Origin of the sequence: Pseudomonas fluorescens (assembly GCF_902497995.1) — a bacterium.
Lineage (GTDB): Bacteria > Pseudomonadota > Gammaproteobacteria > Pseudomonadales > Pseudomonadaceae > Aquipseudomonas > Aquipseudomonas fluorescens_BK.
On the sequence record NZ_CABVII010000036.1, the window covers coordinates 1 to 54,717 of the forward strand.

Genomic DNA, 54,717 nt, shown 5'->3' on the forward strand with positions numbered 1-54,717 from the left:
CACGGTAGTGCAGGCCGACAAATCGGCAGAAGACAATGATTGATCAATCGAAGTATGCTTTTTCATGGACTCGCCCTCGCTGTCGTTGGCTGTTTAGACTGCCACCGTGGCGCATTGACGCCTCGGCTAGGGCGAGTCCATCCAATTACAGAACGCAGCGATCTTGAGACCATCGTCGGAACGCCGCCCGGAGCAAGCTTGCTCCTACAGACAGAATGCGGCGCTCTAGTGCGCCTCATCCCAGTTATTGCCTACACCCACCTCCACCAGCAGCGGCACATCCAGTTGCGCTGCTTCGCTCATGTGCAGGCGAATTTCCTCACGCACCTGGTCGATCAGGTCTTCGCGCACCTCGAGGACCAATTCATCGTGCACCTGCAGGATGACTTTGGCGTCGAGGCCTGACGAGGTCAGCCAGTTGTCCACTGCGACCATGGCTTTCTTGATGATGTCCGCCGCGGTGCCTTGCATCGGCGCGTTGATCGCCGTGCGCTCGGCACCTTTGCGCAGGGCCGGGTTTTTCGCGTTGATTTCCGGCAGGTACAGACGACGACCGAAGATGGTTTCGACAAAACCTTGCTCGGCGGCCTGGGCGCGGGTGCGCTCCATGTATTCCAGCACGCCGGGGTAACGGGTGAAGTATCGGTCGATATAAGCCTGGGACTGCTTGCGATCGACGCCGATCTGCTTGGCCAGGCCAAAGGCGCTCATGCCGTAGATCAGACCGAAGTTGATCGCCTTGGCGCTACGTCGCTGGTCGGTGGTGACCGCGTCCAGTTCGACCCCGAAGACTTCCGCCGCCGTGGCTTTGTGCACGTCCAGGTCGTTGCGGAAGGCGTACAGCAAGCCTTCATCCTTGGCCAGGTGAGCCATGATCCGCAGTTCGATTTGCGAATAGTCCGCGGCCAGCAGTTTGTAGCCTTTTGGCGCGACGAACGCCTGACGAATCCGCCGGCCTTCGGCGGTACGGATCGGAATGTTCTGCAGGTTCGGATCGATGGACGACAAGCGTCCGGTGGCGGCAACGGCTTGCTGATAAGACGTATGGATACGGCCGGTGCGAGCGTTGATCTGCTCTGGCAATCGGTCGGTGTAGGTGCTTTTGAGTTTGCTCAGCGAGCGGTACTGCATCAGTACCTTGGGCAGCGGGTAGTCCTGTTCGGCCAATTCGGCCAACACCGCTTCGGCCGTCGAGGCCTGGCCCTTGGCGGTTTTGCTGAGAACGGGCAAACCGAGCTTTTCGTAAAGGATCACGCCCAGTTGCTTCGGCGAGCCGAGGTTGAACTCTTCACCGGCGATGGCAAAGGCCTCCCGCTCAAGGGTGACCAGTTTCTCGCCCAGCTCGACACTCTGGATGCCCAGCAGGTTGGCGTCCACGAGCGCGCCCTGGCGTTCGATACGGGCCAGCACCGGCATCAGCGGCATTTCAATGTCGTTCAGCACTTTGCCCAGGCTTGGCGTGGTGGCCAGTTTTTCCTGCAAGGCCAGGTGCAGGCGGAAGGTGACATCGGCGTCTTCGGCGGCATAGGGGCCCGCCAGCTCAAGCGAGATCTGGTCAAAGGTCAGCTGCTTGACGCCTTTGCCCGCGATCTCGTGGATGTCGGTCTTGCTTTGGCCCAGGTACTTGAGCGCCAGGCTGTCCATGTCGTGACGGGTGGCTGTCGAGTCGAGTACGTAAGACTCGAGCATGGTGTCGTAGGCAATACCCTGAACGATAATCCCGTTGCTCTGATCGCCACCGATGGCGCAATTGGCCAGGATGTTGGTTTCGAACTTGGCGTGCTGGCCGACTTTCAGTTTATTCGGGTTTTCCAGCAGCGGCTTCAGCGCCAGCAGCACCGTGTCGCGATCCAGTTGTTCCGGAACGCCCATGTAGGAATGGGTCAGCGGAATGTAGGCCGCTTCGTTGGCCGCGACGGAAAACGACAGGCCCACCAGTTGCGAGTGTTGGGCATCGCTGCCATTGGTCTCGGTGACGAAGGCGATCAGCGGTGCCTTGGCGAGTTTGTCCAGCCAGGCGTCGAAGCGCTTCTGGTCGAGGATGGTTTCGTACTTCGCTTCGACGGTGCCCGGCTGCTCGTCGACGACCTCGACAATGTCCTGACCCGAGCGCTTGGCGTCGCGCTGGTTCTCTTCGAACCAACTCTTGAATTCCAGCAGGGTGTAGAGCTCGGCGAGCTTGTCGTGGTCCGGCTTGCCCATTTGCAGGTCGTCCAGGCCGACATCCAGCGGCACATCGATCTTGATCGTCGCCAGCCGGTAGGAGAGAAACGCCATCTCCTTGTGCTCTTCGAGCTTGGCCGGCAGGGTCTTGGCCCCGCGTATCGGCAGGGTCGGCACGATATCGAGCTGCGCGTAGAGCTCGGTCAGGCCGCCATTCACGCCCACCAACAGGCCGGAAGCGGTCTTCGGGCCGATGCCCGGAACGCCCGGAATGTTGTCGGACGAATCGCCCATCAATGCCAGATAATCGATGATCTGCTCGGGAGCGACGCCGAATTTCTCCTTCACGCCCTCCACGTCCAGCGCGCTACCGGTCATGGTGTTGACCAAGGTAATGTGCCCGTCGACCAGTTGCGCCATGTCCTTGTCACCGGTGGAGATCACCACCGGACGGTCGGCGGCTGCACTGCTGCGGGCCAGGGTGCCGATCACGTCGTCCGCTTCGACGTTGTCCACGCACAGCAATGGAAAGCCCAGGGCCTTGACGCTGGCATGCAGTGGCTCGATCTGGACGCGCATGTCGTCGGGCATGCTCGGACGGTTGGCCTTGTATTCGGCGAACATCTCGTCGCGGAATGTCCCGCCCTTGGCGTCGAACACCACGGCGAACGGACTGTCCGGGTACTGCTTGCGCAGACTCTTGAGCATGTTCAACACACCTTTGACCGCGCCGGTCGGCAGACCTTTGGACGTGGTGAGCGGTGGCAGGGCGTGAAAGGCGCGGTACAGGTAAGAAGAACCGTCCACCAGGACGAGGGGGGCTTGGCTCATGAGCAGGATCAACCTTTTCGGCGGGTCCGGCGCTAGAATAGCGGGACCGTTGACGACAAAGGGACAAGGTTATCATGCGCACACTAAATCGCTTGCTGTTGGCTGGCTTGTTTGCAGTCACCCCATTGGCCGTCATGGCGGCGGACGATGCACCGTCGCCGGACCCGGATGTCACCATCCGCACGGAAGGCGATAAAACCATCCAGGAGTACCGCCAAAACGGTTTCCTGTACGCGATCAAGGTTACGCCGAAGGGCGCGCCGCCGTATTTTCTGGTGCGCGCGGACGGGACAGATGCAAACTTCATCCGCTCGGATCAGCCCGATATGCTGATTCCGTCGTGGAAGATCTTCGAGTGGAAATAGTTTCCTAATTTCAATCGGCGCTGGCTCAAGTGGCAGCGCCCGTACTGGCAGTTTTAACCATGTCTGTGTTCACCCCGCTGGCTCGGCCCGAGCTGGAAACCTTTCTCGCCCCATACGGGCTCGGCCGCCTGCTTGATTTCCAGGGGATTGCCGCCGGTAGCGAAAACACCAATTTCTTTATCAGTCTGGAGCAGGGCGAATACGTCCTGACCCTGGTGGAGCGTGGTCCGGTCCAGGAAATGCCGTTTTTCATCGAACTGCTCGATGTGCTGCACGACGCCGACCTGCCAGTGCCCTACGCCCTGCGCACCACCGAAGGCGTGGCCTTGCGCGAGCTGGCCGGCAAACCGGCGCTGTTGCAACCGCGTCTGGCCGGCAAGCACATCAAGGAGGCCAACGCTCAGCATTGCGCTCAGGTCGGCGAGCTGCTGGCTCATCTGCACCTGGCGACCCAGGCCAACATGATCAAGCGCAAGACCGATCGCGGCCTGGACTGGATGCAGGAGGAGGGCACGCAGCTGCTGTCGCATCTCAATGCCGGGCAATGCGATCTGTTGCAGCGGGCGCTGGACGAAATCACCCGGCAGAAGACGAAAATTCTGGCCCTGCCGCGGGCCAACATCCACGCCGACCTGTTTCGCGACAACGCGATGTTTGAAGGCACGCACCTGACCGGGTTGATCGACTTCTACAACGCGTGCTCGGGGCCGATGCTCTACGACGTGGCGATTGCCTTGAATGACTGGTGTTCGGACGAGGACGGGAAGATCGACGGGCCGCGGGCGCGGGCGTTGTTGGGGGCTTATGCTGCATTGCGGCCGTTCACCGCTGCAGAAGCCGAACTGTGGCCGACCCTGCTGCGGGTGGCGTGTGTGCGGTTCTGGTTGTCGCGGTTGATCGCTGCGCAGGCGTTTGCCGGGCAGGATGTGTTGATTCACGATCCGATGGAGTTTGAGCAGCGGCTGGCGCAGCGGCAGAAAGTCAGCACTCCGTTACCGTTCGCCCTTTAAAAGCTTCGCGAGCAAGCCCGCTCCCACATTGGATCTCCTGGGTACACAAATTCTGTGCACGACTTAGATCAAATGTGGGAGCGGGCTTGCTCGCGAATGGCGGCGATACAAATGTCCGGGTTACAACGACTCCAGGCACCCCGCCAAATCATTCCCCAACTTCTCCAGCACCTGCTCATACCCCTGAGCAGTCGCCGGCGTGTACCCGCCCAGCGCATCCAGTTCCGCCAGTTTCACCGGCAAGCCGGCCACCAGGGTTTCCGCCAGCCGCGGACGCAGCGGCGGCTCGCTGAACACACAGGTTTTACCGACTTCCTGCAATCGAGTGCGCATTGCCGCCACGTGCTGGGCGCCAGGCTGCACTTCGGCGGCGACGCTGAACACGCCGGCATGCTTGAGGCCATAGGCGTCTTCGAAGTAGTCGAAGGCTTCGTGGAACACGAAGTAAGGTTTGCCTTCAATGGCGGCCAGACGTTTCTTCAAGCGCAGATCCAGCGCATCCAGACGTTCATCGAAGGCCTTGAGATTGCTCTGGTAGCGGGCCGCATTGGCCGGATCGGCAGCACTCAGGTCGGCGGCCATTTTCGCCGCGATCACGCGCGCATTGAGCGGCGATAACCAAAGATGTGCATCCAGGCTGCCGGGGCGGTGATCGTGGTCATGCTCGTCGGCTTCTTCGGCATGTGAATGGTTATCTTCAGCGAAATGTCGCAGTTTCAGGCCGGGCAAATCCTGCACGGCGACGCTCGGTAGCGTCCGACCATTCAGCACCCGGGGCAGAAAGCCTTCCATGTCCGGACCGATCCAGTACAGCAGATCCACCGATTGCACCTTCCGCACGTCGGATGGGCGCAAGGCATAGTTATGCGGCGAGGCACCGGGCGGCAACAGGACTTCAGGAATGGCCACGCCATCTTGCACCGCCGCGGCGATCAGCTGCAGCGGCTTGATGCTGGTCAGGACTTTGACGTCGGCCTGCGCCGAGCCGATCAGCAGAAAAGTTGCGATAAATGCGACAAAGATAGAAAAAAGTCGGGACACGATGACCACTCGAAGAGGCGAGAACGGGTAACATAATAACGTCTCTCACAAAACTCGTCGCCGCTCATGCCTATAACACCGATTGCCAGCCGTCCCCACGACCACTCTCACTGCGTTCATAGCGCACTGTCTGAGGCCGATGCCCTGTGCGCACGTCAGGGGCTGCGCTTGACCGCGTTGCGTCGGCGGGTGCTGGAACTGGTCTGGCAAAGCCACAAGCCATTGGGCGCCTACGACATACTCGCGGTGCTCAGCGAGCAGGATGGCCGCCGCGCCGCGCCGCCGACGGTGTACCGCGCGCTGGATTTCCTGCTGGAAAACGGCCTCGTCCACCGCATTTCCTCGTTGAACTCTTTCGTCGGTTGCAACCATCCTGAACATGCTCACCAGGGTCAGTTCCTGATCTGCCGTGCATGCCATGCCGCCATCGAGCTCGAACAGAAATCCATCAGTGACGCGATCATCGGCAGCGCCGAAGATGTCGGGTTCGTCGTCGAAGGCCAGACCGTTGAAGTGGTCGGTCTCTGCTCGGGTTGCCAGGGGGCTTGATGAGCAACGCGCTGATCCGCCTCGAACAGGTTGCCGTCACCTTCGCCGGGCAAAACGTGCTGGATAACATCGAGCTGAGCGTCGAGCCGGGGCAGATCGTGACCCTGATCGGCCCCAATGGCGCGGGCAAGACCACCTTGGTGCGCGCCGTGCTGGGCCTGTTGAAACCGGACAGCGGCAGCGTCTGGCGCAAGCCGAAACTGCGGGTCGGCTACATGCCGCAAAAGCTGCATGTCGATCCGACGCTGCCGCTTTCCGTGCTGCGCTTCTTGCGTCTGGTGCCGGGTGTGGATCGCGCCCGGGCCTTGGCCGCGCTCAAGGAAGTCGGCGCCGAGCAGGTGATCGACAGCCCGGTGCAAAGTGTTTCCGGCGGTGAAATGCAGCGCGTGTTGCTGGCCCGGGCATTGCTGCGCGAGCCGGAACTGTTGGTGCTCGACGAACCGGTCCAAGGCGTGGACGTGGCCGGTCAGGCCGAGCTTTATAGCCTGATCACCCGATTGCGCGACCGTCACGGTTGTGGGGTGTTGATGGTGTCCCATGATTTGCACCTGGTGATGAGCACCACCGACCAGGTGGTCTGCCTGAATCGTCACGTCTGCTGCTCCGGGCATCCCGAGCAGGTCAGCGGCGACCCGGCGTTCGTCGAGCTGTTCGGCAAGAACGCCCCAAGCCTGGCGGTTTACCACCACCATCACGACCACGCCCATGACCTGCATGGTTCGGTGGTCAGCGCCGCCCCGGCGGTCCCTACCCACGTTCACGGAGATAGCTGCAAGCATGGCTGATTTTCTGCTTTACGCCCTGCTTGCAGGTCTGGCCCTGGCGCTGGTCGCAGGCCCGTTGGGTTCGTTCGTGGTCTGGCGGCGCATGGCCTATTTCGGCGACACCCTGTCCCATGCCGCACTGCTCGGCGTGGCGCTGGGCTTTTTGCTGGATGTCAGCCCGACTGTTGCGGTCACCGTAGGCTGTCTACTGTTGGCCGTATTATTGGTGACCTTGCAACAGCGCCAGCCGCTGGCGTCCGACACGCTGTTGGGAATTCTCGCACCCAGCACCCTCTCTCTGGGCCTGGTGGTACTAAGCTTCATGCATGAAGTGCGGATCGACCTGATGGCCTATCTCTTCGGCGACTTGCTGGCGATCAGTCCAACCGACCTGGCCTGGATACTCGGCGGCAGTGCGGGGGTGCTAGCCTTGCTGGTGACGCTGTGGCGGCCAATGCTGGCGATTACGGTCCATGAAGAGCTGGCCAGGGTGGAAGGTTTGCCGGTCGCGGCGTTGCGCCTGGCCCTGATGCTGTTGATCGCGGTAGTCATTGCGGTGGCGATGAAGATCGTTGGTGTATTGCTGATTACTTCGCTGCTGATCATCCCGGCGGCTGCGGCACAGCGTCACGCCCGGTCACCGGAGCAGATGGCACTGGGCGCGAGCCTGCTGGGCATGCTCGCGGTCTGTGGCGGGCTGGCGCTGTCGTGGTTCAAGGACACTCCGGCGGGCCCGTCGATTGTGGTGGCGGCCGCCGCACTGTTTCTGCTGAGTTTTGTCCTGCCCCGTCGAGGGGTGTAGACTTGCTCGTTTTTTGCGCAAATAGAGAGTCGCAGGAATGAAGCCGTTCGCCTCCCGTTATCTGCTCCTTGTCGCATTTTCTCTGCTGCTGGGCGCTTGCCAAAGCACGCCACCGGCGGTCAACGAGCCTGCCGATGCCCGGGCCACGGCCATTGCACAGCTGGAACAAAGCCTCGCCAGCAGCGAGTTGGCTACCGCGGAAGGTCAGCTGGCCGCTTTGCAGGCCGAGTCGCCCAACGATCAATCTCTTGAGCAATATCAGCGGCAACTGGCCGAAGCTTATCTGCGCCGTAGCCAGATCGTGCTGCAAAAAGGTGATGTGAACGCTGCTGCCACTGCGCTGAGCCGCGCCCGGGCGTTGATGCCCAAGGCGCCCGCCTTGACCGGTGGGGTCAACAACGCGATCGTCAATGCCCGTAAAGCCGAGCTGGACAGAGCTGAAGCGGCGCTCATGGCTGCCGAAGCCAAGCCACAGGCCAAAGTCATCGATCCAACGGCCGAAAGCACCACGGTGGCGCTGAACCTCACGGATATGGCAAAGCTGCGCCAGCAACTGGATGCCATTGCGGCCGATGTGGTGAATTATCAGTGCGACGTCAGCATTCAGGCTCCGCGCACCCAGGACTACCCTTGGTTGGCCACGTTGCTGACCAAGCGGGTGAGGAAGCTGGATTCGGGGTTTGATCTGAACCTGGAGAAGCAGATTTTGCGCAATATTCCGGCGCAGATGGTTCTAAGCCCGCGTAAGCCCTAAAAGCTTCGCGAGCAAGCCCGCTCCCACATTTGATCTCAGTCGGTCACAGAATTGTGTACACCGGAGATCAAATGTGGGAGCGGGCTTGCTCGCGAAGGCGTCCTCCCAATCGATACAGTATTTCAGACTGTCTTAAGCCGGAATCGCCTTGGCCTTAGGCTCCCGATCCCACACCCGATGCTGCCCGATCGCAGCAAAAAACGCCTTGGTCAGCTTGGCATCCGTCCCCACGATCAACCCCGCATCAACCTCCAGCTTCAACACATCCAACAACTGCTTGGCCTCGCCATGCAACGCGATTGCCTTCAAGTGTTTATACGCTTCCAGCAGGTAATGCAGCGCCACCCCGTCAGTGCTCAACGCCTTGATCGAGGCCGCGCCACCGGGCACGAATACCGCGTCGAACGCGATGGATGGCAGGCCTTCCATCGACGCATCCACCGGCAGCGCTTTGCCATCAGCCGTGGTGACCGGCGCCGAGGTAGGGCCGAGCAGTTTTGCGTGCGCGCCCTCAGCCTTCAGCGCCGCTTTCATCGCATCGATCGCCGCACCGTCGACGCCATTGGCTGCCAGAATCGCGACTTTACGAGTCTTGATATCGCCCGGTAGCAGGTTGGCCTGGCTCAAGGCCGGTGAACGCTCCAGAGATATTTTCGGTACATCGACCGTTCCGGCTTTTGGCGCTGGCAGGCCGAGGTTCTGCGCGACGCGTTTGGCCAGTTCCAAATCGATGTTGGCGAGGATTTCATTCACCTCGCGCGCGCGGATGTGCTCACGCTCGACCTTGCCCAGCTCAAAGCTGTAAGCGCCAATGATATGTTCCTGTTCATGCTTGCTCATGCTGTGGAAGAACAGCCGCGCCTGGGAGAAGTGGTCGCTGAAGGACTCGCTGCGCTGGCGAATCTTGTTGGCATCGATGCGCTCCGGATGGGTCTCGAAACCGCCGTTTTGTGCGGCGGGCGGGGTTTCTTTCGGCCAGCCGCTGTCAATGGAGTTCGGCTCGTAGGAGGCACGGCCCTTGTCGATGGTGGTGCGGTGTTGCGCGTCCCGCTGACCGTTGTGGAACGGCGCGACCGGACGGTTGATCGGGATTTCGTGAAAATTCGGTCCGCCGAGTCGGCTGATTTGCGTATCGGTGTAGGAAAACAGTCGCCCTTGCAGCAGTGGATCGTTGGAAAAGTCGATCCCCGGCACGATATGCCCCGGGCAGAAAGCGACCTGCTCGGTTTCGGCAAAGAAGTTGTCCGGATTGCGGTTGAGCACCATTTTGCCCAGCGGGGTAATCGGCACGATTTCCTCGGGAATGATTTTGGTCGGGTCGAGCAGGTCGAAATCGAAGGTGTGCTCGTTTTCCTCCTCGACCACCTGTACGCCCAGTTCCCATTCCGGGTAGTCCCCCATCTCGATCGACTCCCACAGATCGCGACGGTGGTAATCGGTGTCTTTACCGGCGAGCTTCTGCGCTTCATCCCAGACCAGCGAGCAAGTCCCGGCGGCAGGACGCCAGTGGAATTTGACGAAGCGCGATTTACCTTCGGCGTTGATCAGGCGGAAGGTGTGCACGCCAAAGCCCTGCATGCTGCGCAGGCTCTTCGGGATTGCCCGGTCGGACATGGCCCAGATCACCATGTGCGCCGATTCCGGCACCAGGGAGACGAAGTCCCAGAAGGTGTCATGGGCCGAACCACCGGTAGGAATCTCGTTGTGGGGCTCGGGTTTCACCGCGTGTACGAAGTCAGGAAATTTGATGGCGTCCTGGATGAAGAACACCGGCATGTTGTTGCCCACCAGGTCGAAGTTGCCTTCGTCGGTGAAGAACTTCACAGCGAAACCTCGTACGTCGCGCACGGTATCGCCCGACCCGCGAGGACCCTGCACCGTGGAAAAGCGCACGAACACCGGGGTTTGTCTGGCGGGGTCTTGCAGGAAACCGGCCTTGGTCAGCACGGAATGGTTTTCATACGACTGAAAGTAACCGTGGGCACCGGTCCCGCGGGCATGCACGATGCGTTCGGGAATGCGCTCGTGGTCAAAATGCGTGATCTTTTCACGCATGATGAAGTCTTCCAGCAACGACGGCCCGCGGGCGCCGACTTTCAAGGTGTTCTGGTTGTCCGCAACTTTTACGCCCTGATTGGTGCGCAGGGCTTGTTCAGTGGCGTCGGAACGAAATTTTTCCAGACTATCGAGCTTGGCATTGGTGTTGCCGCGGTCCAGGGTGTCGGTCCCGGCCAGTGCGCTTTTGGGGGCGGCAGGCTTTTTGGTACTCATCAGTCGTAAACTCCTCGTTGCGGTTCCCGCCGTAGCCAGGACGCTTGGGCAATATCCCCCAGGCACGGCACCGGGGGCGTTTTCGAGTTGCTTAATAAGTGACTGATGGCGTTATTAGCCGTTCCTTTTTTCTGACCTTTGATCGCGTTATTGCCAAATGGCAGGTTGAATACGAAATAAATGCTAAGAACCTCTATACAGACAGGCTAAAATGCGCGCCCGGCTATCCGCTGATCCTTTTCTAACGCGCCCCACAAGGTTCGCTACGTGATCGAGTTTCAAAACGTCCACAAAACCTACCGCGTCGCCGGTAAGGATATTCCCGCCCTGCATCCGACCAGTCTGACGATTGAGAACGGTCAGGTATTCGGCCTGATCGGTCATTCCGGCGCGGGAAAAAGTACCCTGCTGCGTCTGATCAATCGCCTGGAAAATTCCAGCGGCGGCAAGATCTTCGTCGATGGCGAAGAGGTCACCGCGCTGGATGCCAACAGCCTGCGGCGCTTTCGCCAGCAGGTCGGGATGATTTTCCAGCACTTCAACCTGCTGGCGTCCAAGACCGTGGCCGACAATGTCGCGCTGCCGCTGACCCTGGCCGGTGAACTGTCGCGCAGCGAGATCGACCGGCGTGTGGCCGAGTTGCTGGCGCGGGTGGGCTTGTCCGACCACGCGAAAAAGTACCCGGCGCAATTGTCTGGCGGCCAGAAGCAGCGCGTCGGCATCGCCCGCGCCCTGGCGACCAAACCTAAAATCCTGCTGTGCGATGAAGCCACCAGCGCCCTGGACCCGCAAACAACAGCGTCGGTCCTGCAATTGCTGGCCGAGATCAATCGCGAGCTGAAACTCACCATCGTCCTGATCACCCACGAAATGGACGTGATCCGTCGGGTCTGCGACCAGGTGGCAGTGATGGATGCCGGGGTGATCGTCGAGCAAGGTTCGGTGGCCGAAGTGTTCCTGCATCCGAAACATCCGACCACCAAGCGCTTCGTGCAAGAAGACGAGCAGATCGATGAAAGCGAACAGCGCGACGACTTCGCGCACGTGCCGGGACGCATCGTGCGTCTGACCTTCCAGGGCGAAGCGACCTACGCGCCATTGCTGGGCACCGTCGCTCGGGAGACGGGTGTGGACTACAGCATCCTCGCCGGTCGCATCGACCGCATCAAAGACATTCCCTACGGGCAGTTGACCCTGGCCGTGACCGGTGGCGACATGGAAGCGGCGTTCGCCCACTTCACCGCAGCCGACGTCCACATGGAGGTCCTGCGCTAATGGAAGTCCTGACAAGTTTCTTCGCCAACATCGACTGGTTCGAAATCTGGCTGGCCACCGGCGATACCTTGCTGATGCTCTTCGGTTCGCTGTTGTTCACCGTGCTGCTGGGCCTGCCGCTGGGCGTATTGCTGTTCCTCTGCAGCCCGCGTCAACTGCTGGAAGCCAAAGGCGTCTATGCGATGTTGTCGCTGGCGGTGAACATCCTGCGTTCGTTGCCGTTCATTATTCTGTTGATCGTGATGATTCCGTTCACGGTATTGATCACCGGCACTTCGCTGGGCGTCGCCGGTGCGATTCCACCCTTGGTGGTGGGCGCCACGCCATTCTTCGCACGACTGGTGGAAACTGCCCTGCGTGAGGTGGATCGCGGCATCATCGAGGCGACCCAGGCCATGGGCGCGACGACGCGGCAGATCATCACCAATGCCCTGCTGCCGGAAGCTCGCCCGGGCATCTTCGCCGCCATTACGGTGACCGCCATTACACTGGTGTCCTACACGGCGATGGCCGGTGTGGTCGGCGCTGGCGGTCTGGGCGACCTGGCGATCCGCTTCGGTTACCAGCGTTTCCAGACCGATGTGATGGTCGTCACCGTGGTGTTGCTGCTGGTGCTGGTGCAAGTACTGCAAACCGTTGGCGACAAGCTGGTCGTACACTTTTCTCGTAAATGAGCGTTTTGATTAAATGCATGAGCCGGCCATTCGCTGGCAGGCGCCCAAGACAGACGCCTCAAACGGGCCCCGTAAGCGGGCGCCCACAAGGAGTTAGCTGAATGAAAAAATTACTCGTCGCGTTCGCTGCCGTTGCAGCCTTTTCCGCCCACGCTGCCGACACCCTGACCGTCGCGGCCACCCCGGTCCCGCACGCGGAAATCCTCGAATTCGTCAAACCGGCCCTGGCCAAGGAAGGCGTGGACCTGAGGGTCAAGGTCTTCACCGACTACATCCAGCCGAACGTGCAGGTCGCCGAGAAACGTCTGGACGCCAACTTCTTCCAGCACCAACCGTACCTCGATGAATTCAACAAGGCCAAGACCACCAATCTGGTTGCCGTTACCGGCGTACACCTGGAACCCCTGGGCGCTTACTCCAGCAAGTACAAGGCGCTGACCGAGCTGCCGGGCGGCGCCAACGTAGTGATCCCGAACGATGCCACCAACGGCGGCCGTGCCCTGTTGCTGCTGGCGAAGGCCGGCCTGATCAAGTTGAAGGATTCCAACAACATCCTGTCGACCGTCAAGGACATCACCGAAAACACCAAGGACCTGAAATTCCGTGAACTTGAAGCCGCGACCATCCCCCGCGTGCTGACCCAGGTCGACCTGGCGCTGATCAACACCAACTACGCGCTGGAAGCCAAGCTCGATCCGGCCAAAGATGCGCTGGTCATCGAAGGCAGCGATTCGCCGTACGTCAACATCCTCGTGTCCCGTCCAGACGACAAGAACAGTGCTGCAATGCAGAAACTGGTGACTGCACTGCACAGCCCGGAAGTGAAGGCGTTCATTCTCGAGAAGTACAAAGGCGCGGTAGTGCCGGCGTTCTGATCTGACGCTTGAACGAAAAATGGGGCGCATTCAATGCGCCCCATTTTTTTTTATGCCTGTACCACGGAACCTGTAGGAGCCAGGCTTGCCGGCGAAGGCGTCCGTGAGATCGCCTTCGCCGGCAAGCCTGGCTCCTACAAGGTCCATGCAATGTTTTATTTGCGGTTGAGCATCACCGGCAACTGCGCGACCAACTTCACATTATTCAACGGCGCCCGAATAAACCCACGCTGCGTCCCGTCCGGCCCGATCACCGCCAGGTTGCCACTGTGGTCGACGGTGTAATTCGCCTTGCTGGTGTCCGCCGGAATGAACGGGATACTCACCGCATTGGCCAGCTTCTGAATGTCTTCGACCGAAGACGCCGTCAGCCCTATGAACTGCGGATCGAAGTAGCCCAGGTATTGCTTGAGCTGCTTGGGTGTGTCGCGATTCGGGTCGACGCTGACCAGCACGATCTGCAATTTATCCACAGCCTCCGGTGGCAGTTCGCTCTTGATCTGTCGCAGCTGGGCGAGGGTGGTCGGGCAGATGTCCGGGCAGAAGGTGTAGCCAAAGAACAGCAGCGACCATTTGTCCTTCAACTCGTTGACCGCTATTGGCTTGCCGTCCTGATCGGTCATCGTCACATCCGGCAGGTTGCGGCTCTGCGGCAGCAGGATGATCCCGGCGTCGATCAACGCGGTCGGGTCACCCTGGCCTTTGCCAGACAGCACTTTGTTGATGGTCAGGCCCAGGACCAGCGCGATCAGGGCGACGAGGATGAAGATGGTTTTCTGGGTTCGAGTCATAGGTTCAACAGTAAGTAGTGGTCTACGAGCAGCGCGATAAACAGCAGGAACAAGTAGTAGATAGAGTACTTGAAGGTGTTGATCGCCGCGTGCGGCCGAGTGCCACGGTACAGCACCACGGCCCATTGCAGAAACCTCGCGCCCAGGCCCAGTGCGCAAATCAGGTAGAGGATGCCGCTCATGTGGATCACATACGGCATCAGGCTCACGGCCAGCAGCGCAAAGGTGTAGAGCAGGATGTGAACCTTGGTGTAGTGCTCGCCATGGGTCACCGGCAGCATCGGAATGTCGGCCTTGGCGTATTCCTCTTTGCGGTGAATGGCCAGGGCCCAGAAGTGCGGCGGAGTCCAGGCGAAGATGATCAGCACCAGCAACAGGGGTTCGGCGCTGACGTGGCCGGTAGCGGCGGTCCAGCCGAGCAGTGGCGGGGCGGCGCCGGCCAGGCCGCCGATGACGATGTTTTGTGGCGTCGCGCGTTTCAGGAAACCGGTGTAGACCACTGCGTAACCGAGCAATGAGGCGAGGGTCAGCCACGCGGTCAATGGGTTGGTAAAGACTAGCAAAATGGCTTGGCCGAGCACCGCGAGGACCAAGGCAAACGTCAGTGCAGCAGCCGGTGATACCCGGCCTTCGGCCAATGGCCGTTTGTGCGTGCGGGCCATGACCGCATCGATCCGCCGGTCCACCACGTGGTTGACCGCCGCCGCACCGCCGGCACACAGGGCGATCCCCAGATTGCCGAACACCAGCACCTTCCACGGCACCCCGGCGCGGGTCGCGAGGAACATCCCCACCAGCGAGGTGATCAGCATCAGCACCACCACTTTTGGTTTGGTCAGCTCCAGGTAGTCACGCCAGATCGCCTGACTGTGACGTGCGCCGATCAGAGTCGCCATGGCATCTCTCCTTTTATTGTTATGGGCCCGGCTGAGTGTTTGCGCGGGCTGAACCGCCAGCGCGCAGGGGGTTGCTGCTTGACCCGAACCAGACTGGTTCGCGCGTGATAATTGACCAGCACCATCGTCAGCAACAGCGCCGCGCCGCCCGCGTTGTGCGCGACGGCCACCGGCAGCGGCAAGTGGAACAGCACATTGCTGATGCCGAGGGTGATTTGCGCGGCGAGTGCGATCAGCACCAGCCCCGCCAAACGGGTCATGCCGACCACCTTCAGTTGCCAGGCCAGCCCCAGCAACACCAGGGTCACCAGCAAAGCGCCGATGCGGTGAGTCAGATGAATCGCCGTGCGGGCATCACTGTCCAGTTGCCCACCGAGGTAATTGGGACCGATGTGTTGGGTCAGGTGAAAGCCGTTGGCGAAATCAGCCGGCGGCAGCCACTGACCGTGACAGGTCGGGAAATCGATGCAGGCCACCGCCGCGTAGTTGGAACTGACCCAGCCACCGAGGGCGATTTGCCCGATCACCAGCAGCAACCCGGCGGTCGCCCAGTACTGCAAACGCCGTGGCACGGTCAGCGCCGGCAACACGCCGGACAATCGCAACGTCAGCAAAAACAGCAGGCTCAACGTCGCAAATCCACCGAGCAAATGCCCGGTGACCACTTGCGGCCAGAGCTTGAGCGTCACCGTCCACATGCCGAACGCCGCCTGTGCGATCACCACGGCCAGCAGGAACAACGGCAACTTCACCGGCTGCCCCGGATGACGACGATGGACCCAGGCGCGACCCGCCAGCACCGAGATCAACAGCCCCAGCGTGCCGGCGAAGTAGCGGTGAACCATCTCGTTCCAGCCTTTATGGGCTTCGACGGGAGCGTCGGGAAAATGCAGTTCGGCATGGGCCAATTGAACTTCGCTTTGCGGGACGCTGATAAAGCCATAGCAACCCGGCCAGTCCGGGCAGCCGAGGCCGGCGTGGGTCAGGCGGGTGTAGGCGCCGAGCAACACCACAATCAGTGCCAGCAAGGTGGCAAACAGCGCGAGGCGAAATCCAGGTTTGGCCATGACGATGCCCTTATCCGATGTTCGACAGTTTCAGCAGATGTCGCAGGTCGTTGAGCAGATCCTTACCCTTCACCGTCGGCTCGTAGCGCAGCACCAGATTGCCGTGAGGGTCGATGATCCACAGCTGTGGTGCGGTCTTGTCCCCGGTGCCGGCGGTTTTGTTGAAGGTACTGAAGGTAGCGAGGTCCAGGGGATACCGTTGCAGTTGAGGATACTCGCGCGTCAGCTTGGCGTCGTATTCACTGCTCAGCGGTTGTGCCGCGGCCAAGGCATGACTGGCGCGCCCGGCATCACGGCCGAGGCCAATCTGGATCTGCCGCGCCAGGTACACCAGTTGCTGGCAGTCCACCGAGCAATCCTTGGGCGCGGTCACCAGTATCTGCCAACGATCCTCCTGCGCCTGCACGCCGAGGTCGGCGCGGGTCTGGCCGTTGCCGATCAGTTCGCCGTGATAGCTGCGACCTTCCGGTACCCAGAACTGCAATTTGTACATGCCGGTGGCGAGGATCATCGGACCGATCACCCCAAGCAGGATAAGCAGCAACTGCAAGCGACCTTTACGCCGACTCGCCGGCGTTTTCGCCTCAGACATGCTGGGTGGATTCATGGCCGCTCCCATGGTGTTTCTCCTTTGCGTTGTGCCAGCCGAGATAGAGATAAAGGCCGAACAGGGCGATCGACATGGCGAACCACTGCACGGCATAAGCCAGGTGTTTTTCCGGTCCCATGGCGACTACCGGCCAGTCAGCCTGGTAAGTCGCGGGACCGCTTTCTGCGCGTAATTCGTAGGCAAAACCTTCGCGATCCAGCGCCGTCCAGAGCCTGGCCGGTTCGACTGCGGTGATCAGTTGTGGCCAGGTCGTGGTGTTCGGGTCGGCGTGCAATTGGAAGGTGGCGCCGGGGGAGACGTAGACCCAGGCAACGAGGCTCAAGGCCTGAGTCGGTGTGGTGAATTGCGGTGGGGTGCGGCGATCCGGCCACGGCAGCCAGCCGCGATTGACCAGCAGCCAGAGCCCGGTCGCCTGATCCTGAAACGGTTGCAACAGCTCGACGCCAACCTTGCCGTCGCGCTGGCGGTTATCCAGCAACAGGCTGTGTGCGGCATCGAACTGGCCTTGCAGGTGAACCCGGCGGAAGGCCGGATCTGCGGTGTGTTGCAGCTCGGTGCTGGCCATTGGTTCAGCTGCGCGGCGCTCGGTGTAGCTTTGCAGCAGCGCGCTTTTCTCCGCGCCCCGGCTCATTTGCCAGAACCCGAGTGACACCAGCATGGGCAACAACAGCGCGACCACCAGGGTCGGCACGATGCCCGGCCGGAAACGCTTCATGGCGTCGCCAGAAAGTCGGTAGTCGCGATAGCTATACTCAAGTGCATCGCCTTTCCCCCGGAGTTTCACCATGCTCAAAGCAGCCATCGTCCTGATGCTGATTGCCACGGTTGTCAGCCTGTTCAGCGGCCTGTTTTTTCTGGTCAAGGACGACAGCAGCTCGAACCGCCTCGTCGTTGCCTTGAGTGTTCGTGTCACGCTGGCCGCCATGACCGTCGGCTTGATCGCCTGGGGTTTTTTCAGCGGCCAGTTGGTGTCGCACGTACCTTGGTAAGCCTCAGAGCACGTAGACGAAAACGAACAGCCCGATCCACACCACGTCCACGAAGTGCCAGTACCAGCTCGCCGCTTCAAACGCGAACTGATGATCGGCGTCGAAGTGCCCGCGCATGATCCGCATCAACATCACAAACAAGATGATGGTGCCGATGGTCACGTGGGCGCCGTGGAAGCCGGTGAGCATGAAGAAGGTCGCGCCGTAGATCCCCGAACCCAGGGTCAGGCCCAGTTCGTGGTAGGCATGGATGTATTCTTCGGCCTGGAAACCGAGGAACGCGCAACCGAGCAATACGGTCAGTGCCAGCCAGATTTTCAGTGCGCCACGATGACCCTTTTTCAAGGCGTGGTGGGCGATGGTCACGGTGACGCTGGAACTGACCAGCAGCACGGTATTCAGCAGCGGCAGACCCCACGGGCTGATCACGTCCTTGGGGGCCGGGAAGAGTTTCGGGTCCGGGTTATTCAGCAATGGCCAGGTGAATTCAAACGTCGGCCACAGCATGTGGGCCAGGCCTTTGGCACCTTCACCGCCCAGTGACGGGCCAGTGATGTTGCGCACATAAAACAGTGCGCCGAAGAAGGCGATGAAGAACATCACCTCCGAGAAGATGAACCAGCTCATGCCCCAGCGAAACGAACGATCCATCTGCGCGCTGTACAACCCCTGGCGGCTTTCCTTGATCACCGTCCCGAACCAGCCGAACAACATGTACGCCAGCAACAGGCCGCCGACGAAAAAGATCAGCGGGCCATGGGATTCCGGCCGCGCGGCTTTCAGGTCGTTGAACCAGGTGGCCAGGCCGAACACCGTGACGAACATGCCGACCGTGGCGATGATCGGCCATTTGCTCTGTGCCGGAACGTAATAATGCTCATGAGTTGCCATTTATTGTTCTCCTTATCGGGCACGCTCAGCCGCCAGTGTTTACAGCTACCGGTGGATGTCGGGCGGTGATGTCGAACAGCGTGTAGGACAGCGTGAGGTGCTTCACATCCTTGGGCATGTCGCGATCAACGATGAACCGTACCGGCATCTCGATCCGTTGACCGGGCTGCAGCACTTGCTGGGTAAAGCAGAAACATTCGGTCTTGTGGAAATACGCCGCCGCCGCGCTGGGCGCGATGCTCGGAACTGCCTGGGCACTCATGGGGCGATCGGTCGGGTTGTGGGCGATGAAAATCATCTCGTTCACCGCCCCCGGGTTGGCCACCAACTCATCAGCCTTTGGGTAGAAGTCCCAGGACATGTCGGCGGAGTTGGTCGATAGGAACTGCACGCGGACCTGCCGCGAGGTGTCGACCGTTTGCTCGCCCTCATACTGTCCGCCGGTCTTGCCATTGATGCCGAACGCCTTGCACATCACGTCGTAGATCGGCACCAGGGCGAACCCGAAGACAAACATTGCCACCACCACCAGCAACAGGCGGGTGACCAGTTTCTTCATTGAAATCGAGTCAGCCATGATTTCCAACCTCTACGCATGACCCTGTGGGAGCGGGCTTGCTCGCGAAGCACGCGCCGCGGTTTAACAGGAGCACCGCGTTATCGTTCTTCGCGAGCAAGCCCGCTCCCACAGTCATTTCACTTCCGGCGGCGTGGTGAACGTGTGATACGGCGCCGGTGAAGGAATGCTCCACTCCAGACCTTCTGCCCCATCCCACGGCTTGGCCGGTGCCGGCGCGCCGCCGCGAATGGTCTTGATCACGATGAACAGGAAGAAGATCTGCGTGGCGCCGAACATGAACGCACCGATCGACGACACCATGTTGAAATCGGCGAATTGCAGGTTGTAGTCCGGAATCCGCCGCGGCATCCCCGCCAGTCCCACGAAGTGCATCGGGAAGAAGGCCATGTTCATGCCGATGAATGACAGCCAGAAGTGCAGCTTGCCGAGGGTTTCGTCGTACATGTGGCCGGTCCATTTCGGCAACCAGTAGTAGGCCGAGGCGAAGATCCCGAAGATCGCCCCCGGTACCAGTACATAGTGGAAGTGCGCGACCACAAAGTAGGTGTCCTGGTACTGGAAGTCCGCCGGGGCGATGGCCAGCATCAACCCGGAGAAACCGCCGATGGAAAACAGAATCACGAACGCCACCGCAAACAGCATCGGCGTTTCGAAGGTCAGCGAGCCTTGCCACATGGTGCTGGCCCAGTTGAACACCTTGACCCCGGTGGGTACGGCGATCAGCAACGTGGCGTACATGAAGAACAACTCGCCCACCAACGGAATGCCGACCACGAACATGTGGTGCGCCCAGACGATGAACGACAGGAACGCGATACTCGCCGTCGCATAGACCATCGAGGTGTAGCCAAACAGCGGCTTGCGTGAGAAGGCCGGAATGATCGAGCTGACGGCACCGAAGGCCGGCAGGATCATGATGTACACCTCGGGGTGACCGAAGAACCAGAACACGTGCTGGAACAACACCGGGTCACCGCCACCGGCGGCACTGAAGAAACTGGTGCCGAAGTGGATGTCCATCAGCATCATCGTCACGCAGCCGGCCAGTACCGGCATCACCGCGATCAGCAGGAACGCGGTAATCAGCCAGGTCCAGACGAACAGCGGCATTTTCATCAACGTCATGCCGGGGGCGCGCAGGTTGAGGATGGTGGCGATCACGTTGATCGCGCCCATGATCGAACTGATCCCCATCAAGTGGATGGCGAAGATGAAGAAGGTCACGCTTTCCGGTGCGTAGGTCGTCGACAGCGGGGCGTAGAACGTCCAGCCGAAGTTCGGTCCCCCACCGGGGGTGAACAGGGTCGATACCAGCAGGATGAACGCCGCTGGCAATAGCCAGAAGCTGAAGTTGTTCATCCGTGGCAGGGCCATGTCCGGCGCGCCGATCATCAACGGGATCATCCAGTTGGCGAGGCCAACGAAGGCCGGCATCACCGCACCGAACACCATCACCAGACCGTGCATGGTGGTCATCTGGTTGAAGAACTCCGGCTGGACGATTTGCAGTCCCGGCTGGAACAACTCGGCACGAATCACCATCGCGAACGAGCCGCCGAGCAAGAACATGGAGAACGCGAACCACAGGTACAGCGTGCCGATATCCTTGTGGTTGGTGGTCAGCACCCAGCGCATCAGGCCTTTGGCGGGGCCGTGGGCGTGGGCGGTGCCGGTATGAACATGGTCATCGACGACAGCAGTCATGTCCTGTCTCCTGCAAACAGATGGGCTGGGCAGGCCGGGGCGCGAGGCCCCGGCTGGTTCCTTACGTGCGCAATAGACCGGGTCATTTGCTTTCCGCCTGTTTCAGCTCCAGCACTTCTTTAGGGGTGACCATGTCGCCCTTGTTGTTGCCCCAGGCGTTACGTTCGTAGGTCACGACCGCTGCGATATCGACTTCCGAGAGCTGCTTGCCGAACGCCGCCATGGACGTGCCGGGTTTGCCGTGGAAGACAATGTTCAGGTGATCCTTGATCGGCCCGGTGGCGATTTTCGAGCCCTTGAGTGCCGGGAACATCGGTGGCAGGCCCTGGCCTTCGGCCTGGTGACAGGCCACGCAAGTGGTGTGATAGACCTTGTCGCCGCGCTCCTTGAGCTCGTCGAGGGTCCAATCCTTGCTGGTCAACTCTTTGAGTTGCGCGGCTTCAGCCTTGCGCTCGCCCAGCCATTTTTCGTAATCGGCCTTTTCCTTGACCTCGACCACGATCGGCATGAAGCCGTGGTCCTTGCCGCACAATTCGGCGCATTGACCGCGGTAGAGGCCGGGCTTGTCGACGCGGGTCCAGGCTTCGTTGACGAACCCCGGAATCGCATCGCGCTTGACCGCAAAGGCCGGCACCCACCAGGAGTGGATGACGTCGGCGGAAGTCACCAGGAAGCGCACCTTCGCGCCGATCGGCAGCACCAAAGGCTTATCGACCTCAAGCAAGTAGTGCTCGCTCTTGGCTTCCTTGTTGTGGATCTGATCGGCGGGCGTGGTCAGGTTGCTGAAGAACTCAACGTCCTGGCCCAGGTATTTGTAGTGCCACTTCCACTGATAGCCGGTGACCTGGATATCGATATCCGGCTCACTGGCGTCGTACATCTTGATCAGGGTTGCGGTCGCGGGAACCGCCATGGCCACCAGGATCAGGAAGGGCACGATGGTCCAGAGGATTTCAACGGTGGTGCTTTCATGAAATTTTGCGGCCACCTGCCCGGTCGAGCGGCGGTGGAGAATCATCGACCAGAACATGGCGCCGAAGACGATGATGCCGATCACTACACAGATCCAGAATATGGTCATGTGCAGGTCAAATACTGCGTGACTGATTTCAGTCGCTCCAGGCGCCATATTCACAGTCCAGGCCGCTTGTGCCTGACTGAAAATCGACCACAACAGGAGGCCCATCCAGACATGTGGATGTCGCATCATTGCGGGTTCCCCTTATCGTTCTTTTTATCCCGCCGGCGTTCACCTGCGGCAAGGGAGCGGCTTTTTCAGACTACGAACTTGAATCGCCAAGCCTTGCTGCGTGTGCAGTCGGGCGTCATCAGCTAACTCCATTCCCACCCGAGTATAGACAGCGACTGCTACCTCGCAATGTGATGGCGTAAATCATGTGAAACAGCTGGGACTTGCGTTCTAGGTCACGAATGGAGAAGGATGCAGACGAATGGTCACAATCCGATATAACGGAGGCGTCTCAAGGATGAAACACTTATGACAAATGCGTCTTAGCATTATTCATAGGGCAGCTAAGTTATGTCTTCCCTATTTCATTGTCTTGTTTCCTGGAGTTTTCATGAACACCGCCGCATTGCGCGAGCAGATCCAAAAAGCCCAACAACACGAAGCCGAAACCGGCCAGCTGACTCATCAGCTGGAAACCCAACTGCCACACCTTCACTCGGCCATACAACTGCCGGAGGTCGACGCCAACGGCGTGATGACGCGTTTTGTGGCCGCGTATATCGAGCAAGTACCGGACCTGCTGGATGCAGCCAATGAAGTCGCCAGGGAAGCGGGCATCGAATCACAGATCAAGCCGGTGCTGAAAATCGCCGAGCAGTTCTTCCTCCAGCCGCCGGCGATCATGGCCGGTCACGTCGGTCTCGACAGCCTGCTGGACGAAGCCTATCTGGCGCACCGCCTGGTCGAAGAGGTCAATGACCTGTACATCAAGCATTTTGGCCAGCCACTGATCCCATTGGACATGACTGTTGCCAACCTGATTGCTCATCATCTGATCGGTGAGGAATTCGCTAACCAACTGGATGAGGCGGTACATCACGCCGTCGACGAGATGCTCAACGAGGAAAGTTTCGCGCTGGAATCGGTGGAAGCCTACCGCGAGAAACTCAACAGCCCGGACACCGGTGCTGCATGGAGGCGCTGGCCATGCCTGTCGCGCCAGCTGGGCGTAGGGCTGGAGCTGGATCAGCCAGCTGCCTAACGCTACACCTCACCCCCTGTAGGAGCGAGGCTTGCCCGCGAAGCTTTTGGGGCCCTTGAGGACGCCTTCGCGGGCAAGCCTCGCTCCTACAGAATTACGCAGCTGAGCCGACGCCGGTGGTGGTCCGCAACCGTCCCTCCAATCTGCGCTTCAACCCCCGCGCCTCAATCAGCAGCTTCGAACCCTTGGCCGCATTGGCCCGTCCCCACTCCTCAAGCAATTCCAGACACGAGTGATCGATGTAGCTCAGGTTATTGAGCGGCACATGCACCGTCGCGCCGGCGGGGATGGTCCCCAGCACCTGGGTCAACGCTGGCACCTTGAGAAAGGTCGCGGCGCCGATCAATCGCAGCTCCATTTCGCCGTCCTTGGGCAGATCGATCAGGCTGATCTTCAATCGCGAAGCCTTCCAGGCAAGCTTGGCCAGCGTCAGGCCGAAACCGATCAGCACGCCGGTCAACAAGTCGGTGAAGATGATTGCCAGCGCCGTCGCGGCGTAGGTGAACATCGGCATTCGGCCATAACGGCCCAGACCGCGAAAAGCCTTGAGATCGACCAATTTGAAGCCGGTGTAGACCAGAACCCCGGCCAGACTCGCTACCGGAATACTTTGCAGCACGCTCGACAGCAGCAGCACGAACGCCAGCAACCACAAGCCATGGAACACCGTCGACAATCGTGTGGTGGCACCGGCCTGGACGTTGGCGGAACTGCGCACAATCACGCCGGTCATGGGCAGCGCACCGAGCAGACCGCAGAGCATGTTACCGACACCTTGGGCTGACAATTCCCGGTCGAAGTCCGAACGCTGGCCATTGTGCATGCGGTCCACCGCGGCGGCCGATAGCAGCGTTTCGGCGCTGGCGATGAAGGCCACGGCAAATGCGGCGATCAGCAGCGTCGGATCCGCCAGGTTCAGCAGGTCCGCAGGTTTCAGCCAGTCGATGGCTTCTGCCAGATTAGCCGGTACCTCCACGCGTTTGACCTGCAGCGCGAGCCCCAGGCTGGCGAGCGTTGCCAGACCTACTCCAAGCAAGGCACCGGGAACAAAGCGCAGGGAGTGCGGGCGGAATTTTTCCCACAGGTACATCACGGCAATCGTCGACAGGCCGAGTGCGCCTGCCTGCCAGCCAAACGACGGTAAAGCCTGGGAAACAGCTGCCGGAAAGGCTGCCAGGTTGTCCAGTCCGGAAGGTTTGGGCACAGCATCGAGCATCACGTGCACTTGTGACAGCACGATCAGCACGCCAATCCCGGCAAGCATGCCGTAGACCACCGCCGGTGCCGTCACCCTAAACCAGCAACCGAGTTTCAAACGCCCGGCCACCAGTTGCAGAAATCCGGCTAACAGCAGGATTGGCCCGAGCATGGCGATGCCATGCTGACGTACCAGTTCGAACACCAGAACGGCCAATCCGGCCGCCGGACCGCTGACTTGAAGTGGTGATCCGGCGAGCCAACCCACCACCAGACCACCGATGATGCCGGTGATCAGCCCTTTGGCGGGCGGTAGGCCCGAAGCAATGGCGATACCCATGCATAAGGGTAATGCGACAAGAAACACGACCACCGAAGCCAACAGCTCCCGTGGCAGAACAGCTTTCAGTTGCGCAGCACGCATGATGACTCTCCTGAAGTTTTTTTCAGGCGTGGCAAAGCCAGGCTGCCTGATCGGCAGCCTCGGCTGAGCCACACAAGGATTTAGGAGGATTTAGAAGCGCGCTTTGGGCGTCGCCACGGGAATTGGATGACTGCCATCGAGCGGCAGGAAACAACCCTGATCGGCGTCGTAAGCCTTGATTTCGCTGGTTTCGATGCTGTAGACCCAGCCATGGATAAACAGCTGACCGTTGGCCATGCGCGAGGCCACCGACGGATGGGTGCGCAAATGTTGCAACTGGGCGATCACATTCTCTTCGGTGAGAATCTGCATGCTTTCGTTTTCATCAGCGCAATGACAGTTTTCCTGCACCATGGTTTTCGCCACTTCGGCGTGGCGCAACCAGGCTTTGACCGTCGGCATTTTTTCCAGGCTTTGCGGGTTGAGTACCGCACGCATGGCGCCGCAGTCGGAGTGCCCGCAAATGATGATGTGCTGCACGCCGAGGGCCAGTACCGCGTATTCGATCGCCGTGGAAACACCGCCGTTCATTTGCCCGTACGGCGGAACCACATTGCCGACGTTACGGGTCACGAACAGATCGCCAGGGGCGCTTTGGGTGATCAGCTCGGGAACGATGCGCGAATCGGCGCAGGCGATGAACATCGCTCTGGGGCTCTGGGCCGTGGCGAGTTTCTTGAACAGTTCTTCCTGCTGTGGAAAAACCTCGTGATGAAAATGCAAGAAGCCGTCAACGATATGCTGCAGCGCTGCATCGGCGGTTTCCGCCTCCAGTGGGGCTGAAGCCGACGCAGCCAACGGCTGTTTATCCTTGTCACTCATGATTCATCCTCTTTGGCGGAGTCAGTCAGGGAATCTTCCCGTGTTATCCGATGTGAAGCCAGTGGCTGTTTAAAAAACATCCAGGTCGAACATCGCGACCCGTCAGTCACTCGATGAACAAGGTAGCCGCCGAAACTTAATTGAAACTGAATGAAACGCTCTAGTACCTGTGTTCCAGGTCACAAAAAACGTGACCAGCCTGGTTGCGGTGCTTGTTTCCCTCTACTCAACCATAGGCCAATTGTCCTTAAATCAACGACATCTGGCGCCCTGGCGGACAGAAGGCCGTGCAGTCCAGATTGAAGCCTTCCCGACGATTGAGCCCCAGGCGTTTGATCGTTTTGGCAAAGCGTTGCGCCAGCAAATCGGCAAATGGACCTTCGCCGCGCATCCGGCTGCCGAACCGGCTGTCGTAGAGCTCGCCGCCACGACTCTGGCGGATCAGGCTCAAAACGTGAGCTGCACGCTGAGGATAATGGGCCGCCAGCCATTCTTCAAACAGCGGCGCCACTTCCAGGGGCAGGCGCAGCATCATGTAGGCGGCACTTTGTGCGCCGGCCCCATGGGCTTCGGTGAGCAGGCTTTCGAGTTCGCTGTCGTTGATCATTGGAATCATCGGCGAGCACAGGACTCCCACCGCAATTCCTGCTTCACGCAGCACCCTGATGGCTCGCAATCGGGCCTTGGGCGCCGCCGCGCGGGGTTCGAGGATACGCTTGAGCTCGTCGTCCAGGGTGGTCAGGCTGATCATTACGGCCACCAGTCTTTGCTCGGCGAGCTCGGCCAGCAGGTCCAGATCGCGCAGGATCAGCGAACCTTTGGTAATGATGGTCACCGGGTGGCGGTAACGCAGCAACACTTCCAGTGTTTTACGAGTGATCTGGTGTTCGCGCTCGATGGGCTGATAAGGATCGGTGTTGGAACCCAGGTTGATCGGCGCACATTGATAGCCGCGCCTGGAGAGTTGCTCCTCCAACACCTCCGCGGCGTTGGTCTTGGCGATCAGCTTTGTTTCGAAATCCAGCCCCGGCGACATGTCCCAATAGGCATGGCTGGGCCGTGCGTAACAATAAATGCAACCGTGTTCGCACCCGCGATAGGGATTGATCGAGCGATCGAAGGGCAAATCCGGCGAGTTGTTGCGGGTGATGATGGTTTTCGCCGTTTCAATGCGCACCTCGGTGCCTTGAGTGACGGGGACTTCCTGATACCAGCCGTCATCCTCGGCCACCGAGCGGTTCGGGGCGAAGCGATTGTGCGGATTGCTGGCGGTGCCGCGACCGCGGGGAGGTAGAGGAGTAGCCATCAATGCGATCCTTTAGCTGTATGTGCATACAGTATAGGAGCTCGGTGAAAGCCGCCAGTGCCGTTCGGCACTTGGGTTTATTCATATCCAATCAGTTGCGCTAGTTAAGTTAATTCTGAAAGTTTCATGTAACGACGAGCAATATTTTGTCCGTGGCGCTATTCGAGCATTCATCAGTACCATCCACTTCACACGGCGTGGCCGTGAATTCATTATTAAAAGGATTTAATTAATGTCGTTCTACAATCAGCGTGGCATATTTCTTCAACTTTTACGCCCCTCTATCGTCAACCCAAACGAAGTCAGGGTTTCCATGCAATTTGCTCTGAAGGAGGAAGGTTACGACCCCGCCAGTCGGGAGGTTACCTATTCTTTGCTCGACGTCCACACTCGCGAGGCCGTATCAAATGATGGCGGCATGTCCTTCATTATGAAAACGACTCCTGATGTGGACGGTGACGGTGATATCGACTCCCAGGACAAAGCAGTTCTGGTGGCACTGGCGAAAGCTTATTCGAAAATAGTTAATCCCTGATTGTGAGAGAACGTATCTAACACTCTTGGAGGATCTGTAACTGCATACCTAAAAAAGGCACGATGATTTCGTGCCTTTTTTCAGCTGGCTCAAGTCGGCTAACGTCGAGTGGACCCAGGTTTTAGCTGTCGGTAGCCTGGTGCAGTTTGACAGCTACAGGAAAAAGATCCGGCGGCAGTGGCTGTTTCAGAAATGCTTCAAGAGACTGCAGGAGTGATTGTGAGCCTCCCGGTGCAAACACTGTTTCGCGGAACTCCTTACCCGTCGATGCGTTAAACACCCAGTCTTGCTGAAAGCGTTTGAACGCTTCGCCAGCCAGTACGCCTGACCATTTATAAGCGTAAACCGAAGCCTCGTATCCGGTGACCAGGTAATCGAAGCTGTTGGCGAACCGGCACCAGGCCGGAAGATTCAGGTGGGGGACTTCTCGTTGCACTTGGTCAAACACTTGCTGAACAGTTCGCCCATCGCCATGACCAAGATGCAGTTCAAAATCGAACAGCGCACTCATCAGCAGTTGTCCGGTTGCCCAGCTGTCATAAGCGTTGATCGAGGTGAGCGCGGTGTCGACTTGCGATTCAGTCAATCGTTCGCCCGTCTGATAATGATCCGCCAGCCACAACAGGAATTCCCGTGACCAACACCAGAGTTCAAACACCTGCCCTGCAAACTCCGCCGTGTCGCGGCCCAACTCGGAAATACCCGACAGCGTGTGATGGGGCGAGCGAGTCAGTACATGTTGCAGACAATGACCAAACTCATGGAGGAGTACACGCAAGTCTTTATGATCCAGCAGGCATGGTTGATCTGCGGTGCCTTGTGGGAAGTTTCCATGAAACACGGCAATCGGCAGCGGCACGCGCCCTTCGGCGTTTCTGCGGCGATTACGAAGAGTGGAGGTCCCGGCGAAGTCCGATGCCTCAGTGCGGCGGTAGGGATCGACATAGATATACCCGATCACTCGGCCTTCTTCACCGATCTCAAACAAGCGGACGCTGTCGTGCCAGCGCTCGAAGACCTCTTGCTCGTTGATCCTGATGGCGAACATACGCTCTGAAAACGAACAGACTTTACGCAAGGTTCCATCAAGAGGGAAAAAATTGCGCAGGTTCTTGAACATTGAGCCATGTTGATGTTCGCGTAACTTTGCCACTAGAAACTCGTGATCCCAGGGTTGGACCTTCGAGACGCCTTGCGTGATTGCAAAGTCGTTGATTGCCCGGGTTTCCTGTTCGAAGGCGGGTGTTGCCAGCGCTATTTGCCGGCGCAGGAACTGTTTAACCTGATCAGTCGACTCGGCCATGCGGTCTATCAAGCTGAATTGGGCATAATTCTCAAATCCGAGCAGTTGGGCTTTTTGATGACGCTTGGCCAACAGCTGTTGCAGCAGCGGCGCATTGTCGAGTTGGTCGGCGTTTGGTCCTTGATCGGAGGCGCGTGTGCTGTAGGCGAAAAAGTACTCCTCACGCAGTGCTCGATCTTCGGCGTAGGTCATGACCAGGCTGTAGGTGGCCTCGTCCAGCCCTAGACGCCAGCCATCGTGGCCCGCCTGTTGCGCATTGAGCGCAAGACGATCCTGGATATCCTGCGATAACCCATGGAGTTGTTTGACGTCATCGATGCGTTTGGTCCAGCTGGCGCTCGCCCATTGCAATTGAGTCAGAAACAGCCCCTCGAGTGCTTCTATATCGAGATTGAGCAGTGCGAGTTCTTGCTGTTGCGCGTCGTTCAACTCGATTCCCGCGCGGCGAAACCTGCGAAGAATCTTATTCAAAACTGTTTTACGGGATGGGTCGAACAGTTTGGATGCGGAACTTTGCGCCAGCGTCTGATAAGCACGAAACAATGCGGTATTGCTCATTTTTTCAGTTGTGTACCGCGCGCTGATGTCCTCGCACGCGGTCAATGCTTCGCGCCAGGCATCGCCGTGCTGCTTCACAGTGTCCAGGATTCGGATGATGCCCATGGCTTCATCCAGGCGCGCATCGGTTTCGTCGACCGCCAGTACCAGGTCGTCCCAATTAGGGTACGCGGATTGCGAAGCGATGAGGGTGGAGAGGGTCAGGCGATTGTCGGCAGTGATCTTCTCAATGGCGGGAACCAGATGCTCGACGCGAACGGCCGACCAGGGAGGCAGGTCCCACTGTTGCAAAAGCGGATTGGTGTTGGGCATGGCTTTTTCCTTTTCAGAGGCTGTTTGGTCAGGTCAGCCTAAAAAGGAAGCGCGCGCAAAAGGTGGTAAATAGATACCACCTTCCAGTCTGTTCAGGACTGGAAGGTGGTTTTGACTCAATGCTGTTCGTCCGGCTTTTTCTTCAGCTTGGGGTTGGGGAAAAACTGCACGGCCTGAACCTTGGCGTCAGGTACCTTCAGCGCTGAAGTGTTGACTCGTGTGCCCAGCTCCTTGGGCACCGACAGACCTTGTTCATTCAATGTATCGGAATAACCGCAGGCCACGCACTCGCGATGCGGGACGTGGTCTTCGCTCCACATCATCAACTTGTCCGGCTCGCTGCACGCCGGGCAGACCGCCCCGGCGATAAAGCGTTTTTTAGTCATTACAGGACCCTCACTCATGCGGCCGCGACCTCACTCAGGCCGCTGTGGCGCAAGAGTGCGTCAATCGACGGTGGCCGTCCCCGGAAGTCGACGAACAGCACCATCGGCTCCTGGGAACCGCCGCGCGCCAGGATCGCCTCGCGGAACGCGCGACCGGTGGCGGCATTGAGCACGCCATCTTCTTCGAATTTCGAGAAAGCATCCGCCGACAGCACTTCCGCCCATTTATAGCTGTAGTAACCCGCCGCGTAACCGCCGGCGAAGATGTGCGCAAAGCTGTTCGGGAAACGGTTGTAGGCCGGTGGGCGCATGACCGAAACCTCGTCGCGTACGCCTTCGAGCACTTGCAGCACACGGCGGCCGTCACCGTGGGTGGCGTGCAGTTCAAAATCGAATAACGAGAACTCCAGTTGGCGCACCATCATCAGGCCGGACTGGAAGTTCTTCGCGGCGAGCATTTTTTCCAGCAGGTCCTGCGGCAGCGGCTCGCCGGTTTCGTAGTGGCCGGAAATCAGCGCCAGGCCTTCCGGCTCCCAGCACCAGTTTTCCATGAACTGGCTTGGCAGCTCGACCGCATCCCAGGCTACGCCGTTGATGCCGGATACGCCGGCGTACTCGACGCGGGTCAGCAGGTGATGCAGGCCGTGACCAAATTCGTGGAACAGTGTGGTGACTTCGTCGTGAGTCAGCAGCGCTGGCTTGCCGCTGTCGGCCGGGGTGAAGTTGCACACCAGATTGGCCACCGGGCTCTGGAGGGCGCCTTCGGCTGTGCGGCGACGATCACGGGCGCCGTCCATCCAGGCACCGCCGCGTTTGTTGGCGCGGGCGTAGAGGTCAAAGAAGAAGCGGCCGACGTGCTGGCCGTTTTCCTTGATTTCGAACAGGCGCACATCCGGGTGCCAGGTGTCGAAGCCTTTCTGCTCGGCGATTTCAATGCCATACAGACGCTGGACGATGGCGAACAGACCGCCCAGCACCTTGTCGATCGGGAAGTAGGCGCGAAGGGCTTCCTGGGCAACGCTGTAGCGCTGCTCGCGGAGTTTTTCCCCGTAGAAACCGCTGTCCCAGCTTTGCAGGTCCGGGCAGCCTTGTTCGGCGGCATAGGCTTTGAGCTGTTCCAGGTCCTGGGCGGCGAACGGCTTGCTGCGCTTGGCCAGATCGCGCAGGAAACTCAGTACCTGATCGCTGGATTCGGCCATTTTGGTGGCCAGGCTCAGCTCCGAAAAGCTGGCAAAACCCAGAAGTCTGGCCAGTTCCTGACGCAGGTCGAGGATTTCTTCCATCACCGGACTGTTATCGTTCTGACCGGCATTCGGGCCTTGGTCCGACGCACGGGTGCAGTAGGCAGCGTAGACTTCTTCGCGCAGGCTGCGGTTCTGGGCGTAGGTCATCACCGCGTAGTAGCTCGGGAACTCCAGGGTGATCAGCCAGCCATCCAGGTCTTTCGCCTGGGCCGCGGCGGCCATTTGTGCCTTGGCCGAATCGGTCAGGCCGGCGAGGGTGGTTTCATCGGTGATGTGCTTGGTCCAGGCCTGAGTCGCGTCGAGCAGTTGATTGGAGAAGCGGCTACCCAGCTCCGACAATTTGCTCTGCACTTCGGCGTAACGCTTTTGCTCAGGCGCAGGCAGGTCGATACCCGACAGACGGAAGTCACGCAGGGAATGTTCCAGGATCGTTTTCTGCGCCACGTCAAAGTCGGCGGCTTGCGGGCTGTTGGCGAGGGCTTCGAAGGCCTCGAACAGCTCGCGATTCTGGCCCAGCTCGGTGGAGTAGGCGCTCAAGGCTGGCAGGCAGGACTCATAGGCTTCACGCAATTGGGCGCTATTGCACACGGCATTCAGGTGGCTGACCGGACTCCAGGCCGCGCCGAGGCGATCGTTGAGTTCGTCCATTGCCAGCACCAGGCCGGCCCAGGTTGGTTGTTTGCCCTCGGTTTTGAGGATCTCGATAATGGCGGCGCGGTTGTCAGCCAGGATCTGTTCAATGGCCGGTTGCACGTGCTCGGCACGGATCGCCGAGAACGGCGGCAGGTCGTACGACTGCAAAAGAGGGTTGTTCACGCTCACGGTTGGCACCTTGGCTGGAAGAAACATGCTTGAAGAAACATAGCCCCATCTTAATTACAATCGACGTCGACCGCAGCTATCAGCAATAGAGAGAGAGCCTATCGTGACCCTTCGCAAGTATCAGAACCACACCCCGCTGCTCGGCAAAGGCGCTTTTGTCGACCGTTCGGCGGTGGTGATCGGCGACGTTGAAATCGGTGAAGACAGCTCGATCTGGCCGCTGACGGTGATCCGTGGCGACATGCATCGCATCCGTGTGGGGGCACGTACCAGTGTTCAGGACGGCTGTGTGCTGCACATCACCCATGCCGGGCCGTTCAATCCCGATGGCTTCCCGTTGCTGATCGGCGATGACGTGACCATCGCGCATAAAGTCATGCTTCACGGTTGCACCGTGGGTAGCCGGGTCCTGATTGGCATGGGCAGCATCGTGATGGATGGCGCGGTGGTGGAAGATGACGTGATCATCGGCGCCGGCAGCCTGGTGCCGCCCGGCAAGCATCTGGAAAGCGGCTTCCTCTACGTGGGCAGCCCGGTGAAACAGATCCGTACGCTGACCGACAAGGAAAAAGCCTTTTTCACCTACAGCGCGGCGAATTACGTGAAGCTCAAGGACCTGCATCTGGCCGAAGGCTACGACCAGATCTAAGCTCCTATTAACGGAAAGCGTCCCGCGATTGCTCAGGAATTTTCATGCATTACCAAACCGTTTTATTCGACCTCGATGGCACCCTGACCGATCCGCGCGAGGGCATTACCCGTTCGATCCAGTTTGCCCTGGGCAAATTGGGTATCGATGAACCCGACCTGACCAGGCTCGAGCACTTCATCGGTCCGCCGTTGTTACAGGCATTCATGCAGTTCTACGACTTCGACGAGCCCAAGGCCTGGGAAGCGGTCAACTTCTACCGCGAACGCTTCAAGGTCACCGGCCTTTACGAGAACCGCGTCTTCGACGGCGTCACACCGTTGCTGGAAACCCTCGGCAGACAAGGGCGACAGCTGTACATCGCGACCTCCAAACCCTGGATCTTTGCCCGGGAAATCGCCAGGCACTTCGACTTTGCCAAACATTTCAAGGTGATCTACGGCAGTGAACTGGACGGGACCCGTACCAATAAAGTCGAGCTGATCGCCCATCTGATGGCCGCAGAAGGCCTGGACCCGAGCAACACCTTGATGATCGGCGATCGTAAACACGACCTGATCGGCGCTCGGAGCAATGGGCTGGATGCCGCGGCGGTGGGATATGGTTTTGGCAGCCGGGAAGAGTTGGGCACAGAAGCACCGGCCTATCATTTTGAAACGCTGGATGAGTTGCATCAGGCGTTTTTGCAGCGTTAGTTACATTGCCTTCGCGAGCAAGCCCGCTCCCACAGTAGACCGGTGTGACCCAAAATTCTCCATTCATTCACAAATCCCTGTGGGAGCGGGCTTGCTCGCGAAGAGGCCCGATCAGCCACCGAGATTTCTGGATCCCACCAACACCTCCAACGCCGCCTTACGCTTTTCAACCGGCAGAGTCCCCAGCTTCTCGGCTGCCGCATAAAATTTCACCCAATCCCCGCCCACCTGCCGGAACAACACCGCAAACGCCGGCACCCGTTCGTCATACAACCCAAACGGTAACAGCCGGGCATTGTTCATCGGCGCATTGATCCAGGCATCGTAGCGATTGTCCCCAGCCCATTGGCTGTCACGCAGCAGTCGATAATCACCTCGCAGGCGCTCGAACGTTGCCGCCTTGCGTTGACGCATCTGGTCGGTGGGTAGGGGCAGGCTGTACAGCCATTCGAGCTGCCTGCGGGTATCCAGAATCAATTGAAGGAATTGCTCGCGTCGCTGCACCTGTACGCCATCGTCCGGCGCCAGGCCTCGGAATGCGCGCCATTGGCGCGTGCCTTCCTGTTCGACGAAAGAGGCGAAAGACTCGTTGAACTCGGTGTCGTCCTTCACATACAAGCGCTGATGCGCCAGTTCGTGAAAGATCAATGTCGCCAGCCGCTCGTCGCCCCAACCCATCATCGAACTGATAATCGGATCGTTGAACCAGCCGAGCGTCGAATAGGCCTCGACACCGCCGATCGACACGTCCATACCTTGCAGGCGTTGCAACGCCGCTTCACCGCGGGCTGCGCTCTGGCTGTAATAGCCGCGGTAGGCGACGCAACCGGCAATGGGGAAACAATGGTTCTGCGGCGTCAGGGAGAACTCCGGCGTGGCAAACACATTCCAGACCACGAATGGCCGGCCAATGTCGGCATAAAGACGGTAGCTCTGATTGTCTGGCAGATGTAGCTGTTGGCTGGCGAAAGCCCGGGCCTTTTGTGATTGAGCCAGGTGCGCACGCAATTGCTGATCGCGGCCGGGATCGGCAATCACGCTGGCAACCGGCTCCCGTGCCCGCAGCAATTGCAGCTGACCACTGGCCAATTGGCCGTAATAGCTGACGCTGGCGCAACCGTTGAGCAACAAAAACAACACGCCCGGAAACAAAATGCGTAAAACGCGATCAAGTAACCCAAGGCATGGAAACGGCCTGATCAAAATGAATCATCCCTGGAAAGTCTGCCTACAAGACTATCCCGCCCGACTGGAGCTCCGCTATGCGCACGTTGATGCTGACAGCAAGCCTGTTGTTGCTGACGGGTTGTGCCGGATTTGGATTACCTCGCCATGATCCGGCCCAAGCGTGGATCGACCTGGATTCACAACAAGAAGACACTGCATTGCATGCGCTGGAAGTTGATGACAAGACCTCTACCGACAAGCGCTATTTCGAGGTTCAGCCCGGTAGCCATGAGTTGACGGTTCGTTACCAGTTCGCGGTGCAGCCAACCAACATCGGTCCCGACGCCGAACCGCTGTGGCGTGACTGTCAGTTGAACGTGAAATTCAAGGACTTCAACGCTGGCGAGCGGTATCAGCTGCAAGCGGGGAATATCGGTTTCCGGCCGTGGGCAAAGCTCTATGATCAGCAGCGAAAAGTGATTGGCCTGGGTACACCGGCTGGCTGCCAACGCACCTGATCGGCGTTATCCTGAAGGACCCCATCCCTTGGGAATACATCATGCGCAGGTCAATGCTATTACTGGCCGTGAGCGTCTTTTCCGGCTGCCAGAGCCCGTTACCGGCGGTTAATCCGCAGATGGCCTGGGTCGAGTTTTCCACGCCGTTCCCCAACGATAAGTTGCTGATGGCTGAACGACTGGACAAGCAGCGATTGCGCGACGGGCGTTTCTTCCAAGTCACCCCCGGTAGCCATGAGCTGATCGTGCGATTCGACTTTGAAGTGCCTGGAGGGGGCGGGGGCTTGAGTATGATGAGCGGTCCCACGGAACGCTTGTGTTACCTGACCATCAATTACGATCATTTCGAAGCCGGCCAGCGGTATGTGCTGGAAGGGCGTTCGATCGCCTTCACTCCCGGTGCCCGCCTGTACAACGCCAAGCGTGAAATCGTCGCTGAAGACCGAGAGTCCTATTGCCTCATGTGAGCTGAATCAGCGGTCGTTCTTCTGGTAGATGATTTTCTTTGTACCGCCTTCACACGTACCAACGACCATGTTCTGATCGTGCACTTCATCATTGGTGACAATTTCCAGGGTGTAGGACGAGACGTTATTGGCCTGGATCTTGGCTTCGATCTCGGCCTTGAGTTCTTCACACGATTTCGGTGCTGCGAGGGCCGATGTGGCCAGCGTGCAACAGATAATCGCCATGGCAAAACGTTTCATGGTTGGAGCTCCTTTGAGGCCGCGCGCACATGGATGCGTTTTTGCTGCTGTCATTTATTCGACCACAGTTTTATCAGTCAAGTTTGTTGTAGCCCAAAAAAGATCGCAGCCTTCAGCAGCTCCTGCAGGGTCACTCGATCCATGCAGGCGCTGCCGAAGGCTGCGATCTTTTATCGTGCAACCGAGATCTAGCTGACCAGCGTCGCATCCAGGCTGATCTTCGCATTCAGCACCTTGGACACCGGGCAGCCTTCTTTGGCCTTGTTGCTCAACTCTTCGAACTGCGCCTGACTCGCCCCGGGGATTTTAGCCTTGAGGATCAGTTTCACCGCCGTGATCGCAAAGCCACCCTCCACTTGGTCCAGAGTGACCTCGGCATTGGTATCGATGCTGTCTGCCTTGAGACCGGCATCGCCGAGAATCATTGAAAACGCCATGGAAAAACAGCCCGCATGTGCCGCACCGATCAGCTCTTCCGGATTGGTGCCTTTGCCGCCTTCGAAACGTGCCTTGAAGCCGTAGGGTGCATCTCTGAGCACACCGGTTTCCGTGGAAATCGAGCCGATGCCGGTTTTCAGATCACCTTCCCAATGAGCCGATGCTTTCTTCGTGATAGCCATGTCTGCCTCCTCAAGATCCGGCGCGAATTGCCGCGCCTTCGTGGTTTTCGGTTGCTAGGGTTCTGAGGATAGACGGTGATGCAAAGTTCATCGCGATTCTAATTGATGCCTCATTTTGCAGGAATTTCGCCTGTGCTATTGAAACTCGGGTATATGCCCTCATTTCATGAAACACGCTTATGGATTCGGCAGGTTTTCGTTTGCAAGAAAAAACCTGCGCCCTCAATTGGAGAAGCAGGCTTATGAAACCACTGTCCGATATCAAGTTCTCGACCCTTGATCTGGTGCCCGTGCGAGAGAACGGCAGTGCGGCCCAGTCGCTGCGCAATTCCCTGGACCTGGCGCAGCACGTCGAGAAGTTCGGCTACAACCGCTTCTGGGTTGCCGAGCACCACAATATGGATGGTATTGCCAGTTCGGCGACCTCGGTACTGCTGGGTTACCTGGCGGGTGGCACTTCGACCATTCGTGTCGGTTCGGGCGGCGTGATGCTGCCCAACCACGCGCCGCTGGTCATCGCCGAACAGTTCGGCACGCTTGAAAGCCTGTACCCGGGCCGGATCGATCTGGGCCTGGGCCGTGCGCCCGGTTCCGATCAAATGACCGCCCGCGCGTTGCGCCGGGAACGCTCCGGCAGCGCTGACGAATTCCCGGAAGACGTGACCGAACTGATGCGCTACCTCGGCCCACGCACCCCCGACCAGCGAATTATCGCCATGCCGGGCACCGGCACCAACGTCCCGGTCTGGTTGCTGGGTTCAAGCCTGTTCAGTGCCCAACTGGCCGGTGAGCGCGGTTTGCCCTACGCCTTCGCTTCTCATTTCGCACCGCGTTTCATGCATGAGGCGATTCGCGTCTACCGCAACCACTTCAAGCCTTCCGCGGTATTGGATAAGCCCTACGTGATGCTCGGCGTACCGCTGGTAGCCGCCGACACGGATGAACAGGCCGACTATTTGGCGACCTCGGTCTACCAGCGGATTCTCGCGTTGATGCGTGGCCAGAGCCTGGTGCAACGCCCCCCGGTGAAAACCATGGACGGCCTGTGGCTGCCTCATGAGAAGGAAGCAGTTGGAGATTTCCTTGGCCTGGCCATGGTCGGCAGCCCGCAGAAAATTCGCGCCAAACTCGAAGTGCTGATCGAGCAGACCCAGGCGGACGAGCTGATTTTCACCTGCGACCTCTACGAACATGCGGATCGGGTGCATTCCTATGAGCTGCTGGCGCAGGTGATGAAGGGCTGACGCTCACGCTGCGTGTCCAGTCCTGAAACAGCTGTACATCTTATTCAGGACAAGACAGCGACTACAAAAAGCCGACGTCATGCGTCGGTTTTTTTTAAGGCATCAGCCTACCTCTTGTAGACAATTTCCTTGGTGCCTTTTTCACAAGTGCCGACGACTTTTCCGTCAGCAGCAGTGCCTTTATCGACAATTTCCAGCGAATAACCGGCAACACCCTTGGCATCGAGCCGCGCTGCGATCTCGGCTTTCAGCTCTTCACACGACTTGCCCTGAGCAAAGGCTGTACTCGCAAGGCTCAACAAACCTACCGCCAAAATAAACTTCTTCATCTATCGCAATCTCTGGTCGGATCAATAGGGGGCATCCGGCTATCAGCCGGATGTGCTTGTGTAGCGCATTGCCATTCCCTATGGCACTCGGCCAGCAGCCAGCTCAGAAGACTAGCCCAAACTCAGCTGCTCGCAATCCGGAACCCGACCTTGAGCGTCACCTGGAAATGGGCGGCCTTGCCATCTTTAATATGCCCACGGGTTTCGGTCACCTCGAACCATTCCATGTACTTGAGGCTTTTATTGGCTTCGGCCAAGGCGTTGTTGATGGCGTCTTCAATACTGCTGGCGGATGAGCCGACCAGCTCGACTTTCTTGTAGGTGTGATGATCTGTCATGGCGTTCTCCTCAGGGTTTGAATACAGCCTAGCAGTGATTTTTCGTATTACTTCTGTCGGCCAATCCGACGTTGACGTTCAGATTTACTGCACTTTCTCGAACCCCTGAAGTCCCAACCAACACACGCAACTCAACCAATGCAGGAGAGCCACCATGGCCACCACTTCTTTACGCAAAGCCTCATTGCAAAGCATGGAAGCCGAGATCGAGAGCTTGCTCAAATCTCTGGAAAGCCTTAAGGACGACGCCTCGGACGAGTCGCGTAAAACCCTCAAAGTGTTGAAAGCAAACGCCGAAAACGCGCTGAGGCATTCGCGCCATCTGCTCGGCGATGCGTACGAAGAAGTCAAAGTCAAAACCCGCGAAACCGGGATTGCCACACGGGACTACGCCCAGCAACACCCTTGGACTACAGCGGGTGTCGCTGTGGGTGCGCTGGGTTTGCTCGCAGCTTATCTGCTGTTCAAGCGCGGCGAATAATCTGTTTGGCGCAGTTCGTTCTTGAGCCACTGCGCCAACTGCCGGGCGCGCCCGTCCGCGGCGCGCTTGGGTAGCCACAACGCCAGTTGCGCCGGGGTTTCACTGAAGCCCCAGGGCGCGACCAGGCGGCCGGCCTTCAAGTCCTCGGCCACCAGCGGTTCAGGGGCAATCGCCACGCCCAGCCCCGCCACTGCCGCTTCCAGCAAGTAATACAAATGCTCGAACCCCTGGCCTAATTTCAACGCTTTGGCGTCAATGCCACTTTGTTGTGCCCAACTGGGCCATGCTTGTGGGCGAGAGGTGGTGTGCAGCAATGGCTCGTCCAGCAGCGCCGTGGCCGGTGCTTCCTGCAATCTTTCATAGCCGGCAAATCGCGGGCTCATGACCGGGCCAATCCGCTCGCTTGCCAATTCGTAGACCTGCATGTCAGCTGGCCAAGGTGGCTCGGCAAACACCAGCAGGGCATCGAGCCCCGGCCGACGAGGATCCAGATCGCCTTCTCCGGCCGATAGATGCAAGCGCAGGTCCGGCAGGTCTGAATTCAGCCTTCCCAAGCGCGGAATGAACCAGCGTGCCAGCAAGCTGCCTGAGCAGCCGAGTACAAACGGCGCGTCGGCGGTACTTTGAGTCAGCTCTGCGCAAACCGTACGCAAACGCTCGAACGCTTCAGCGCTGGCATCTCGCAAACGAATCCCGGCATCTGTGAGTTTAAGGCCGCGACCATCCTTGATGAACAGGCTCACGCCGAGGTGTTCTTCGAGCACCTTCAGTTGCCGACTGACCGCACCATGGGTGACGTGCAGCTGTTCGGCGGCCTGACTGACGCTGTTCAGGCGGGCAGTAGCTTCAAAGGCCCGCAATGCGTTCAACGGGGGAAGGTCATGGCTCATAGGATCTGTGAGTTTTCCTGACAGGTTGTGGCAATCTTATCGGTTTTCAGCTCAAGGCGTGAGGGGTAAAGTTAAGCCCATTGTCATCTCACGCATTCAACTGGAGCGACCCATGACCCAGACTAATCTGCGCAACGGCCCCGACGCCAACGGCCTGTTTGGCGCGTTCGGCGGCCGCTACGTCGCCGAAACCCTGATGCCGTTGATCCTCGATCTGGCCCGGGAATACGAAGCGGCCAAGGAAGATCCGGCATTCAAGGAGGAATTGGCCTACTTCCAGCGCGATTACGTCGGACGTCCCAGTCCGCTCTACTTCGCTGAGCGTCTTACAGAATTCTGCGGCGGCGCGAAGATTTACCTGAAGCGCGAAGAGCTGAACCACACCGGCGCGCACAAGATCAACAACTGCATCGGCCAGATCCTGCTGGCGCGGCGCATGGGCAAGAAACGCATCATCGCCGAAACCGGCGCTGGCATGCACGGCGTAGCGACGGCCACTGTAGCCGCGCGTTTCGGCCTCGATTGCGTGATCTATATGGGCACGACGGACATCGAGCGTCAGCAGGCCAACGTGTTCCGCATGAAGCTGTTGGGCGCCGAAGTCATCCCGGTCGTGGCCGGTACAGGCACCCTGAAGGATGCGATGAACGAAGCATTGCGCGACTGGGTCACCAACGTCGACAGTACTTTCTACCTGATCGGCACCGTCGCCGGTCCGCATCCTTACCCGGCCATGGTCCGCGACTTCCAGGCCGTTATCGGCAAGGAAACCCGTGACCAGCTGCAAGCCCAGGAAGGCCGCCTGCCGGACAGCCTGGTGGCGTGCATCGGCGGCGGCTCCAATGCCATGGGCCTGTTTCACCCGTTCCTGGACGACAAAAGCGTCGAGATCATCGGCGTTGAAGCCGCCGGTTACGGCATCGAAACCGGCAAGCACGCGGCCAGCCTGAACGGCGGCGTACCGGGTGTGCTGCACGGCAACCGGACTTTTCTGTTGCAGGACGACGATGGCCAGATCATCGACGCCCACTCGATTTCTGCCGGCCTCGACTATCCAGGCATCGGCCCCGAACACGCCTGGTTGCATGACATCGGCCGCGTCCAGTACACCTCGGTAACCGACGACGAAGCCCTCGACGCGTTCCACAAATGCTGCCGCCTGGAAGGGATTATTCCTGCGCTGGAAAGCGCCCATGCCCTGGCCGAAGTGTTCAAACGCGCACCGACCCTGCCCAAAGATCACCTGATGGTGGTCAACCTGTCCGGTCGTGGCGACAAAGACATGCAAACCGTGATGCACCACATGGAACAATCAAAGCAGGAGAAACACTGATGAGCCGCCTGCAAACGCGTTTTGCCGAACTCAAGGAACAGAACCGCGCCGCCCTGGTGACCTTTGTTACCGCTGGCGACCCGAGCTACGACACTTCCCTGGCGATCCTCAAAGGCTTGCCCGGTGCTGGCGCCGACGTGATCGAGTTGGGCATGCCCTTCACTGATCCGATGGCCGATGGCCCGGCGATCCAGCTGGCCAACATCCGTGCCTTGGGCGCAAAGCAGAATCTGACGAAAACCCTGAAAATGGTGCGTGAGTTCCGTGCAGGCAATACCGACACTCCGCTGGTGTTGATGGGATACTTCAATCCGATTCACATGTACGGCGTGCCACGTTTCATCGCCGATGCCAAAGAAGCCGGCGTTGATGGTTTGATCGTGGTCGACATGCCGCCGGAGCATAACGGCGAGTTGTGTGATCCGGCTCAGGCTGCGGGTATCGACTTCATTCGTCTGACGACGCCGACCACCGATGATGTTCGTCTGCCGACCGTTTTGAATGGCAGCTCTGGCTTCGTCTACTACGTATCTGTAGCGGGTGTGACTGGCGCAGGCGCGGCGACCCTGGAACACGTTGAAGAAGCGGTTGCCCGTTTGCGTCGCCACACCGATCTGCCGATCAGCATCGGTTTCGGCATTCGCACACCGGAGCAAGCGGCCTCCATCGCTCGCCTGGCGGATGGTGTGGTGGTGGGGTCGGCGTTGATCGATCACATCGCCAATGCCTCGACGCCGGATCAGGCAGTCGATGGAGTGTTGAGCCTTTGCGCGGCACTGGCCGACGGCGTGCGTAAAGCCCGCGTCAGCTGAAGGCAAAGTGGTTTTATATTGATCCATGGTTGAGCGCACGCGATCCATTGTGGCCAGGGGGCAAGCCCCCCTCGCCACAGTGAGGCTAGGCCACAGAGGATCTCTGCCGTTTCGCAGAGCGTTGCTTCAGGGCAACTCCAACCCACCCGCCGCCTTATGCAACTTGCGCAAATGCTCGCCAACCTGCTTCAGGTTGGCTTCATTGGCGGCCATCTCGGCCGCCCGATTCGGTTCGAGCAGCGCCCTCACTTCCTTGTCCAGATCGCCCGTCAGCGCTTGAAGCTGTTTCTGCCGCAGGCTGCTTTCCGACTCCAGGCGTTGCCATTCACTCGGCTGCGGCAAGCCATAACCGCCTGTACCGAGCAACTCCGCCGGACGGCTGAGGAAGCCGCTGTTGGCGAGAATCTGCTGCAAGGTGGCGTTGGCCCTGTCCATACCGCCATTCTTCAATTCCCGAGCGCCCAGATAGCGCTGTTTTACTTCGTCCTGGGCCAGTACCAACTGTTGGCGGAAGGCGGCCTGCTCCAATAACAGCAATGCCGCGCTGGTGCGCAAGTCGGCCCGGTCAATCCATTGCCGGCGTTCCTCGGCTTTCAATGTCAGCCAGTCTTCGACCTTTTCCTGCTTGATCGGCAGGTGCTTCTTCAGCACTTCGAACATCGCTTGATAACGATCGCGGAAGGAGTCGAAGCGATAACCCAGGCGCAGCGCTTCGCGGGGATCGTCCAGCACGCTGGTATCGGCCAGTCCGCGACCCTTTAGCACTTCCAGCAAACCGTTGGGCATGATGCTGTCCAGCCCGACCAGCTGCGAATTGTTGGTGCCGCTGCGCAACAGTTTCAGTCCTTCTACCGCGCAGTTATTGGACAGGAAGAAATAGTTGCCGTCATAGCTCCAGTGCATCTCGGCGGCATGTTCCACCACGTCTTCGATTTCGTTGCGCGACAGGTTCAGCGGCACCGAGGCCAGGCTGCGCAGTTCGGTCTTGGTGTATTCGTCGATCACCTGAGCCAGGGGCAGGACAAACAGGCGCGACGGGTATTTACCCACCAGGCCGTCCCAGCTCGACAGCTGTACATCACCGACGAAGGCGCGGTAGGACAGCACCAGATGCTGATCCAGATCCAGCCGGCAATCCGGTCCGCGTGGCCGACCGGGTGCGCAGATCACCAGGCGCAACATACTGTGGCCCCAGCGACTGACCCAATTCTGATTGGCTTCGGCCAGCAGATAGTCGACGGCGTACACCCGTTCCGGGTCGACCTGGCCCAGGGGTTGTTTGGCGAAGTCGTTGCCGGCATTGAGAAACGCAAAGGATTTGCCGCAGGTGTCTTTGGCGGCGGGCGCCCAGCCGAAATGTTCCTGGTAGTAGCGGTACAGCGCAGGACGGCGACAAGCGTAGCTCGGGTCGAGCAGGAAATATTCCATGTTGACCGCGACGAACTCCTTGGGGCTGCTCGTCTCGTAGATGTCCGGGCTGCGGGCAATTTGTCGATTGTGCTGTTCGCGCTCGCCACGGCGACCCACGTACTGTGGCCAGCCGGCGAGGTCAAGCAGGCGCGGGTCGTCGCTGAGGGTAAAGCGTCGATCGGCCTGGCCGCGACATTGATCGGGCATGCCGATCAGCCCCGAGCTGCTGTTGCGTCGGGTGCAGCGCTGAATCAGCGTGCGCTCCGCGTCGGGCCACAGACGCGAGCGGTCATAGATGTGAGTGAGCTCGTGCAGCACCGTGGCCAGCATTTCCCGGCGCACAGTGCCATGGGGGCGATACGTTTTTCTGGTCGCAGCGCTACCGTCGGTGAGGCTGGCGAGCAGGTTGCGGTTCAAATCGAGTTCGGATACCAGCGACGCCTGCCCGTAGGCGTCGCCTGGCATCTCATCGGTCCAGCCGACGTCGATTCTGCGGTCGAGTTGCTCGATGAAGCGCGGCGGCAATGCCTGCATGGCCTCATCAAGCAGCGCCTGACTGGCCTGCTGCTGTGCGGGGCTCAGCCCCTGGGTCTTGAGCTGTAATTGCAGGGCAGCCTGGGCCGTGTTGCCAAGCAGCAACAGGACCCCGGCCAACAGCCAGGCGACAGGCGACATCACAGTGCGAGGATGGCTTCGGCGAGCACCTGGTCACTGGCGTCCCGGGCTTCCGGCACGCGGGTGCGCAATGTGTCGAAGGCAGCTTCCAGGTGAGCACCGCGAATTTCACCTTCGCTGGCAACGAAGCTGGCGGCATCGTCGTGGGCTTCGCGGATGATTTTCGAATCGCGAATGGACGTGGTGGTGTCGGACGTGAAATCAATGGTGCGCCGGGAGGCATCGATGATGATGTTACTGGTGGCGACCAGGGTGTGCGCCTGGGTCACATCGGCCAACAACAACAGGCCAAGGGCAGCAGCAATCAGGGGGCTACGCATGGAACGACTCCGCAGATAAGGATAACTATTGGACGAGAATTGCCTGCGCCAGTTCAAGGTCGCTTGCATGAAGTTTTGGTTGGGCGCTGCGCAGATAGACCAGGGCAGCCTCCAGCTGCGCGCCCCGCAGTTCGCCGTCACTGGCAACGAACGCCGCAGCGTCATCCTGTGCGGCGAGTAGCAGTTTACGGTCGAAGGGGGCGGCGGACACCATGGTGGTGGCGTAGCCGGTGGCGACTATGCCTTGTGTCGACAGGTTGAAAGCGTCGTAGGCATGGGCCGAACCCACCCAGCACGCTGTCGCAAAAAACGGAGTGATCAACAGATTTGAAAGAAAACGCATGAGACTCGATAGCTGAAAGCGAGCCCCAAGGCTAGCGCAACGCCCGGTCTAGAGCCAGAGTTGAAACATTGGGACACGACGCGCGTGTCCCGGGTGAGCGGCAACGCTTAGATGGTCAGGATGGCCTGGGCCAGCTGCGCATCCGTAGCGCTCAGTTGAGGAGCCTGTTGGCGAATGTGGTCGAGGGCGCTTTCCAGTTTCACGCCACGGATGGCGCCTTCACTGGCGACGAAGCTGGCGGCGTCGTCGCGGGCGGCACGCACGATCTTGTCATCGCGAAAGGAGGAAGTGACATCGGAGGTCGCATCGGACGTGGCCTTGAGTGCGCCGACGACGGCATCGGTGGTCACGATGAAGCTGGTGGCGTGGGCATTGGCTGCCACGGCAAGCAGGGCTGCAGCGCTGAGCAGACGAAGACGGGACATGGAGTGACTCCTTTGGTGAACCGATTGGGAGATGGCGCAGTGTCTGAAGATCAGACGCCGGTGGTACTGCGTTCGCCACGTTCTGGTTGAATATTAGGCCGGTGAGGAGGGATTCGAACAGCCCATATAGGAACAAACGACAAGTGTACTGGTAAATGTTAGCAATTTTGAAACTGTACTGTCATGGCTTTTCAGGGCCCTGAAACGACAAGACCCGTCGCGGTTTCCCGCGACGGGTCTTGTTTATTCAATTCGGGTTGCTGGCGGTGGACCCTACAGGTCAGAGCCAGCGACGCTACTTAGCGCCAGAACGGCTTGCTCAGCTCTTCGTAGCGTTGTGCTTCGCTAATCCCGGCGTCAGCCAGCAGACGCGAATCCAGACGAGCCAGTTGATGGCGGCTGGAGATGCGGCGCTGCCACAACATCAGGTTGGCGAGAACGCGCAGAGGCATGGAAGCCTGGGTTTTTGCAGCGGTGTCTTCGAAGAACAGTTCGGAACTGAGTGTACGTTCCATGGTTAGCATCCTTCCGCTTGTGGCGGGATTAGGTAGTGGTTTAACTGATGCCAATGATCCTCTTGTTTGGCCAGTCCCTGTAGATACAGTTCACTTGTATTGTGAGGCACCAGTTAACTGTTAAGAGGTGGTGTACTGGTCAAAATTGAGGCAACTGTACCTGTTCGCACTGATATGGTGCGAAATTGATGTTTTGGCGCGGAAGGGTAGGGAAATACTGTAGGAAAAGACCGGTACAGCAGTACAGTTTTAAACACATTTCTGCTTGGCAATAGCAGGCTGACGAAACTGTATTTGCGTCAGCCGCTATCTGTATCAATTACACGGCAAGCATTTGTCCGGTTTCTTCCAGGTTCATGTGCCAGCTCAGTGCATTGCGCAGGATGTGCGGTGTATGGCCGCCAAGTGCGCAAGCGGCTGTGAAGTAGTCATCCAGCGCTTGGCGATAGTCCGGGTGCACGCAATTGTCGATGATGACTCGGGCCCGTTCCCGCGGCGCCAGGCCGCGCAGGTCGGCCAGGCCGATCTCGGTGACGAGGATATCGACGTCATGCTCGGTGTGGTCGACGTGGCTGACCATGGGCACCACGCTGGAGATCGCGCCACCCTTGGCAATCGACTTGGTGACAAAGATTGCCAGGTGCGCGTTGCGCGCGAAGTCACCCGAGCCGCCGATCCCGTTCATCATCCGCGTGCCGCAGACATGGGTGGAGTTGACGTTGCCGTACAAGTCGAACTCCAGCGCGGTGTTGATGCCGATGATGCCGAGCCTGCGCACCACCTCAGGGTGGTTGGAGATTTCCTGCGGGCGCAGGACCAGTTTGTCCTTGTAGCGCTCCAGGTTGCCGAAAACGTCGGTATTGCGACGCGCCGACAAAGTGATCGAACTGCCCGACGCAAAGCTCAGCTTGCCGGCATCGATCAGGTCGAAGGTCGAGTCCTGAAGGACTTCGGAGTACATGGTCAGGTCTTCGAAGGGCGAATCGATCAGGCCGCACATCACCGAGTTGGCGATGCTGCCGATGCCGGCTTGCAGCGGGCCGAGCTTGTTGGTCATGCGCCCGGCCGCCACTTCCTGCTTGAAGAAGTCGATCAGGTGATCGGCAATGGCCTGAGTATCAATGTCCGGCGGCAACACGGTGGAAGGCGAGTCGGACTGGTTGGTGATGACGATGGCGACGATTTTTTCCGCCGGGATCGGGATGGCAGTGCTGCCAATCCGGTCGTCAACCTTCACCAGCGGGATCGGCGTGCGTGTCGGGCGATAAGTCGGGATATAGATGTCGTGCAGACCTTCCAGATTCGGGTTGTGCGCCAGGTTGATCTCAACGATGACCTGTTTGGCAAAAATCGCAAAGCTGGCCGAGTTGCCGACCGAAGTGGTCGGTACGATGTGGCCCTGCTCGGTGATCGCCACGGCCTCGATAACCGCGATGTCCGGCAGTTTCAGCTGCTGGTTGCGCAGTTGTTCTACGGTTTCCGAAAGATGCTGGTCGATGAACATGACTTCGCCGGCATTAATAGCCTTGCGCAGCGTGCTATCGACCTGGAAGGGCATGCGTCGTGACAATACGCCGGCTTCGGTGAGCTGTTTGTCGAGGTCGTTGCCCAGGCTCGCGCCGGTCATCAGGGTGATTTTCAGCGGGGTCAGCTTGGCGCGTTCGGCCAATGCGTGGGGCACGGCCTTGGCTTCGCCGGCGCGAGTGAACCCACTCATGCCGACGGTCATGCCGTCCTCAATCAGAGCGGCAGCGTCAGCGGCGCTCATCACTTTATCCAACAACGAAGGCAAGCGAATACGATCACGGTACATGGATGGTTATCTCGGGCAACGAAAGCAAGGTGTGCAGTCTAGTGATTTGAAAAAAATCCGTCCCGCTACCATGGTCGAATGCCGAGCCCTGATTTAGAGCCTTTGGTCGGTTTTTCGCCGTTGATTTGTGAGCAATAAAAAACCCCGGCCTGCTAAGGCCGGGGTTTTGGGTACTGCTGCTTGCGCAAGTTTTACTCGACGGCTTTAACCATGTCTTCGATGACTTTCTTGGCGTCGCCGAACACCATCATGGTTTTGTCGAGGTAGAACAGTTCGTTGTCCAGACCGGCATAGCCGCTGGCCATCGAGCGCTTGTTGACGATGATGGTCTTGGCCTTGAACGCTTCGAGAATCGGCATGCCGGCAATCGGCGACTTCGGATCGTTCTTCGCCGCCGGGTTGACCACGTCGTTGGCACCCAACACCAGCACCACGTCGGCCTGGCCGAAGTCGGAGTTGATGTCGTCCATCTCGAACACCTGGTCGTAAGGCACTTCGGCCTCGGCCAGCAGTACGTTCATGTGGCCCGGCATGCGGCCGGCAACCGGGTGGATCGCGTACTTCACAGTCACGCCGCGATGGGTCAGCTTTTCGGTCAGCTCTTTCAGCGCATGCTGCGCCCGGGCGACCGCCAGGCCGTAGCCCGGAACGATGATCACGGTGTCGGCGTTGGTCAGCAGGAAGGTCGCGTCGTCGGCCGAACCGGATTTCACCGGGCGGGCTTCCTTGGCGCCTGCCGGACCTGCATCGGCGGTATTGCCGAAACCGCCGAGCAGTACGTTGAAGAACGAACGGTTCATCGCCTTGCACATGATGTACGACAGGATCGCACCGGACGAGCCCACGAGGGAGCCGGCAATGATCAGCATCGAGTTGTTCAGCGAGAAGCCAATGCCCGCTGCTGCCCAACCGGAGTAGCTGTTGAGCATCGACACCACCACCGGCATGTCCGCGCCGCCGATCGGGATGATGATCAGCACGCCGAGCACGAAGGCCAGGGCCAGCATCAGCGCAAAGGCACTGAGGTTGCCGGTGAGCATGAAGGTGATGCCCAGGCCCAATGTCGCCAGGCCCAGCAGCAGGTTGAGCTTGTGCTGGCCAGTGAACTGTACCGGAGCGCCCTGGAACAGGCGGAACTTGTACTTGCCCGAGAGCTTGCCGAAGGCGATCACCGAACCGGAGAAGGTAATTGCACCGATGGCCGCGCCGAGGAACAGCTCCAGACGGTTGCCGGCAGGAATCGCATCACCCAGTTGCTTGACGATGCCCAGCGATTGCGGCTCAACCACAGCTGCGATGGCGATGAACACGGCGGCCATACCGATCATGCTGTGCATGAAGGCGACCAGTTCCGGCATCTTGGTCATTTCAACGCGCTTGGCCATGATTGAACCGGCCGTACCGCCGACCAGCAGGCCGACGATGACGTAACCGATGCCAGCGGTGGCCAGCTCTGCGCCCAGCTTATAGATGAGGCCGACGGTAGTGAGGATCGCCAACCCCATGCCGAGCATGCCGAACAGGTTGCCGCGACGGGATGTGGTTGGATGCGACAGGCCCTTGAGCGCCTGGATAAAGCAGACCGAGGCGATCAGGTACAGGGAAGTAACCAGGTTCATGCTCATGCTTGCTGCACCTCAGCCTTGATTGCTTCGGCCTTGGCTGCCGGCGCTTTTGCCGGAGGCGCTTTTTTCTTGAACATTTCCAGCATGCGCCGGGTGACCAGGAAGCCACCGAACACGTTGACCGCGGCGAGGGCCACGGCCAGGGTGCCCATGGTTTTGCCAAGCGGCGTCACGGTCAGCGCCGCTGCCAGCATGGCACCGACGATCACGATGGCCGAAATGGCGTTGGTCACCGCCATTAACGGCGTGTGCAGAGCAGGTGTAACGTTCCAGACCACGTGGTAACCGACATAAATCGCCAGCACGAAGATGATCAGGTTGTAGATACCGGGGGAGATAAATTCTTCCATCGTCTGAATCCCTGCTTAGGCGTTTTTGCGGATGACTTGGCCGTCGCGGCACATCAGGCACGCGGCGACGATATCGTCTTCGAGGTTCACTTCGAACTGGCCTTCTTTGTTGAAGACCAGCTTCAGGAAGTCCAGCAGGTTGCGCGCATACAGTGCCGAAGCATCTGCCGCGACGGCGCCGGCGAGGTTGGTCGGACCGCAAATGGTCACACCATTTTCGACCACTACCTGGTCGGCAACCGTCAGCGGGCAGTTGCCGCCCTGGGCTGCCGCGAGGTCGATGACCACCGAGCCTGGTTTCATCTGCGCCACGGTTTGCGCGCTTAGCAGGGTCGGCGCCTTGCGGCCCGGGATCAGCGCTGTGGTAATGACGATGTCCGCCTGCTTGGCGCGTTCGTGCACGGCCAGCGCCTGGCGCTGCATCCAGCTGGCGGGCATGGGGCGTGCGTACCCGCCGACACCGACGGCGCATTCGCGCTCTTCATCGGTCTCGTAAGGCACGTCGACGAACTTGGCGCCGAGGGATTCGATCTGCTCTTTAACCGCAGGACGCACGTCGGAAGCTTCGATCACTGCGCCCAGGCGTTTTGCCGTGGCAATGGCCTGCAAGCCAGCCACACCGGCGCCGAGAATCAGCACGCGCGCCGCTTTCACGGTGCCCGCAGCGGTCATCAGCATCGGCATGAAGCGCGGATAGTGGTGAGCGGCCAGCAACACGGCTTTATAACCGGCGATGTTGGCTTGCGAGGACAGCACATCCAGGCTTTGGGCGCGGGAGGTGCGCGGCGCGGCTTCCAGCGCGAACGCGGTAATGCCGCACTCGGCCATCTTGGCAATGGTTTCGTTGCTGAACGGGTTGAGCATGCCCACCACAACGGTGCCGCTCTTGATCAGAGCGAGTTCGCTGTCGCTGGGGGCGACCACTTTCAGAATCAGCTCGGCACCAAACGCTTCGTTGGCGCTGCCAATGGTGGCGCCTGCCGCTTCATAAGCACTGTCGACAACACTGGCACTAATGCCGGCGCCGCTTTGCACAGTGACTTTATGCCCCTGGCCGATCAGCTTCTTGATGGTTTCCGGGGTAGCAGCAACCCGTGTTTCACCCGTCTGGGTTTCGAGAGGAACACCAATGTGCACGTCAAATCTCCTGCGTGATCTTATTGAGTAAACCCATGCACTGCGGATGGTGCGGCTGGGGCGGCCGATCAGCACGATCCCGCCAAACAAGGGCGGGGCGTGGCATTTTGCAGGCGAACTTTGTGCCCATCAAGGGATTATGACGGGTGACGGAAAATTAACTACAAGTCACCCCGTGACCGAATGTCGCACCAATCGGGTCAATCCCTTGTAGGCCGTGCCTTGCAAGGGTTCTGCTGAAAAATGAGCGATTGGCACATCGGTAAGGTGAAAGAGGCGTCATTGCTTCGGTTTGGAGGCTCAAGGCCAGGCGTTCAGGCGCTTTTGGCGCGATTGTATGCCTTCGCGGTACAGTTTGCGAATATGCGACAAATACGTATATCTGTAGGGTTTTATATTTGCTGACTACTGGGTCAATTAATTGGCTCGGGCCTTTATCCTTCTAGGTTGTAGCTGTGTGCCTGATTAACCAGCCAGTCGCGAAAAGCCCTTAAAGAGGCCGATTCGACCTTTCGCTCGGGAATCATCAGGTAATAAGCCTTGATACTCGACAGGGCTTGAGGGTTGGCGATCAACAGGCGCTTCTCCGCCAGCTCACGCTGAATCAGGAACGGCGGTATCAGCGCAATCCCCATATCGTGCATGGCCGCTTGGGCGAGCATGGAGAATAGCTCATAGCGCGGTCCTGTCATGTCCCGCGGGATATTTAGATTCTGCGAGTTGAACCATTGGCGCCAGGCATAGGGACGAGTGGTCTGCTGCAGCAGGGGCAGGTCGGCGATTGCACTGGGGGTCAGATGGGTCTTTTTTCCCAGCAGGTCAGGGCTGCATACGGGCATCGGATTTTCGCCCATCAGCCTGTGGGATTCGGTACCCGACCAGTCGGCGTCGCCAAAATAGATCGCCGCATCGAAGTCGGTGTCGGCAAACAGGAAGGGGCGCGTTCGATTGGTGAGGTTGACCGTCACTTCCGGGTGTTGTTGCTGGAAGTCCTTGAGCCTTGGCAGCAGCCATTGAGTGCCGAAGGTCGGTACGACGGCCAGTTCGATCACATTGGTGCCCTGCTGACCCATCACTGACAAGGTGTCCCGCTCAACCGCATCGAGCTGGGTGGCCACCCGTCGGCTATAGGACAGTCCGGCTTCCGTCAGCTTGACCCCGCGGCGCGAGCGGCGGAACAGTTCGACGCTCAGGAACTCTTCCAGGCTGGCGATCTGCCGGCAAATCGCGCCTTGAGTCAGCGAAAGCTCCTGGGCGGCCTTGGTAAAGCTTTCATGACGCGCTGCTGCCTCGAAGCTGATCAGGGCGGTCGTGCTGGGTATCTTTCTTCGCATGTACGGCAACCTCACAAATAGATCGCATAAAAGCTGATTAACGATCTTTCGGAGTGAGAAATTAGCACAACAGTATGCAAATTCCTCGTTTGCCGTGACGCCGAACCCGGCCTAGGATCAATCCACGTTATTTGACCCGATTCGAGAGGACACACTCATGGGCGGTAAAGCTAGCTTCAACTGGATCGATCCCCTGCTGCTGGATCAACAGCTCACCGAAGAAGAGCGCATGATTCGCGATACCGCCGAGCAATTCGCTCAGCAGAAACTCGCGCCGCGCGTTCTTGAAGCTTTCCGCCATGAAAAGACCGACCCGGCGATCTTTCGCGAAATGGGCGAAGTGGGCCTTTTGGGGGCGACCATCCCCGAGCAGTACGGTGGCAGCGGCCTGAACTATGTCAGCTACGGCCTGATCGCCCGTGAAGTCGAGCGTGTCGACTCCGGCTATCGCTCGATGATGAGCGTGCAGTCTTCGCTGGTGATGGTGCCGATCAATGAATTCGGTACCGAAGCACAGAAGCAAAAGTATCTGCCGAAATTGGCCAGCGGCGAATGGATTGGCTGCTTCGGTCTGACCGAGCCTAACCACGGTTCCGACCCGGGCGCGATGATTACTCGCGCACGCAAAGTGGAAGGTGGCTACAGCCTGACCGGCAGCAAGATGTGGATTACCAACAGCCCGATCGCCGATGTATTCGTGGTCTGGGGCAAGGATGATGCGGGCGACATCCGTGGCTTCGTGCTGGAGAAGGGCTGGAAAGGCTTGAGCGCCCCGGTGATTCACGGCAAGGTCGGCCTGCGTGCGTCCATTACCGGTGAGATTGTCATGGACAACGTGTTTGTCCCTGAAGAGAACATCTTCCCTGACGTCCGTGGTTTGAAAGGTCCTTTTACCTGTCTCAACTCGGCACGTTACGGTATTTCCTGGGGTGCACTCGGCGCCGCCGAGTTCTGCTGGCACACCGCTCGCCAATACACGCTGGATCGCCAGCAGTTCGGTCGTCCATTGGCCGCCACTCAGCTGATCCAGAAGAAGCTGGCCGACATGCAGACCGAAATCACCCTGGCGCTGCAAGGTTGCTTGCGTCTGGGTCGCATGAAGGATGAAGGCACGGCTGCGGTCGAGATCACCTCGATGATGAAGCGCAACTCCTGCGGCAAGTCGCTGGATATTGCTCGCATGGCGCGCGACATGTTGGGCGGCAACGGCATCTCCGATGAGTTCGGCGTCGCGCGTCACCTGGTCAACCTGGAAGTGGTGAATACCTATGAAGGTACGCACGACGTCCATGCGCTGATCCTCGGTCGTGCGCAGACCGGCCTCCAGGCGTTCTATTAACAGGAGAACGTCCATGGGCGCGCTATCGCATCTACGGGTACTGGATTTATCGCGGGTACTGGCCGGGCCGTGGGCCGGGCAGATCCTTGCCGACCTTGGTGCCGACGTAATCAAGGTCGAGCGGCCGGGCAACGGTGACGATACGCGCGCCTGGGGGCCTCCTTTCCTGAAAGACGCCCATGGCGAGAACACCAGCGAAGCGGCCTATTACTTGTCGGCCAATCGCAACAAGCAATCAGTCACCATCGACTTCACGCGCCCGGAGGGGCAGAAGTTGGTGCGTGAGCTGGCGGCCAGGTCGGACATCCTGATCGAGAACTTCAAGGTGGGCGGTCTGGCGGCTTATGGGCTGGACTATGAATCGCTCAAGGCGATCAATCCGAACCTGATCTATTGCTCGATTACCGGGTTTGGTCAGACGGGGCCTTACGCCAAGCGCGCGGGTTATGACTTCATGATCCAGGGGTTGGGCGGACTGATGAGTCTGACCGGGCGACCTGAAGGCGAGGAAGGAGCTGGGCCGGTGAAAGTCGGCGTGGCGCTGACCGACATCTTGACCGGGCTCTACTCGACAGTGGCGATCCTCGCGGCACTGGCTCACCGCGATCATGAAGGCGGCGGTCAGCATATTGATATGGCGCTGCTCGATGTTCAGGTAGCTTGTCTGGCTAACCAGGCGATGAATTACCTGACCACAGGCAATGCGCCGAAACGCCTGGGTAATGCTCATCCGAACATCGTGCCTTATCAGGACTTTCCTACGGCGGATGGCGATTTCATCCTTACCGTGGGTAATGACGGGCAGTTCCGCAAATTTGCCGAAGTGGCGGGTCAGTCGCAGTGGGCGGACGATCCACGCTTTGCGACCAACAAGTTGCGGGTGGCGAATCGTGCGGAGTTGATTCCGCTTATTCGCCAGGCAACGGTATTCAAGACGACTGCGCAGTGGGTACTGCAGCTGGAACAGGCAGGCGTGCCGTGCGGGCCGATCAATGATCTGGCGCAGATGTTTGCCGACCCTCAGGTCAAGGCGCGTGGCTTGGCGATTGAGTTGCCGCATGCGCTGGCCGGGACGGTGCCGCAGGTGGCGAGTCCGATTCGTCTGTCCGAGACACCTGTGGAGTACCGCAATGCGCCTCCTTTATTGGGCGAGCACACGCTGGAGGTTCTGCAGCGGGTGTTGGGTCTGGATGCTGGCGCGGTAGCTGCGTTTAAAGAGGCTGGAGTGCTTTGAGGTTTCCTCCTATATAGAAGGAGCGATTTTCCTTTCTCCAGTCGGGGGCGGAGGGCTGTTTTTCGGCCTTCGGCAAGTTATTGCCAGGAAAGCTATTTAAGGCTTGACGGCAGATTCTGGAAGCCTATAATTCGCCCCACTTCCGGCGCAGTCGAAACGGAAAACTCCTTGGTAAACAAAGAGTTACGCAGTTTTCGGCAGCGAGTTGCTTCAGTTCATCGAGGCCCAGAAGGAGTTGAAAGAGCGGTGTTGTTTGGCTCTTTTAACGGTTCGATCTTCTCGGTCGAAAGCGGGGTAAAAGAGGTGTTGACAGCAGCGACTAACGCTGTAGAATTCGCCTCCCGCTGACGAGAGATCGGAAGCGCCAAGTGG

Annotated in this window: 56 protein-coding genes; 22 read left to right on the forward strand and 34 right to left on the reverse strand. The window is 59.2% G+C overall.

Annotated elements, in window-relative coordinates; translation table 11 throughout:
• Nucleotides 1-225: 225 nt before the first annotated feature.
• Complete coding sequence (gene polA / locus F8N80_RS28400; RefSeq protein WP_150785197.1) at nucleotides 226-2,994, reverse strand: DNA polymerase I; 2,769 nt, start codon at nucleotides 2,992-2,994, stop codon at nucleotides 226-228.
• 74 nt (nucleotides 2,995-3,068) lie between these two features.
• On the opposite strand from polA, the gene F8N80_RS28405 reads away from it, so the two are divergent.
• Nucleotides 3,069-3,359 carry a DUF2782 domain-containing protein gene (locus F8N80_RS28405; protein WP_150746573.1) on the forward strand — a complete coding sequence of 97 codons (291 nt, stop codon included), beginning with the start codon at nucleotides 3,069-3,071 and terminating at the stop codon, nucleotides 3,357-3,359.
• 59 nt (nucleotides 3,360-3,418) lie between these two features.
• Nucleotides 3,419-4,369 carry a homoserine kinase gene (locus tag F8N80_RS28410; protein WP_150746572.1) on the forward strand — a complete coding sequence of 317 codons (951 nt, stop codon included), beginning with the start codon at nucleotides 3,419-3,421 and terminating at the stop codon, nucleotides 4,367-4,369.
• A gap of 120 nt (nucleotides 4,370-4,489) precedes the next feature.
• Here the strand turns inward: F8N80_RS28410 and znuA are convergent, their stop codons facing one another.
• A complete protein-coding gene (znuA, locus tag F8N80_RS28415) occupies nucleotides 4,490-5,410 on the reverse strand; it encodes a zinc ABC transporter substrate-binding protein ZnuA (RefSeq protein WP_150785198.1) in 921 nt (306 codons plus the stop codon).
• 66 nt (nucleotides 5,411-5,476) lie between these two features.
• On the opposite strand from znuA, the gene zur reads away from it, so the two are divergent.
• The 4 genes from zur to F8N80_RS28435 are packed head-to-tail and all read left to right on the forward strand — an operon-like array spanning nucleotide 5,477 to nucleotide 8,279.
• Complete coding sequence (gene zur / locus F8N80_RS28420; RefSeq protein ID WP_150746570.1) at nucleotides 5,477-5,959, forward strand: zinc uptake transcriptional repressor Zur; 483 nt, start codon at nucleotides 5,477-5,479, stop codon at nucleotides 5,957-5,959.
• Nucleotides 5,959-6,744: a zinc ABC transporter ATP-binding protein ZnuC gene (gene znuC / locus F8N80_RS28425; protein ID WP_150746569.1), complete on the forward strand. Its 786-nt coding sequence runs from the start codon at nucleotides 5,959-5,961 to the stop codon at nucleotides 6,742-6,744. The genes zur and znuC overlap by 1 nt, the downstream gene beginning before the upstream one ends.
• On the forward strand, nucleotides 6,737-7,525 hold the full coding sequence (gene znuB / locus F8N80_RS28430; RefSeq protein ID WP_150746568.1) for a zinc ABC transporter permease subunit ZnuB: 789 nt from the start codon (nucleotides 6,737-6,739) through the stop codon (nucleotides 7,523-7,525). Before znuC ends, znuB begins: the two co-directional genes overlap by 8 nt.
• A 37-nt stretch (nucleotides 7,526-7,562) precedes the next feature.
• Complete coding sequence (locus F8N80_RS28435; RefSeq protein WP_150785199.1) at nucleotides 7,563-8,279, forward strand: PA5502 family lipoprotein; 717 nt, start codon at nucleotides 7,563-7,565, stop codon at nucleotides 8,277-8,279.
• Between the two features lie 132 nt (nucleotides 8,280-8,411).
• Here F8N80_RS28435 and katE read toward each other — a convergent pair whose 3' ends face one another.
• A complete protein-coding gene (gene katE / locus F8N80_RS28440; RefSeq protein WP_150785200.1) occupies nucleotides 8,412-10,550 on the reverse strand; it encodes a catalase HPII in 2,139 nt (712 codons plus the stop codon).
• Between the two features lie 267 nt (nucleotides 10,551-10,817).
• Between katE and F8N80_RS28445 the strand changes: the two genes are divergently transcribed.
• The 3 genes from F8N80_RS28445 (at nucleotide 10,818) to F8N80_RS28455 (ending at nucleotide 13,374) form a co-directional block, all read left to right on the forward strand.
• Entirely contained in the window at nucleotides 10,818-11,825 is a 1,008-nt protein-coding gene (locus tag F8N80_RS28445; RefSeq protein WP_150746565.1) for a methionine ABC transporter ATP-binding protein, read from the forward strand.
• Nucleotides 11,825-12,499, forward strand: coding sequence for a methionine ABC transporter permease (locus tag F8N80_RS28450; RefSeq protein WP_150746564.1), 675 nt, complete (start codon nucleotides 11,825-11,827; stop codon nucleotides 12,497-12,499). Before F8N80_RS28445 ends, F8N80_RS28450 begins: the two co-directional genes overlap by 1 nt.
• Nucleotides 12,500-12,600: 101 nt before the next feature.
• A complete protein-coding gene (locus F8N80_RS28455) occupies nucleotides 12,601-13,374 on the forward strand; it encodes a MetQ/NlpA family ABC transporter substrate-binding protein (protein ID WP_150746563.1) in 774 nt (257 codons plus the stop codon).
• A gap of 155 nt (nucleotides 13,375-13,529) precedes the next feature.
• On the opposite strand, the gene F8N80_RS28460 is transcribed toward F8N80_RS28455, so the two are convergent.
• The 5 genes from F8N80_RS28460 to F8N80_RS28480 are packed head-to-tail and all read right to left on the reverse strand — an operon-like array spanning nucleotide 13,530 to nucleotide 17,453.
• Nucleotides 13,530-14,165 carry an SCO family protein gene (locus tag F8N80_RS28460; protein ID WP_150785201.1) on the reverse strand — a complete coding sequence of 212 codons (636 nt, stop codon included), beginning with the start codon at nucleotides 14,163-14,165 and terminating at the stop codon, nucleotides 13,530-13,532.
• Nucleotides 14,162-15,061 carry a heme o synthase gene (gene cyoE, locus F8N80_RS28465; protein ID WP_150746561.1) on the reverse strand — a complete coding sequence of 300 codons (900 nt, stop codon included), beginning with the start codon at nucleotides 15,059-15,061 and terminating at the stop codon, nucleotides 14,162-14,164. Before cyoE ends, F8N80_RS28460 begins: the two co-directional genes overlap by 4 nt.
• Entirely contained in the window at nucleotides 15,049-16,128 is a 1,080-nt protein-coding gene (locus F8N80_RS28470; protein WP_150746560.1) for a COX15/CtaA family protein, read from the reverse strand. The genes cyoE and F8N80_RS28470 overlap by 13 nt, the downstream gene beginning before the upstream one ends.
• Before the next feature lie 10 nt (nucleotides 16,129-16,138).
• Entirely contained in the window at nucleotides 16,139-16,747 is a 609-nt protein-coding gene (locus F8N80_RS28475) for a hypothetical protein (protein WP_150785202.1), read from the reverse strand.
• Nucleotides 16,713-17,453, reverse strand: coding sequence for an SURF1 family protein (locus F8N80_RS28480; protein WP_150746558.1), 741 nt, complete (start codon nucleotides 17,451-17,453; stop codon nucleotides 16,713-16,715). The genes F8N80_RS28475 and F8N80_RS28480 overlap by 35 nt, the downstream gene beginning before the upstream one ends.
• Nucleotides 17,454-17,523: 70 nt before the next feature.
• On the opposite strand from F8N80_RS28480, the gene F8N80_RS28485 reads away from it, so the two are divergent.
• Nucleotides 17,524-17,727: a twin transmembrane helix small protein gene (locus F8N80_RS28485; protein WP_150785203.1), complete on the forward strand. Its 204-nt coding sequence runs from the start codon at nucleotides 17,524-17,526 to the stop codon at nucleotides 17,725-17,727.
• A gap of 3 nt (nucleotides 17,728-17,730) precedes the next feature.
• Here F8N80_RS28485 and F8N80_RS28490 read toward each other — a convergent pair whose 3' ends face one another.
• From F8N80_RS28490 to coxB, 4 genes are all read right to left on the reverse strand, one after another.
• The gene (locus F8N80_RS28490; protein ID WP_150746556.1) at nucleotides 17,731-18,618 is read right to left on the reverse strand and encodes a cytochrome c oxidase subunit 3; all 888 of its coding nucleotides are present in this window, start codon (nucleotides 18,616-18,618) and stop codon (nucleotides 17,731-17,733) included.
• A 25-nt stretch (nucleotides 18,619-18,643) separates the two neighbouring features.
• A complete protein-coding gene (locus F8N80_RS28495; protein WP_150746555.1) occupies nucleotides 18,644-19,195 on the reverse strand; it encodes a cytochrome c oxidase assembly protein in 552 nt (183 codons plus the stop codon).
• A gap of 114 nt (nucleotides 19,196-19,309) precedes the next feature.
• Nucleotides 19,310-20,902 carry a cytochrome c oxidase subunit I gene (ctaD, locus tag F8N80_RS28500; RefSeq protein WP_150746554.1) on the reverse strand — a complete coding sequence of 531 codons (1,593 nt, stop codon included), beginning with the start codon at nucleotides 20,900-20,902 and terminating at the stop codon, nucleotides 19,310-19,312.
• An 82-nt stretch (nucleotides 20,903-20,984) separates the two neighbouring features.
• Nucleotides 20,985-22,112 (reverse strand): cytochrome c oxidase subunit II, encoded by a 1,128-nt coding sequence (gene coxB, locus F8N80_RS28505; RefSeq protein WP_150746553.1) that lies wholly within the window; start codon nucleotides 22,110-22,112, stop codon nucleotides 20,985-20,987.
• Between the two features lie 370 nt (nucleotides 22,113-22,482).
• Here coxB and F8N80_RS28510 point away from each other — a divergent pair, with 370 nt between their 5' ends.
• Entirely contained in the window at nucleotides 22,483-23,133 is a 651-nt protein-coding gene (locus F8N80_RS28510) for a hypothetical protein (protein WP_150785204.1), read from the forward strand.
• Nucleotides 23,134-23,227: 94 nt separating this feature from the next.
• Here the strand turns inward: F8N80_RS28510 and F8N80_RS28515 are convergent, their stop codons facing one another.
• From F8N80_RS28515 to F8N80_RS28525, 3 genes are all read right to left on the reverse strand, one after another.
• Nucleotides 23,228-24,754, reverse strand: a complete 1,527-nt coding sequence (locus tag F8N80_RS28515) for a SulP family inorganic anion transporter (RefSeq protein ID WP_150746551.1) — start codon at nucleotides 24,752-24,754, stop codon at nucleotides 23,228-23,230.
• A gap of 90 nt (nucleotides 24,755-24,844) precedes the next feature.
• Nucleotides 24,845-25,576, reverse strand: a complete 732-nt coding sequence (locus tag F8N80_RS28520; RefSeq protein ID WP_150746550.1) for a carbonic anhydrase — start codon at nucleotides 25,574-25,576, stop codon at nucleotides 24,845-24,847.
• Between the two features lie 247 nt (nucleotides 25,577-25,823).
• Nucleotides 25,824-26,882: a PA0069 family radical SAM protein gene (locus F8N80_RS28525; protein ID WP_150746549.1), complete on the reverse strand. Its 1,059-nt coding sequence runs from the start codon at nucleotides 26,880-26,882 to the stop codon at nucleotides 25,824-25,826.
• Nucleotides 26,883-27,114: 232 nt separating this feature from the next.
• Here F8N80_RS28525 and F8N80_RS28530 point away from each other — a divergent pair, with 232 nt between their 5' ends.
• Nucleotides 27,115-27,417: a hypothetical protein gene (locus F8N80_RS28530; RefSeq protein WP_150785205.1), complete on the forward strand. Its 303-nt coding sequence runs from the start codon at nucleotides 27,115-27,117 to the stop codon at nucleotides 27,415-27,417.
• Between the two features lie 121 nt (nucleotides 27,418-27,538).
• Here F8N80_RS28530 and F8N80_RS28535 read toward each other — a convergent pair whose 3' ends face one another.
• The 3 genes from F8N80_RS28535 to prlC all read right to left on the reverse strand — a co-directional run bounded on the left by F8N80_RS28535 (nucleotide 27,539) and on the right by prlC (nucleotide 32,069).
• The gene (locus tag F8N80_RS28535; protein WP_150785206.1) at nucleotides 27,539-29,590 is read right to left on the reverse strand and encodes a M3 family metallopeptidase; all 2,052 of its coding nucleotides are present in this window, start codon (nucleotides 29,588-29,590) and stop codon (nucleotides 27,539-27,541) included.
• Nucleotides 29,591-29,706: 116 nt separating this feature from the next.
• Nucleotides 29,707-29,994, reverse strand: coding sequence for a YheV family putative zinc ribbon protein (locus F8N80_RS28540; RefSeq protein WP_150785207.1), 288 nt, complete (start codon nucleotides 29,992-29,994; stop codon nucleotides 29,707-29,709).
• The gene (gene prlC, locus F8N80_RS28545) at nucleotides 29,991-32,069 is read right to left on the reverse strand and encodes an oligopeptidase A (protein WP_191633004.1); all 2,079 of its coding nucleotides are present in this window, start codon (nucleotides 32,067-32,069) and stop codon (nucleotides 29,991-29,993) included. Before prlC ends, F8N80_RS28540 begins: the two co-directional genes overlap by 4 nt.
• 76 nt (nucleotides 32,070-32,145) lie before the next feature.
• Here prlC and F8N80_RS28550 point away from each other — a divergent pair, with 76 nt between their 5' ends.
• On the forward strand, nucleotides 32,146-32,691 hold the full coding sequence (locus tag F8N80_RS28550) for a gamma carbonic anhydrase family protein (protein ID WP_150746544.1): 546 nt from the start codon (nucleotides 32,146-32,148) through the stop codon (nucleotides 32,689-32,691).
• A 44-nt stretch (nucleotides 32,692-32,735) separates the two neighbouring features.
• Nucleotides 32,736-33,386 (forward strand): HAD family hydrolase, encoded by a 651-nt coding sequence (locus F8N80_RS28555; RefSeq protein WP_150785209.1) that lies wholly within the window; start codon nucleotides 32,736-32,738, stop codon nucleotides 33,384-33,386.
• Between the two features lie 111 nt (nucleotides 33,387-33,497).
• Here F8N80_RS28555 and F8N80_RS28560 read toward each other — a convergent pair whose 3' ends face one another.
• Nucleotides 33,498-34,589 (reverse strand): aminopeptidase, encoded by a 1,092-nt coding sequence (locus F8N80_RS28560; protein ID WP_150746542.1) that lies wholly within the window; start codon nucleotides 34,587-34,589, stop codon nucleotides 33,498-33,500.
• A gap of 59 nt (nucleotides 34,590-34,648) precedes the next feature.
• Here F8N80_RS28560 and F8N80_RS28565 point away from each other — a divergent pair, with 59 nt between their 5' ends.
• Both F8N80_RS28565 and F8N80_RS28570 read left to right on the forward strand, forming a co-directional pair.
• Nucleotides 34,649-35,071 carry a PA0061/PA0062 family lipoprotein gene (locus tag F8N80_RS28565; protein ID WP_150785210.1) on the forward strand — a complete coding sequence of 141 codons (423 nt, stop codon included), beginning with the start codon at nucleotides 34,649-34,651 and terminating at the stop codon, nucleotides 35,069-35,071.
• Nucleotides 35,072-35,112: 41 nt separating this feature from the next.
• Nucleotides 35,113-35,538: a PA0061/PA0062 family lipoprotein gene (locus F8N80_RS28570; protein ID WP_150785211.1), complete on the forward strand. Its 426-nt coding sequence runs from the start codon at nucleotides 35,113-35,115 to the stop codon at nucleotides 35,536-35,538.
• A 6-nt stretch (nucleotides 35,539-35,544) separates the two neighbouring features.
• On the opposite strand, the gene F8N80_RS28575 is transcribed toward F8N80_RS28570, so the two are convergent.
• Both F8N80_RS28575 and F8N80_RS28580 read right to left on the reverse strand, forming a co-directional pair.
• Nucleotides 35,545-35,778 (reverse strand): DUF1161 domain-containing protein, encoded by a 234-nt coding sequence (locus F8N80_RS28575; protein WP_150746539.1) that lies wholly within the window; start codon nucleotides 35,776-35,778, stop codon nucleotides 35,545-35,547.
• 188 nt (nucleotides 35,779-35,966) lie between these two features.
• Nucleotides 35,967-36,398 carry an OsmC family protein gene (locus tag F8N80_RS28580; protein ID WP_150746538.1) on the reverse strand — a complete coding sequence of 144 codons (432 nt, stop codon included), beginning with the start codon at nucleotides 36,396-36,398 and terminating at the stop codon, nucleotides 35,967-35,969.
• A gap of 242 nt (nucleotides 36,399-36,640) precedes the next feature.
• Between F8N80_RS28580 and F8N80_RS28585 the strand changes: the two genes are divergently transcribed.
• Nucleotides 36,641-37,642, forward strand: a complete 1,002-nt coding sequence (locus F8N80_RS28585; protein WP_150785212.1) for an LLM class flavin-dependent oxidoreductase — start codon at nucleotides 36,641-36,643, stop codon at nucleotides 37,640-37,642.
• 107 nt (nucleotides 37,643-37,749) lie between these two features.
• On the opposite strand, the gene F8N80_RS28590 is transcribed toward F8N80_RS28585, so the two are convergent.
• Nucleotides 37,750-37,971, reverse strand: coding sequence for a DUF1161 domain-containing protein (locus F8N80_RS28590; protein ID WP_150746536.1), 222 nt, complete (start codon nucleotides 37,969-37,971; stop codon nucleotides 37,750-37,752).
• A gap of 122 nt (nucleotides 37,972-38,093) precedes the next feature.
• Nucleotides 38,094-38,309 (reverse strand): dodecin, encoded by a 216-nt coding sequence (locus F8N80_RS28595; RefSeq protein ID WP_064675281.1) that lies wholly within the window; start codon nucleotides 38,307-38,309, stop codon nucleotides 38,094-38,096.
• A 154-nt stretch (nucleotides 38,310-38,463) separates the two neighbouring features.
• Between F8N80_RS28595 and F8N80_RS28600 the strand changes: the two genes are divergently transcribed.
• Complete coding sequence (locus tag F8N80_RS28600) at nucleotides 38,464-38,790, forward strand: DUF883 family protein (protein WP_150746535.1); 327 nt, start codon at nucleotides 38,464-38,466, stop codon at nucleotides 38,788-38,790.
• Here F8N80_RS28600 and F8N80_RS28605 read toward each other — a convergent pair.
• Nucleotides 38,763-39,680, reverse strand: a complete 918-nt coding sequence (locus F8N80_RS28605) for a LysR family transcriptional regulator (RefSeq protein ID WP_150785213.1) — start codon at nucleotides 39,678-39,680, stop codon at nucleotides 38,763-38,765. The genes F8N80_RS28600 and F8N80_RS28605 overlap by 28 nt on opposite strands.
• A gap of 112 nt (nucleotides 39,681-39,792) precedes the next feature.
• On the opposite strand from F8N80_RS28605, the gene trpB reads away from it, so the two are divergent.
• Together trpB and trpA are read left to right on the forward strand one after the other, a co-directional pair.
• Nucleotides 39,793-41,013, forward strand: coding sequence for a tryptophan synthase subunit beta (gene trpB / locus F8N80_RS28610; RefSeq protein WP_150746533.1), 1,221 nt, complete (start codon nucleotides 39,793-39,795; stop codon nucleotides 41,011-41,013).
• Nucleotides 41,013-41,825 carry a tryptophan synthase subunit alpha gene (gene trpA, locus F8N80_RS28615; protein WP_150746532.1) on the forward strand — a complete coding sequence of 271 codons (813 nt, stop codon included), beginning with the start codon at nucleotides 41,013-41,015 and terminating at the stop codon, nucleotides 41,823-41,825. Before trpB ends, trpA begins: the two co-directional genes overlap by 1 nt.
• Before the next feature lie 126 nt (nucleotides 41,826-41,951).
• Here the strand turns inward: trpA and F8N80_RS28620 are convergent, their stop codons facing one another.
• The 10 genes from F8N80_RS28620 to F8N80_RS28665 all read right to left on the reverse strand — a co-directional run bounded on the left by F8N80_RS28620 (nucleotide 41,952) and on the right by F8N80_RS28665 (nucleotide 51,772).
• Nucleotides 41,952-43,910: a DUF7844 domain-containing protein gene (locus F8N80_RS28620; RefSeq protein ID WP_150785214.1), complete on the reverse strand. Its 1,959-nt coding sequence runs from the start codon at nucleotides 43,908-43,910 to the stop codon at nucleotides 41,952-41,954.
• Nucleotides 43,910-44,230 carry a DUF2388 domain-containing protein gene (locus F8N80_RS28625; RefSeq protein ID WP_064675287.1) on the reverse strand — a complete coding sequence of 107 codons (321 nt, stop codon included), beginning with the start codon at nucleotides 44,228-44,230 and terminating at the stop codon, nucleotides 43,910-43,912. The genes F8N80_RS28620 and F8N80_RS28625 overlap by 1 nt, the downstream gene beginning before the upstream one ends.
• Nucleotides 44,231-44,255: 25 nt before the next feature.
• Nucleotides 44,256-44,573: a DUF2388 domain-containing protein gene (locus F8N80_RS28630; RefSeq protein ID WP_150785215.1), complete on the reverse strand. Its 318-nt coding sequence runs from the start codon at nucleotides 44,571-44,573 to the stop codon at nucleotides 44,256-44,258.
• Nucleotides 44,574-44,680: 107 nt separating this feature from the next.
• Complete coding sequence (locus F8N80_RS28635) at nucleotides 44,681-44,998, reverse strand: DUF2388 domain-containing protein (protein WP_064675289.1); 318 nt, start codon at nucleotides 44,996-44,998, stop codon at nucleotides 44,681-44,683.
• Nucleotides 44,999-45,297: 299 nt separating this feature from the next.
• Nucleotides 45,298-45,513, reverse strand: a complete 216-nt coding sequence (locus F8N80_RS28640; protein WP_064675290.1) for a DUF1127 domain-containing protein — start codon at nucleotides 45,511-45,513, stop codon at nucleotides 45,298-45,300.
• Between the two features lie 319 nt (nucleotides 45,514-45,832).
• Entirely contained in the window at nucleotides 45,833-47,326 is a 1,494-nt protein-coding gene (locus F8N80_RS28645) for an acetyl-CoA hydrolase/transferase family protein (protein WP_150785216.1), read from the reverse strand.
• 191 nt (nucleotides 47,327-47,517) lie between these two features.
• The gene (locus tag F8N80_RS28650; protein ID WP_150746527.1) at nucleotides 47,518-48,951 is read right to left on the reverse strand and encodes an NAD(P)(+) transhydrogenase (Re/Si-specific) subunit beta; all 1,434 of its coding nucleotides are present in this window, start codon (nucleotides 48,949-48,951) and stop codon (nucleotides 47,518-47,520) included.
• The gene (locus tag F8N80_RS28655) at nucleotides 48,948-49,301 is read right to left on the reverse strand and encodes an NAD(P) transhydrogenase subunit alpha (RefSeq protein ID WP_150746526.1); all 354 of its coding nucleotides are present in this window, start codon (nucleotides 49,299-49,301) and stop codon (nucleotides 48,948-48,950) included. Before F8N80_RS28655 ends, F8N80_RS28650 begins: the two co-directional genes overlap by 4 nt.
• 15 nt (nucleotides 49,302-49,316) lie before the next feature.
• Nucleotides 49,317-50,438: a Re/Si-specific NAD(P)(+) transhydrogenase subunit alpha gene (locus F8N80_RS28660; RefSeq protein WP_150746525.1), complete on the reverse strand. Its 1,122-nt coding sequence runs from the start codon at nucleotides 50,436-50,438 to the stop codon at nucleotides 49,317-49,319.
• A gap of 434 nt (nucleotides 50,439-50,872) precedes the next feature.
• Nucleotides 50,873-51,772 carry a LysR family transcriptional regulator gene (locus F8N80_RS28665; RefSeq protein ID WP_150746524.1) on the reverse strand — a complete coding sequence of 300 codons (900 nt, stop codon included), beginning with the start codon at nucleotides 51,770-51,772 and terminating at the stop codon, nucleotides 50,873-50,875.
• Between the two features lie 157 nt (nucleotides 51,773-51,929).
• On the opposite strand from F8N80_RS28665, the gene F8N80_RS28670 reads away from it, so the two are divergent.
• Nucleotides 51,930-53,111, forward strand: coding sequence for an acyl-CoA dehydrogenase (locus F8N80_RS28670; protein WP_150785217.1), 1,182 nt, complete (start codon nucleotides 51,930-51,932; stop codon nucleotides 53,109-53,111).
• A gap of 13 nt (nucleotides 53,112-53,124) precedes the next feature.
• The gene (locus tag F8N80_RS28675) at nucleotides 53,125-54,345 is read left to right on the forward strand and encodes a CaiB/BaiF CoA transferase family protein (protein ID WP_150785218.1); all 1,221 of its coding nucleotides are present in this window, start codon (nucleotides 53,125-53,127) and stop codon (nucleotides 54,343-54,345) included.
• The last annotated feature ends 372 nt before the right edge of the window (nucleotides 54,346-54,717 follow it).

Excerpts from the sequence above, each read along its gene's own strand:
- polA (WP_150785197.1), bottom strand. The coding sequence starts at position 2,994 with ATGAGCCAAGCCCCCCTCGTCCTGGTGGACGGTTCTTCTTACCTGTAC.
- F8N80_RS28405 (WP_150746573.1), top strand. The coding sequence starts at position 3,069 with ATGCGCACACTAAATCGCTTGCTGTTGGCTGGCTTGTTTGCAGTCACC.
- F8N80_RS28410 (WP_150746572.1), top strand. The coding sequence starts at position 3,419 with ATGTCTGTGTTCACCCCGCTGGCTCGGCCCGAGCTGGAAACCTTTCTC.
- zur (WP_150746570.1), top strand. The coding sequence starts at position 5,477 with ATGCCTATAACACCGATTGCCAGCCGTCCCCACGACCACTCTCACTGC.
- znuC (WP_150746569.1), top strand. The coding sequence starts at position 5,959 with ATGAGCAACGCGCTGATCCGCCTCGAACAGGTTGCCGTCACCTTCGCC.
- znuB (WP_150746568.1), top strand. The coding sequence starts at position 6,737 with ATGGCTGATTTTCTGCTTTACGCCCTGCTTGCAGGTCTGGCCCTGGCG.
- F8N80_RS28435 (WP_150785199.1), top strand. The coding sequence starts at position 7,563 with ATGAAGCCGTTCGCCTCCCGTTATCTGCTCCTTGTCGCATTTTCTCTG.
- katE (WP_150785200.1), bottom strand. The coding sequence starts at position 10,550 with ATGAGTACCAAAAAGCCTGCCGCCCCCAAAAGCGCACTGGCCGGGACC.
- F8N80_RS28450 (WP_150746564.1), top strand. The coding sequence starts at position 11,825 with ATGGAAGTCCTGACAAGTTTCTTCGCCAACATCGACTGGTTCGAAATC.
- F8N80_RS28455 (WP_150746563.1), top strand. The coding sequence starts at position 12,601 with ATGAAAAAATTACTCGTCGCGTTCGCTGCCGTTGCAGCCTTTTCCGCC.
- F8N80_RS28460 (WP_150785201.1), bottom strand. The coding sequence starts at position 14,165 with ATGACTCGAACCCAGAAAACCATCTTCATCCTCGTCGCCCTGATCGCG.
- cyoE (WP_150746561.1), bottom strand. The coding sequence starts at position 15,061 with ATGGCGACTCTGATCGGCGCACGTCACAGTCAGGCGATCTGGCGTGAC.
- F8N80_RS28470 (WP_150746560.1), bottom strand. The coding sequence starts at position 16,128 with ATGGCCAAACCTGGATTTCGCCTCGCGCTGTTTGCCACCTTGCTGGCA.
- F8N80_RS28475 (WP_150785202.1), bottom strand. The coding sequence starts at position 16,747 with ATGGGAGCGGCCATGAATCCACCCAGCATGTCTGAGGCGAAAACGCCG.
- F8N80_RS28480 (WP_150746558.1), bottom strand. The coding sequence starts at position 17,453 with ATGAAGCGTTTCCGGCCGGGCATCGTGCCGACCCTGGTGGTCGCGCTG.
- F8N80_RS28485 (WP_150785203.1), top strand. The coding sequence starts at position 17,524 with ATGCTCAAAGCAGCCATCGTCCTGATGCTGATTGCCACGGTTGTCAGC.
- F8N80_RS28490 (WP_150746556.1), bottom strand. The coding sequence starts at position 18,618 with ATGGCAACTCATGAGCATTATTACGTTCCGGCACAGAGCAAATGGCCG.
- F8N80_RS28495 (WP_150746555.1), bottom strand. The coding sequence starts at position 19,195 with ATGGCTGACTCGATTTCAATGAAGAAACTGGTCACCCGCCTGTTGCTG.
- ctaD (WP_150746554.1), bottom strand. The coding sequence starts at position 20,902 with ATGACTGCTGTCGTCGATGACCATGTTCATACCGGCACCGCCCACGCC.
- coxB (WP_150746553.1), bottom strand. The coding sequence starts at position 22,112 with ATGATGCGACATCCACATGTCTGGATGGGCCTCCTGTTGTGGTCGATT.
- F8N80_RS28510 (WP_150785204.1), top strand. The coding sequence starts at position 22,483 with ATGAACACCGCCGCATTGCGCGAGCAGATCCAAAAAGCCCAACAACAC.
- F8N80_RS28515 (WP_150746551.1), bottom strand. The coding sequence starts at position 24,754 with ATGCGTGCTGCGCAACTGAAAGCTGTTCTGCCACGGGAGCTGTTGGCT.
- F8N80_RS28520 (WP_150746550.1), bottom strand. The coding sequence starts at position 25,576 with ATGAGTGACAAGGATAAACAGCCGTTGGCTGCGTCGGCTTCAGCCCCA.
- F8N80_RS28525 (WP_150746549.1), bottom strand. The coding sequence starts at position 26,882 with ATGGCTACTCCTCTACCTCCCCGCGGTCGCGGCACCGCCAGCAATCCG.
- F8N80_RS28530 (WP_150785205.1), top strand. The coding sequence starts at position 27,115 with ATGTCGTTCTACAATCAGCGTGGCATATTTCTTCAACTTTTACGCCCC.
- F8N80_RS28535 (WP_150785206.1), bottom strand. The coding sequence starts at position 29,590 with ATGCCCAACACCAATCCGCTTTTGCAACAGTGGGACCTGCCTCCCTGG.
- F8N80_RS28540 (WP_150785207.1), bottom strand. The coding sequence starts at position 29,994 with ATGAGTGAGGGTCCTGTAATGACTAAAAAACGCTTTATCGCCGGGGCG.
- prlC (WP_191633004.1), bottom strand. The coding sequence starts at position 32,069 with ATGTTTCTTCCAGCCAAGGTGCCAACCGTGAGCGTGAACAACCCTCTT.
- F8N80_RS28555 (WP_150785209.1), top strand. The coding sequence starts at position 32,736 with ATGCATTACCAAACCGTTTTATTCGACCTCGATGGCACCCTGACCGAT.
- F8N80_RS28565 (WP_150785210.1), top strand. The coding sequence starts at position 34,649 with ATGCGCACGTTGATGCTGACAGCAAGCCTGTTGTTGCTGACGGGTTGT.
- F8N80_RS28570 (WP_150785211.1), top strand. The coding sequence starts at position 35,113 with ATGCGCAGGTCAATGCTATTACTGGCCGTGAGCGTCTTTTCCGGCTGC.
- F8N80_RS28575 (WP_150746539.1), bottom strand. The coding sequence starts at position 35,778 with ATGAAACGTTTTGCCATGGCGATTATCTGTTGCACGCTGGCCACATCG.
- F8N80_RS28580 (WP_150746538.1), bottom strand. The coding sequence starts at position 36,398 with ATGGCTATCACGAAGAAAGCATCGGCTCATTGGGAAGGTGATCTGAAA.
- F8N80_RS28585 (WP_150785212.1), top strand. The coding sequence starts at position 36,641 with ATGAAACCACTGTCCGATATCAAGTTCTCGACCCTTGATCTGGTGCCC.
- F8N80_RS28590 (WP_150746536.1), bottom strand. The coding sequence starts at position 37,971 with ATGAAGAAGTTTATTTTGGCGGTAGGTTTGTTGAGCCTTGCGAGTACA.
- F8N80_RS28595 (WP_064675281.1), bottom strand. The coding sequence starts at position 38,309 with ATGACAGATCATCACACCTACAAGAAAGTCGAGCTGGTCGGCTCATCC.
- F8N80_RS28600 (WP_150746535.1), top strand. The coding sequence starts at position 38,464 with ATGGCCACCACTTCTTTACGCAAAGCCTCATTGCAAAGCATGGAAGCC.
- F8N80_RS28605 (WP_150785213.1), bottom strand. The coding sequence starts at position 39,680 with ATGAGCCATGACCTTCCCCCGTTGAACGCATTGCGGGCCTTTGAAGCT.
- trpB (WP_150746533.1), top strand. The coding sequence starts at position 39,793 with ATGACCCAGACTAATCTGCGCAACGGCCCCGACGCCAACGGCCTGTTT.
- trpA (WP_150746532.1), top strand. The coding sequence starts at position 41,013 with ATGAGCCGCCTGCAAACGCGTTTTGCCGAACTCAAGGAACAGAACCGC.
- F8N80_RS28620 (WP_150785214.1), bottom strand. The coding sequence starts at position 43,910 with ATGTCGCCTGTCGCCTGGCTGTTGGCCGGGGTCCTGTTGCTGCTTGGC.
- F8N80_RS28625 (WP_064675287.1), bottom strand. The coding sequence starts at position 44,230 with ATGCGTAGCCCCCTGATTGCTGCTGCCCTTGGCCTGTTGTTGTTGGCC.
- F8N80_RS28630 (WP_150785215.1), bottom strand. The coding sequence starts at position 44,573 with ATGCGTTTTCTTTCAAATCTGTTGATCACTCCGTTTTTTGCGACAGCG.
- F8N80_RS28635 (WP_064675289.1), bottom strand. The coding sequence starts at position 44,998 with ATGTCCCGTCTTCGTCTGCTCAGCGCTGCAGCCCTGCTTGCCGTGGCA.
- F8N80_RS28640 (WP_064675290.1), bottom strand. The coding sequence starts at position 45,513 with ATGGAACGTACACTCAGTTCCGAACTGTTCTTCGAAGACACCGCTGCA.
- F8N80_RS28645 (WP_150785216.1), bottom strand. The coding sequence starts at position 47,326 with ATGTACCGTGATCGTATTCGCTTGCCTTCGTTGTTGGATAAAGTGATG.
- F8N80_RS28650 (WP_150746527.1), bottom strand. The coding sequence starts at position 48,951 with ATGAGCATGAACCTGGTTACTTCCCTGTACCTGATCGCCTCGGTCTGC.
- F8N80_RS28655 (WP_150746526.1), bottom strand. The coding sequence starts at position 49,301 with ATGGAAGAATTTATCTCCCCCGGTATCTACAACCTGATCATCTTCGTG.
- F8N80_RS28665 (WP_150746524.1), bottom strand. The coding sequence starts at position 51,772 with ATGCGAAGAAAGATACCCAGCACGACCGCCCTGATCAGCTTCGAGGCA.
- F8N80_RS28670 (WP_150785217.1), top strand. The coding sequence starts at position 51,930 with ATGGGCGGTAAAGCTAGCTTCAACTGGATCGATCCCCTGCTGCTGGAT.
- F8N80_RS28675 (WP_150785218.1), top strand. The coding sequence starts at position 53,125 with ATGGGCGCGCTATCGCATCTACGGGTACTGGATTTATCGCGGGTACTG.